The following is a 56,910-nucleotide window of genomic DNA, read 5'->3' as shown; positions in this document are numbered from 1 at the left end:
GTCGGCACTGGGGTGTCGGTCGGCACTGGGGTGTCGGTCGGCACTGGTGATTCGGTCACTGGCGGCAATGTCGGATCTGGTGACTCAGTCACTGGCGGCAATGTTGGATCTGGTGGCGATGTCACTGGTGGCAATATCGGATCTGGTGGTGATGTCACTGGTGGCACCACTATTGGCAACAAGGGTAAAGGTAGCGGTAAGGCAATGCAACCAACCAGCGGCAATAAACCAGCAAGGCTCGCGAAGGCACCGAATGCCCCGCCGCCATTGCCCGTTTTACGGCCACAACAATCATCAGAGTTAATGTGAACTACACCGCCCTGAATAATAACCTTACTTTTACCAACAATTTTTACGATATCCCCACTGAGGATAAGCTCACCGCCCGCCCCAATAGCAATAGGGCCGCCGGCCGCCAGTGTCGCGGCACCGCCTACAGCAGTCTGATGGGCTCCCCCCACCGCAAGGCCATTAAATCCCCCTACATTGGTCATGTTAGCGCCGCCCACATTGGTGGCATTCGCCAAAACCACATTCAGTGAATGCGCTCCGCCAACCACAACACTACGCGCCAACCCCACCTGTAGCATAGAGGCAGCACCGATGGCTAACATGGATGTACCAAGAACATCTTGGTTATAATTGGCACCGACAACTTCACTTCTGTTGGCCCCTACATTCAAGACAGAATCGGCACCGATAATTTGCGTTTCATTATTTTTAGTCAAACGCGACATATCGCGCTCGGCCTGTTCCCAGTACTGCTCCAGCCCCGATTTATCTTCAAAACGAACGCCGTTATAGTTGGTTAACCCACCGCCAACGGTACGACTGACCATGCCACTTTGCGTCGCATTGGCAGGCAGATCCCAAGGGGGACGCGTCACGTTATTATAAAGGCTACCCATCACCATTGGCCGATCAGGATCGCCATTAATACAATCAACAATGACTTCCTGACCAATACGTGGAATATAGATCCCACCAAAGCTGTTCCCCGCCCAAGCCTGGCTCACACGCAGCCAGCAAGAATCTGACTCGCTGTTGGTGCCATAGCGATCCCAAACGAAACGCACTTTTACGCGGCCATATTCATCGGTCCAAATCTCTTCACCCGGTGGCCCAACAATAATGGCGTTTTGCGGTCCATTGGTTTTCGGTTTTGGTGTCGATTGTGGGTGACGATAGATTTTGGTCGTCGGTTGAACCATGAAAGAACTTTCGCAGCTAAACGCATCCTCACCGCCGGACAGTTGATCAACCTCAGCCACCATCAAACGGCTGGAGATAACCATATATTCCCGATTCGCTTTATCAACGGGGAACCCTTTCAGCTCGAAGTTAGCGCCACAAACTATCCCACGCAGTTGACCAGAACCGACCGCCCGCGAACCCAATGCACCACGTTCTTCAATACGCACTCTTGACAGGTGTTCACCAATATCTGGCTGGTCATAATCCCCAGGCCAGTGATAAATCTCAAGATCGTTAAAACTGGTTTTACGCGGTTTACTGTCCATTGCCAGAATATCGGCACGGGATTTCGTGAAGTCATAATCGTTGGTGACCCAGCGCCCACTCGTCAGGGTTTCCTGAGTCTGGAATTGTGTGATGTACTCTTCACCCGCTTTAGGCTCATCCGACAAGTACTCAATAGCATGGTAGGCAGCACTGAACGAACGTTTATGCGCACCAACATGATCCACAAGAATTAATTTTTGTTTATGATCCTGATGCTCAAAGAACCAGTAAATGCCCCACTCTTCCATCAAACGCTGAAGGAAATTAAAGTCGGTTTCACCGTACTGAACCTGAAAGTCTAATATCGGATAGGTTGTAGCCAGCCGCTTCTCAAACGGAAAATTATAGTCTGAGAACACTTCCTCTATAATATCAACGACGTTTTTATTTTGATAAATTTTAAAGTCAGAGGTTAAATTAGCCAGGTAGAACCAAGGCCTGATAATGATCTCAAATATGGCCTGATTAGCATCTCGGCCAATGTATCTGGCTCTTTCAACCAGACCCGTAATTTCACGCGTGCCTTTACCTACACTTCTCACATCACCCAGGCCGTTACCGTCCAGTTCCATTTCAATCGTCATCTCTTTACCAATTAAGGATTTGAGATCGACATTTGAAGCCGCTTGCCAAGGAATTAATGGGTTAGCCGGTGTCTTTGCCGTAATAGTATAAGAATATAAAGTCGAAAAGGCTTCCTCACCTTCCAACTTAGACAGTACCAGCGCAGGCTCACCCAATAGATAAGGCATAGCCGGGCTGCTCAAATTTATTGTCCTTGACATACTAATACCTAATGTCTAGTTAATATCGAAAAAGTGTGCATGACACTTTTAATTGTCTGTTCATAATTACAATCTTGTGAGATTCCATTATCTTTCCATACCCGCGTTGCCTCCAAAGCCATATAAATATCTTTCCCTGAACAACGCAGCCAAGTCAGTCCATGGCATCCATTGCATCGTTACAATTGACACTTCCTCTGTTACCGCGCTCCTGCAACTCGAATTATTTAGGGTATATAAGCCGCGATGTGGGCAAATACCTCCTGAGCGCGGTCAACGTTAACCTACGTACACTTACCAAATATCATTCATGTCATTGGCACTGGGGCATTTGAAATCTCTAAGCAGATCGCTAATGGTTTCACCACCATGCGTTAAACCCGAGACTTCAAGCTCGACACGATCTTTCCCCATGAGATAAGTCAGCGTCTGTTTGCCATTCGCTTCATCGCGGATCTCATCGGCCTGATCAGCCCACTTCAGGAGTGCCCAAGGTCCGCGAAAAAGAATATCAGGCATCGCGGATGCTTTCTGGCGCTGGGCCGTTAAGCTGACAATGGTGCCTTGACGTAAACCCGGCCATTTAAAGAAGGCGGGCGTTACGGGACCATGGGAATAACGCACAGTATTACCATCAAAATTCATAATAAGTTGGGTGATAGTGGGTGCTAAATAACGCACTGATACGGAAAAATCTAATGCCATTTTTTTACCGTCATTGGTATTAAATAGCACGTTTCTGATCATTGCCGCCTGTTCAAAGAACGCCAAACCTTCACTACTTACGCTGCCCTTGTAACGCCAAGGTATTGAGGACGTATCGACTTTACTTTCCAAGTTTTTCTTGAAATAACTGTCCACCGTACCGTCAGTCCCAAAGAAACGTTCAAAATCATTCAAACTAACAATTTGCTCGCTTTCAGCAAATGGGTAACGCCCTTGCAGCGTATTCCGGCAGATTTCCCCTACCCCCATATCAATCGCTTTGGAAGTGTGAGTAATAACTTTATTTTCAAATTTCTGGGATGAGCCGGTTAATAACGGCGCAATAATATTTCTAAACGGATCCGGCCACGTTTGTGATTCCACCGCAATACGTTCCCCATCATGGGATAACGGAGGAATATCGCCATATTCGAAAGCACTGTTATAAACAACAAAGCGAGTATATTGATCGTTTAATGTCCCGATTATTCGGCTCATCTGTGTTCCCTGAAGAACAGAAAGATTATTGCTCCCCGTGGCATCAGCACTCTGTTCCCCATTAACGAAGACTCTCAGAGATTCAAAACGATTATCAACCCACTCTTTAATCAGTTTATTTTCACGAAACGCGATCGTTTCTTGTAATTTTTTAGCCTGGCTGAGTAATTGCCCTTGCGTTCTGATGTCTATTTCATCAGTAATGGCTTTTTCTTTTTCAGCGAGCGTCGTTTCTTTTACCGCCTGCCTGGCCAAATTGAGTAACGGTGAATTCTCTGAAACCAACGTCCTTAACAAAGTAATATCCAGAGACAGCCCTTGAGCATACTCTGCACTGTCCGCATCGACAGAAATCAGACGAACACTGGAGAGAAAGCGTTTCCAATAAGCGGCATACTGTTGTAAATACATCACCAGAACATCTTGTCTTAACGTCAGGGGGTCAAGAGAAGATGACAGCGATTGCGCCATCACCCACCGGTCCTCTTCCTGAAGTAACATCAGCAAAGGTGTCAGTTTTTTTTTAACCACCTCATGGTAACCCGCGTAGGTATAAAGCCCTGGGATCCCTTCATGCAGTAGTTCATCATCTGATAGGGTGAATATCTGTGTCGCATGCTCACCCACCATTTTACGTAGCGTCATATTGGCAGGGGCATCTGCCAATAAGCGGGATTGAATACGCCCCCAAAGTCTGGCGGTCACCGTTTTTTCCGCCAGTATTGCCCGAGCCTGTTTAATCAGTTCGCTATCTGCCGGTTGCCCATACTGCCGCCAGTCTTTCAGAGTAAACAGCGTGTTCAAATGACCGACAAAAATACTCTTTTCTTCGTACGGCTCAATCTTTCCACTTTTCTGCCAATCTTGGGTAACGTGCTCAATCATATATTGACGATCAAACTTACCTTCTCCCGTCAGCATCAAATAAAGCTTCAGTGCGGCATAAACCTCTTCGCTATGACCCGAATTCATCGCTTTTCTTAATGCAACCTCGCTTTGATTCTCAACCATTGGGAAGAGATATTTTTGCAAGAAAAACTGATATAGCGTGTTCGCACCTTTTGAGATTGCGCTACCGGTATATAAGCCATAACGCCAGTCAAGCTCAGGGTTAGCCACATCCAGCGTACCGTATTCAGGTAACTGTTGTGTCGCGTTCAATAACGCAGGCAAGATCTGCGCATTGGACGTTTTGGCATAACTCATCACCGTGCTCTCTAACTGACCAAGCTTGGCACCGGTCGCCTGTAAATACCCCTCGTTATGCTGGAAGCTGACCAAGAATGCCCAAACCAGCCAAACCGCCAACCCAATACAAGCAGCGTGTCCCAATAGATTCTGAAAACGGTATTTGGATTGCACTTTCAGGTTATAGCTGACTAAGTCGGCGTCTTTGGTAATAACATCGCTAAATAACTGCTTGAGGAAATATTGTTTCCCATAAGCCACATCACTAATAAACCGATCTTCATTATCACTTTTTTGTGATAAATCGGCTGGCGATAACGGTTTTTTATGATTGATAACGTTACGCCACTTTTGAATCAGCGTGTTGTTATTTAACAGTTCAACATCCGCAGGCTGGCAACTACTGACAAAATAGATCCCTCTCAGGGTCGTGTGAAATTTTGTTTCGTCAAAGCGTGAGGCGAAGAAAACATTCTGTAAAACTTCCGTTACCCTCTGGGAGAGCATCCTGAAATCCTGAGGGAGTGCATACATGCCTTTTCTGTCCGCCACGGCATACTCTTCCTGCTGACGGACGTGCATATTATTGCTGATACGATCCTCAAGCAGTGCCAGCTCATGGCTGATACGTTGCTGAAGTGGCATATCTGATTGCTCTTTCGCCTCGTTATAAGGGAAAGTCACACCCCAAATTTGCTCGCGATCTTCTGCCGTTAAATTACGGAAATATTCATCAAAACCCGATAATTGATCCAGTTTTGTAATCGTGACATACACCGGGAAACGTACGCCCAAGACCGCACGTACCTCATCCAAACGCGTGCGTAGTGTCGCCGACACATTCAGTAAATCAGCTTTACTTTTACCCAAGATATCGGATGCCGAAATCGCGACAATAACGCCATTAATTGCCTTAACCGGACGATATTTTTTTAGGGCCTTTAATATCCCGCTCCACTCAGTTTGATTATCTTTGCTGTCATCAATGTATTTCCCTGAGGTATCTAAAAACAGGGCGTCATTAGAGAACAAACATTCACAATGCTGAGTTGGTGGATTTTCTTTGCCAATGCGATTCAACTGCTCAGGTAAAGGAAAGTCCTGTCCTGAAGAGAGGATCAGGGAGGTTTTCCCTGCACCTTTCATACCGACAACCATGAACCAAGGCAGTTCTGTACGCCAACGGCTGGAGATAAAGAAACGCCGCCATGCCGGAATACCACTGTGAATACGGCGCACATAGTTCATGCCATTGCGGATCATCGCATTAACTTCAGAAAGTTCAGCCTCCGCTTCAGGCTTGGCCGCTTTCTTGTGCTTAATGAAGTTATCCAGTAACGCTGGATTTTTCGCCAACGCTTTCACTAAGCACCAGGTGCCATAAATGAGTGTAATAAACGCAATGACAGCGATGATGACGCCACGACGGATCCCATCAGTCAGAGGATGATCATCACCAATTAATATGAATGGGCCAATCACCCATACCGCAGCACAGGCAACGACTGCGGCAATGACAAAGCGCGGTGCGCCGTACCAAAAACCTAAGATCAGCAGCAGTGCCAGCAGGATACAAATAATTCTGGCTTCGTAACTTTCGAGAGGCCGCGCCTCACCAAAGCCGAGGAAAGGCCCCAGAAACCATATCGCCGCAGCCAGCAATATAAAGCAGCCGACTAGCAATATGCGTTTCATGGCCCAGCCAGAAAACAATCGATTCAAATAAGACATTCGTTATCTCAATAATTAACAAAAATTTCTACGCGGCGGTTTTGCGAACGTCCTGTCGCATCGTCATTGCTGCTAACCGGTTGCGTTTCCCCCTTGCCCTCAAACCGAATGTTGTCGGTTGGAATACCTGCCTGTTCCATATAGCGTGCAACATTGGCCGCGCGTTTTTCGGAAAGTACCTGGTTATTAGGGAAGCCGGGTTTATTAATAGGCATAGAGTCTGTATGCCCGACAATGAGGATTGCCCCTTTAACGCGATGCACTTCCTGCGCGACGCGTTTAATCACGTCAATCATTTCAGGTCTGACGTTATCCGAGCCGACCATAAACATGGAGTCACCTTTAAAGATGACTTTACTGTTGTTGCTCGTTTCATCAACACTGACTAGCTGCTTCGCTATCTCGTCTTTTAATAAAATAGACAGTCGAAGTTTTGGTGCGGCGACTGGTGGCGTAACAACCACACGTTGCAATGCCCCCATTCTTTTTAGCAAGTCACTTTCCGGTACCGAAAGAAAGTATTTACATCCAATGAAGGTCGCGGCAATTAGAAAACCACACAACAGCATGGATACGCGCACCGGAACAAAAATGCCCCGCCGTTTTCTGTTTTGGTGTGCTATCAACCCATGTGGAGAAAGTGCCGGAGGGATCGTGTCTCGGGTACTTTGGAGCAGCGTCAGCAACCCTTGGCGTATTTTAGTTAATTGCCGGTCACCATCTTCGATAATGCTGTAGCGCCCCTCAAAACCAAGCCCTAAAATGCGCAGCAAAACCTCTAAACCATCTGCATATTCATGCGGACTCATAGAGAGACGGCCGACCAATAAGAAAAACTTATTCCCACCGTCATTATCGCCTTCAAAATGGTTCAACAGGTTGCTTTGTGACCAACCTGCCATCATTCCCCACGACATAGTGTGAGCAGCTTCATCCAACGCAGTACAAAGACAATAGCGGACGATAGCCATTTTTTTCCATGAGATATCCGCTTCATCACACACCACACTAAAGAGGGTAATCTCATTTTTAAGGCTTTGTTTTAATATATGAACCTGTGAAACATCCCCAATATGAGCAGGCATCTCGCTCAAGGCACGCAATAGTGGCTGCGACGCTTCCAATAATGGCGTTGAAGATGCGAGCACTTTAGCGACACGCTGCTGCACACTTTCACCCCGTAATAGGGTCGTGTCATATTGCTGTGCAGCACCAGAATGAGGGGCTTCTCTGGTGAAGGCCGCGTTATCCTGAGTGCTATCTGGGTATGTCATTGGTTCATCAAGCAAGAACCGGCCTAACGCCTGCGGACTCTCATCCACATTTCTGCTTTGATCAAAAGGAGGCATTGACCCTCCAAGGTTCAAATCACTGCTGTCACTCATGAATCTCTAATCCCCCAGAGCTCCATTTTCAATGCAGGGAAATCACCTGCCACGTGCAAGGCAATGGCGCCAGCATTGGAAACCTTGTCCCAGAAGGGGCCATTTTTTATCAATTCAAAATAAACGTACCCTGCGCTATACGGAATTTGTCTGGGCGGTACCGGCAAACGCTGTAATTCCAACCCTGGTAAATGCGATCGCACCAGTTCATGCAATTGCTGAGGTGCGCTGATTTTTGTTTGCACTGAAAATTGGTGCTGTAGCACATCCATCGGCAATTGCGCATGAACGGCAAGTACCAGATTTGAAAACGAGCGTAATTCATTAGGCAGTACAGATGCAGACCAAACGCCATTGCCTTTCGTCTCCAGCGGTATCATCTGCCCTGCACGCACCAAGATCTGATTCAGTAGCTCATGAACTTCGTCAACCAACGGACGAATCGACGCATAGAGTTTCGCATGATCATAGCCTGGTGCCGGACGAGGTCGGCGGGTTTTGGTCCGGATAAAGGTGGATAATTCACCCGAGAACTTAGCCAACTCCTGATAAAGCGTAATAGGCGGTAATTCAGGAATATGCCTTAAATGATCGAGAATCGGCTCATATTTATTAAAAATTTGCAGTAGCAAATAATCGACAATTTCTGCGCTGGCACTCGCTTTACCATCACTGTTTGACAGGCGATTGGCCAACATCTCCGCGCGCATTTTAACCAAGCCATTAAGATGGGTTAGCCACTCAGACAGTAATGAACTTGCGGCATAGCCCGTCACTGGAGGAATATAATCTTCAGTGTGTAGCAAGACGCTGCCATCAGGCTGAATTGCTCTGACTTTAGTTAATGGCAGACCAATCCATGATTCTGTCATCTCACCTTCTGATACTAATCTGAGGCGTAATCTTGACAGTTGCACCGGCTTCGGCCCTTGCCGAATAGCATTGGTATCGCTGAGCGCGGCTTCATAGGCGTAAAAACGTGCCAATGAGCTCATATCGTGCTCATCAAAAATTGTTTCATCACTGTTATCCAAGCGAAGTGGTACCGCCAGATAGATCAACTTACCCAGATGTTCTGAGGTGATGGTGAGCGGTTCAGGCAATTCAGCATGACCGGGAATATCAAATGGCGTGCCATCGGGTAACACGCCCTTCCCAGATCGCAATACCAATTTGCCATACGAGAGCGCTTCTCTGTCAATTTCATATTGCGCAAATCCCCAAAAGAATGGGGTTATCGTTGCGGCTCTTTTATGGGCGTAATATTCAAGATAGCGTTCTTGCTGTTGAAAAAGTTGTGGGCGAAGAAAAAGCCCCTCACTCCAAACGACTTTGTTAGTTCTCACGGCTTAATCCATTTCTTTAATTGATATTGACAGACGCTCAACGCGTACCTTCACGATCGGATCTTGTTGGTCTCGCCCTGGCCACATTTTTTTATACCAAGGGTCCACGCGTTTTTTGGGCAACGGATAAATAACCGCTTTCCACTCCGCCTGTTCAATTTCACGATAAGCAGCCACGATGCCTATAGCAGTAACGCCAGCATCAGGTGTCAGCTCTATTTTTTTGGTCTCATTTGGCAACATAATCCGGTCATACACGTTATCCATCTGCTCTTTTAGCGATGGCGTGTTTTCTTCAGTAATAGTGAAAAAATCACTCGACTGAAACTCATCCATGTTTTTTAGTGTGTAAAGCGCAATTCTTAGCGGGTTAGCCACCCCTTTATCATTAGGATTAATATCCGCTGCTGTAGCGATCTCGACGGTAAGTTTTTCAGCCTTTTCAGGTTGAGTTTTTGAACTACAGGCTATCGTCAATAAAGTGACCAGTACTAAAAATAAGTACTGTGTAGCCCGGTAAAACCCTCGGATACTTTTATTCATACTTAGCCTAATTAAAAAAACGTTAAGCTTTATCCACAATAATATTTTCAGCTACAGATTAACGGCATCATGACGGGGCTAATTGACACCCCTGCACGCTGACTCTTCTGTATGTCCTTTTACACGTATTGTGGATAAAGCCTGTAACACAAGTTAAGACGATGTATCTGTCGTATATGTCACTCAAACCACTTATTAAGAAAACCTGCCACCTCTAGGGTGGCAAGTTTGGTAGCTATATAGCCAGCTTAATTAGCTGTGCATGTTAGCTTTAACATCGTAGTTAGCAGAAATAACGCCAGATTTATGGCCTTCAGCATTCTGCATAACATAGTCCTGAGTCATCTTAGTGAATGAGAAACGAATTTCTTCACGTGGACGAGTTTCATCTTCCAAAGAACCAGCCATATCAACACGAGTAATGATGACATCGGTAAATTTAATTGTCAGATATTCCAGTGGATCGCCACCTGCTTTACGCAGCACGAACTGAACATTTTTAATGTGCTTACCCAGCAAGCAATAGCTCAACAAGTTCGGGCTAGCTTTATCGATATAATGTGCGAAGCAAAAATCTGAAACAGATGCTTTACCTGAACCGCCACCTGAACCGCTGTGCATATTCGAGTGTTGAGCAACATCCCAGTTCCAAGCTAATACCTGGATTTCGTTTTTGTGATTGGCATCCAAAGACTCACCTTCAATACCATCAATTTTGATAAACATATCTTGCGCCATAATATCCTCTCTAGCACTTTTATAAATGTCACTCAATGCAAAACATTGAGTGTAGGAAGACCCCATATAAAATACGGAGGCACATCCCTTTCCTTTGATACAAATAAGTATAAAAATAGTTTTTAGTTGACTATTGAAATACTTCACGAACAACCATTACTACATCATTCAATATTGAATACTGAATGAATAAAGGTCCCATGCAAGATACAGCATGAAAACGCATCCTTTTACTGCTGTATAACAAGACTTGAAACAGTTAAATATTGATGCTTACAACACATTGACAGAGAGTATTATCTCGTCATCAACGTACTGTTTTAATCTATTTAATTATGCTACGTCTTTCAGCGAAGGCAGTTTAGCAACCATACGCAGGGATACTGTCAAACCTTCTAACTGGAAATGAGGGCGTAAGAAGAATTTAGCCTGATAGTAACCAGGGTTACCTTCAACTTCTTCAACAATCACTTCGGCAGCGGCTAAAGGACGGCGCGCTTTAGTTTCCAGGGAAGAGTTAGCTGGGTCACCATCAACATAGTTCATCACCCAATCATTCAACCAACGTTGCATCTCATCACGCTCTTTGAAAGAGCCGATTTTGTCACGCACGATACACTTCAGATAATGTGCAAAACGTGAACAAGCAAACAGGTATGGCAGACGAGCGGAAAGGTTGGCGTTAGCCGTCGCATCCGAATCGTAATATTCTGCGGGTTTTTGCAGGGACTGCGCGCCAATGAATGCCGCGTAATCAGTATTCTTTCTGTGAACCAGTGGAATAAAGCCATTCTTGGCCAATTCCGCTTCACGACGGTCAGAAATAGCGATTTCTGTTGGGCATTTCATATCAATGCCGCCGTCATCCGTCGGGAAGGTATGGCATGGCAGGCCTTCAACAACACCACCACTTTCCACACCACGAATCAGCGTACACCAGCCATACTCTTTGAAAGAACGGTTGATGTTAACAGCCATCGCATAAGCCGCATTTGACCACACATATTTGCTGTGATCTGCGCCATCAGTCGTCTCTTCAAAATGGAAGGCATCTACTGGGTTGGTGTTGATCCCATAAGGCAGACGCGACAAGAAACGTGGCATCGCCAGGCCGATATAGCGAGAGTCTTCAGACTGACGCAGTGAGTTCCATGCGGCATACTCAAGATTCTGAGTGAAAATCTTCGTCAAATCACGTGGGTTTGACAGTTCTTGCCAAGATTCCATTTGCAGCACTGATGGTGCAGCACCCGTAATAAATGGCACGTGGGCAGAAGCGGCAACTTTGCCAATTGAAGCCAACAAGTCAACGTCAGGTGCAGTATGGTCAAAGTAATAGTCTGCTACCAGGCAACCGTAAGGTTCGCCACCCAGTTGGCCATATTCTTCTTCATAGATTTTTTTGAATAGTGGGCTTTGATCCCAGGCAACACCTTTATAACGCTTCATGTTACGGCGTAATTCATCTTTAGAGATGTCGAGGAAACGTAATCTCAACTTCTCATCAGTCTCCGTGTTATTGACTAAATAGTGCAGCCCACGCCATGCGCTTTCCAGAGACTGGAATTCTTGATGGTGCAAAATTAAGTTAATTTGATCTGATAGCTTGCGATCGATCTCTGCAATAATGGAAGCAATGCTTTTATAAGCATCGTCTGACACCGTGACCGAATTAGCCAGCGCTTGCTCAGCCAACGTTTTAACGGCACCTTCTACTGCTGCTATCGTCTGCTCAGACTTCGCTTTAAATTCTTTAGTCAGTAATGTATTAAAATCGCTATATTCCGTCGCGCTGGCGACTGTAGCTTGTTTAGTTTTTGCGTCTTGAGTGGACATAGTTTTTCTCTTCTTAATCAATCTTACTGTGAAGTATCAACAGTGGATTGTTTTGCTTTCGGTGCGGATGCCAGCGTTGTCAGTAATGATTTGTCTTTCAGCAATTTCATTACTAATTCCTCAGCACCCGCCTTACCATCCATATAAGTCTGCAAGTTGGCAAGTTGAGTTCGGGCATCTAATAATTGAGACAATGAATCAACTTTTTTCGCGATAGCGTCAGGAGAGAAATCATCCATACTCTCAAACGTAATATCGACCATTAACTGGCCTTCCCCAGTCAATGTATTCAGTACAGCGAATGCAACACGTGGTTTCATTGCTTTCATGCGCTCATCGAAATTATCAATATCGATGTCTAACAGTTTTCTATCAGCAACTGAAGGTAAAGGCTCAAGAGGTTTACCGGATAAATCTGCTAATACCCCCATAACGAAAGGTAATTCAACCTTTTTTTCACTACCGTATATTTCCACATCGTATTCAATCTGCACGCGTGGCGCTCGGTTTCGAGCGATAAACTTTTGAGAATTACTTTTGCTAACCATATATGCCTTAATTTCAAACAAATTGTAAAATCATCAGGAAATAAGCTCCCTGAACCGCCACGGAGAGATCATATGGAAATATAGAACTAAACGTTCTCCCCCCCTTATTTGTAAACCAATTCAATACCAGCAGTCGCTTTGACCTGCCCAGGGGTTACCGCATTCGTTCCTTTTGCATAATAACCCGCTAGAAAATAATGGGTGATGTCTTCACCTGTAGCAGGAATAACATATTCCTGAACACTATTTTCTTCACCAACGAACATTTGTTGCCCTGTAGCTTTACTTAATCTTACTTGTACATTTCTGCTGTAATCATCAGCTAGCTCATTTTGTAGATTGCCTGTCACCACATCTGGACTTCTGGATGAACCTGCCGCAATAAACCGCAAATCAACAGACCGATTGACTGGACACAGCTTCAATGCAATTTGAAACTCTTGGTTACCCGCTTCTGCACCATCAATATTTAATTTGCTCGTCGACAGCGTCGGTAAAGACACTGACTCGGCAGATGAAGCGCCATTAATACTGACTTCACAGGTATCCTCTACATACTCACCGCCAAATGAAACCTGAATATGACAATCCGCCGTTCCCGCACACGAACTGGCGGCCTGTGCGGGTTGTGACTGGGCAATAAAAACCGCAGTCAGCAAAAGAAGTAACGTGATAGGTTTTTGTGCAACCTTATTTTTTAGCGACGAAGACATATCACCTCCAACTGTATTATTTGCGCTGTCTTTGTAGCAGTATCGATTTTCGCATCAGGTTTAATGACACATTTATCTTTGCCGCCATTTAAGGTTGCAGTGAGTAGTTGCGATACAGGATCCCATCCACGAATAAATGCCATTCCACCTTGCCCAACAATACTTTGACTCACCCCATCCGCATCCAATAAATCAGTGCCGATAGGAAGAAACTCTTTATTTTCATCCCTGACAATAAGCATCATCGGATTACCTGTCATTGTTTTCATCTTGACTGGGATCATCGCGCCCATTCTGGGTACCACCACTTTATGGTTCTCCAGAATATCTACTGTTTCAGGCAAATCTTTATAATCAATTGCAATGGTATTTTCCCGATACGGTGTCAGCGATGGCACCAGCGCATACCCATTACTATCAATCTTCGCACCGCGGCCATTAAACACTTTAGCCCCTCTGGCCCCCTGAGCATTGATGATGGCAAAAGGCGCATCGCCAAGTCGTGGGCCAGCTATTACGCCGCCCTGATGAGCCACCAGGCTGCCACTTGCCGAAACAGAAAGCTGTCGCGATGCGTTATTATTGGCTGACGCTGTCATACCCAATTGACCTACCGATGAATGATACCCCATATTCCCTGTCACTGATTGCTCAGAAGATGCGTCATTACGGTTGCCATATGACGTACCTACGCCATAGGTCAACTCGTTCTGATCTCCCCGGCTACCACTTGTAGTAAGCTGTAACTGCGTATCACCTGCTTCACTGTGGCTAACCATGGTCGAGAGCGAACTAAACAGCGGCTTATTCTTCCCACTACCGCCAATAGGTATACTGACCGCGAGCATATAACTATTTTCATATTCCCGATCATTGTCGTCATTAGTGCTATTACTGGTGCGTATCGCGCTCACCGTATAAGAGAAAGAGCGCAGTGAATGGTTAAAACCCACCGAATATTGTTGTGATGCATCCTGATTGCCCCAGTAGCTATAAAGGCTGCTGTTCAGGTTAACTGACATGTTATCCGCTATGCGTTGGGAGACACTGAGTGACAACCGATTACGGGTACGAAAGTCAATTTCATCAATCCCATTACTATTCCCATAACGATCCAGACTGGCTTCCCTAAAACTGTAATACCCACCGGAAGAGTATCTATAGGCGGCCAATGTCAGGTTGGTATCGGTTTCTCCTACGTATTTGGAGTAATCAATTTTGTAGCTATTACCGCTGGAGCGACGATCACCCGCTAATTCACTTTTAGCATGTGTGATATCCATCGATACCCCTCCCAACGGGGTATTGAAAGCATTACCTATCGCGACCGAACGATAATTCTCAGCAACCTGCGCCCCACCATATAGGGTATAAGTATTTCCCAGGCCATAATGGTATGCCCCTTGGACAATAGCCGGATTATGGTTTATCGAACTGTCATTCAGTTGACCTGCCGACAAATCGAACCGGGACACCCCTTGGTAAAGCAACATCGGGGGAGCTGAAAACGGGATCCTTTGGATACGCGTTCGGCCATCAGACTCCGTGATCGTCATTTGTAAATCACCGCCGTACGACATAGTGCCGATATCGGTCAGTTCAAAGGCTCCCGGTGTGACCACCGTTTCATAAATAATTTGCCCGCGCTGCGTCACCGTCACTCTGGCATTTGTCTCAGCTATCCCTCTGACGATAGGAGAGTAATTACGTATTCCCTCCGGCAACATCCGGGTATCTGATGCCAATAGCACACCACGTAAGGCATAACTGTCGAATAAACTACCTTGGGTATTGGTATCCCCAATCGTTAATTGGCTTTTTAACGCGGTAATATCTGTTGCGGCATACCCATACAGATTCTGAGTGTGCATACCACTGCTATTCGACCAGGTAGTATTAAGACGCTTCCTGAACCGCCACTCACCAAGATTAATACCGGCTGATAGCCCAATATTACTGTTGTAGCTATTTGAGTTATCTGAACCTACATCGCTATTAGAGCGGCCATTAAAGATGCTATAAACATTACTGCTGTAATCCAGAAAACCAACCGTTCCACCCGCATCCCACAAACTGGAATCAATATACCCACGCGGATGATGCACCAAATTAAACTGCGGTACGGTGAGTGAAAGTTCAAGATCACCGGAGTTATAGTTAGCATGGCTGTCTTTAATCAATGTCTTTAAGTTGTAACACTGATCTTTTGGTGCTGCTTTTCCGTTTACTAATAAATCTGCATCGCCTGTTTCAATTTTCAGGCCAATAGAATCAAGCTGTTCCAGGGTAAAACAAGGCTCTGCGGTAGATTCCCCTTCGCTTAATTCAAAGCGGATACTGTGTTTACCGCGATTCTTGCCATTAATGATGACGGTGACATCGTATACTCCTGGCGCGACCGGGTTTTCATGCATAAATCGCATGACATCGACCCCACCACCGTGAATAAAGTCGGAGTTAAACTCAACAGGTATCATTGCTGCGCTCTCATTTACATCCTGAGACATTGGCACGGCAGAGATACTCTTAGTTACGAGTAGAACAGAACCTATAAAAATAACCGCAACACTTAATGAAGCTTTGTAGGGTAAATAATTTAGTCTGCCGATATTATTTTCTATGTAGCACGCTATATCTGTACGGTTCACTAGCAAAGCTCCCTTTTTTAATATCAGACGACTTATCACATCGCTTATAAAAGATGTTTACGTTTTCCTGTCCGAAACTAATGCGTTGACACCATAGAGTTATTTTATTATTTTCAGCAAGATATAATCATTTAGATTTCTTCACTAAAACACCTTGTCCTTGAGAGAAGGATAATTCCTCATCAATGGCTGCGCCATAATCATTTAGTATTTTATAATTCATCTTTGAAATACTTGTCGAACCCAATAACTTAAGTTTTGGGAAAAACATTTTTTCAGCAAACGGAGGGACCATATCCGTTATTACTTCAACACTTTTAGCGCCGACAGTAATGCTCCCGCTGTCAAAGGAAATATAATAAGGTGTAGGGTTCACCACTTTCACACCGCGCCCTTTTTGATTATCGTCAACCAGCGTCCATTTCAACTGAGCGCTTTGTGCGGCACTATTACTCTCTAATGAGGTAGGACGATAAAAAATTTTAATTCGGGTACGAAAAGCCAATTCTAGCTTATTTTGGGTATTACCCTCTTTTTTTACTGCCGGAATTTCCAACATATTAAACCAAAATACCGACTCTTTATTCTGTGGTAATGCCATGCCGTTATAAATCATTCGCACGGTCTGGCCTTTACCGGGCTCGACGCGAAAAACAGGAGGGGTGACCATAAAAGGAAGCTTCATGCTATTGATATTAGCATTCGTTTTTCCGTCATCGACCCAAACCTGGACTAAAGCCGGCTGTACGCCTTTATTATTGGTGCGTATGCTCACTTCTTTTTCGGCTGCCGAAAATATCACACGTGTGCCACTGATCGTCATAGCTGCAAACGCTGGGATGCTGCTTATCGTCAGCGACAACACTAAAATAATTATTTTTGAAAACATTACGCTACCAAATAACAATGCTTTAAATCAGCAGACTTATCTCTATAACAGACTTGCTACCGCAGCATTTTATCAGCCTCGGCAGCAAGCTGTTATGCTTTACTGCTACAGTGGTCCACATAAAGTGAACCACCGCATATCACCCTAATCGGTGATTAGTTATAAGCTAAAACGTATTCAACTTTAGCATTCACTTCACCTGGGGTAGTTGCATCTGTTGCATAATAACCACCAGCATAGGTCAGATTAGCTGTACCTGGTGTAGCACCTACTTTGACGATGTTGACCATGTTACCCGTTGAACCTACACGGATCTGGCTGCTGTCATCAACGTTGTACAAACGCACTTCAACATTACCCGCAGCATCAGTTGGTGCTTTGTTCACCAAGTTACCGGTTGCCGGATTAACACCAGAGCTATCAATCGCATTAAAATGGGCACCGACTTGAGTCAGTGTTGCCGGGCAATCCAGAACTTTGATTTCAAAGTCCTTAGAACCATCTTGAGCTTCAGCTACATCCAAAGACTGGATAGAAAGAGTAGGCAGTGTTACCGTGATATTCTCGCTTGCGGTATCAACCTGACAAGTATCAGCAATCAATTTACCGTTGAACGTAACAGTACCGCCAGCAGCAGCATAAGAAGTTGAAGAGATAACAGACAGAGCTACGGCACATACAGCAAGATTTAATTTACGCATTGCGTTCATCCTTTAATTTAAAAATCCAGATTTATTAAACATATAGTTAATATTCGCTCATGCCAATATTAGCTATTTTTTATTGCCTTTCTTTTTTCAAGAAACAGCAAATTCCTTTTCATCCTTTAGCATATCCATCTGCAATAAGTATTACTGAGATAAAAGTCTATAGGATCGACACCCGTTTAAACGTGATATCTTTATTTTCCATCATTGTAAAGCGATCACGAATCCATTTTCATTTTTATGAACGAAAATAATTTGTTCAGGCTTCACATCACTATCACCTAAAATATACTTACCTATTTTTGGCGTAATATTTTGTTCAATGTAACGGATCAGCATACGTGCCCCGGTCTCTGAGACCGCACAGCGGCTAACAACATCGTCAACCACTTCATCACTGTATTTCAGTGTCAATTGATGCTGCGAGTATAAACGAGCGCCAATCCGATCTAGATGCAACCGTACAATATGCTGCAATGCATCTTGCTGTAACGGAAGATAAGGAATAACCGTGACTCGCCCTAAAAATGCTGCCGGGAAAACTTTCAGCAATTCAGGTTGCAACGCAGTTAATATTCCATCCTGATCCGGTGCAGTATCTGGATCAGCTAACAAGTTACTCAGTAACTCGCTGCCCACATTACTGGTTAACAGCAAAATAGTGTTTTTGAAATCGATAAAGCGCCCTTCGCCATCTTCCATTTGGCCTTTATCAAACACTTGGAAGAATAATTCATGTACATCAGAGTGCGCTTTTTCGATTTCATCTAATAACACAACACTATATGGCTTACGGCGCACGGCTTCCGTTAATACACCGCCTTCACCGTATCCAACATATCCCGGTGGAGAACCTTTTAAAGAAGAAACGGTATGCGATTCCTGATATTCGCTCATATTGATAGTGATCATATTCTGTTCACCACCATACATGCTCTCGGCGATCGCTAAGGCTGTCTCTGTTTTACCCACACCTGAAGGCCCCACTAACATAAAGACCCCCAATGGTTTCCTTGGGTCTGACAGACCGGCGCGTGCTGTCATAATATTTTCACCCAGTTGCATCAATGCATGGGGCTGACCAATAACACGTGCTTCAAGGCGCTGTGGCAACTCCATTACCGCCCGAATATCGTCTTTGAGCATTTGCCCAACCGGGATGCCGGTCCAATCTGCAACGATACTGGCAATCACTTCAGCGTTGACTTCTGTCTGCACTAACGGCAGTGAAGTGCGAACCTGAGAAAGCTGCGCTTCCAACTGAACTAATTGCGCTTGATAAGCCCGACGTTTTTCCTCATCAGGCTCTGGCTGAGAAACCAAGTCATACAGTGCGGTTCTTATGGTCGTAATCGCTGATACCAATTCGCGTTCTGCCTGCCAACGCTGATCAAGCTTATCCGCAGCCTCGCCATGTTCCGCAATGGATGTTTTCAACTGCTCAGTCCGCGCATCCTGCGCTTTACCAAAGTGCCGCGCTTTCTCCAAGGAAACCAGCTCAGTTTGCGCCGTCTCACTTTGGAAGGTTAAGTGCTGCAGCTCTATTGGTTGTGAAAACTGCGCGACAGCGATCCGTGCACAAGCCGTATCAAGCAGACTTATCGCTTTATCCGGCAACTGACGCGCAGGAATATAACGATGAGACAACCGTACTGCAGCCTGTAAGGCTTCGTCCATAATCCACACGCCGTGGTGCTTTTCTAGCGCAGGTATCAGGCCCCGTAACATGGAGATCGCCGTGTTCTCATCGGGCTCATCAACTTGAAGTACTTGGAAACGACGGGTGAGTGCCGGATCCTTCTCAATGTGACGCTTGAACTCGCTCCACGTTGTCGCACCAATGGTACGTAACTGGCCACGAGCCAATGCTGGTTTCAATAAGTTCGCCGCATCACCGGTCCCTGCATTGCCACCTGCGCCAATAAGTGTGTGTACTTCATCGATAAACAAGATAACGGGCTTTTCTGCCGCGATTGCTTCATCCAATACACTCTTCAGACGCGCTTCAAATTCACCTTTCATGCTGGCACCCGCTGAGAGCGCCACAATATCCAATGACAACAGGCTCACCTGGCTTAATGCTGGCGGCATTGAGCCAGCCGCAATGGCCAATGCCAGCCCTTCAACAATGGCGGTTTTACCCACCCCTGCGTCACCGGTCAGTAATGGGTTGTTCTGCCGACGACGCAACAGAATATCAACCATTGTGTTGATTTCGTGATTACGTCCCAATACCGGATCTATCTTGCCTTCACGTGCTAATGCCGTGAGGTCTGTGGTGTATTGAGCCAGTGTGCCACCACTTTTTGCCGCACCGATGGCATTACTGGCTTCGCCAGGTAAAGCCCCATCGTACAACGGGCTGCCATCACTGGCGGCTTCATTCGCTTCTGGCGATGCCTGCGTAATGAAGTTCAAATCTTTGCTTAGATGCTCTAATGGAATTTTTTCCATGCTTGGCGCAATCGCAAAAAAAACTCTCCGCAGTTCCATTGTTGTTAATAGCGCAAGCAGCAGGTGTCCACTCCGGATACGGGTGTCTAAACACTCCAGGCTGGCATAGATCCAAGCCCGTTCCGTTGCCAACTCAATATGATACGAAAAGTCTGAAATGCTAGTTGCCCCGACAGGTAACTTCGCAAGTGCCTGAGCCAGTTCGCGCTCAAAGGCATCCACATCCACCGCAAAATACCGAATAATCTGCTTAAGGTCGTTATCTTCCTGATGCCAAAGCTGATTCAGCCAGTGAACTAACTCTACATAAGGATTGCCGCGTAATTTACAAATTGTTGTTGCGCTTTCAATACCTTTGAAAAGAGTGGCGTCCAGCTTGCCGAAGAGATGTTTCCTTGTAATAGCCACGTTTTTTATCCTGGTCTTTTTAACGGTGTTCATGTGTTGTTTAAATTGTTCATGAAATAATATTTGATACGCCATGAACTATTTCTGTGGACAAGATTAATCGAAAAAATAAAAATGAAAAGAACATTCACTCAATTTCAATCAATTTAAGAATTTTGCTCGACTTAATGTCATATAATTAATTATCTGTTAGGAATTTTCTTCAAACCACCTTCTCACATTCCTAAATAATAGGCATTTTTTTGAATTAATACCCGTAAATAATTAACCATTAGGAATTTTCTTCAAACTTTTTTCCCCTATTCTTAATAATAGGAATTTCGCCCGTATCAAAGTCCTAAATTAACAACAAAAACAGAAGGTAACTCATTGATTAAAATAACCAATATTTATGTAAAAACGCTATATCTATAATGGTAATTTCAAATTCTATTGAGTCTATGTCTCTAGCATGCCATAATTTACGCCATTGAATAAAGCTTTAAAGAAGTATTATTTAAACATCTTCTCCAACAGCGTTTTGCACATTGAATGAAAAATATTTTCAGTGATAGACGCACATCAGAAGAATATTAACGTTTTTATTTTTCATATTTGCACTAAAGGTATTTAGTCACGCAAAAATATTAACCTATTAAATAGTTAATAAATACAAGCGACTGACAAATGTTCAACTGCAAATAGTGATCATCCGGGAAACCAACGCCTATTTTCCTGAAGTTGACATAGAAACACATTCGACAGTAGGGCGAAAGAAAGCTGACATAATAACCGGGGCAGTAAGTGGATCACAAATTTCTTGACTATTACAATAAAGAACTCACTTTTATGCGCGAAATGGCGCAAGAGTTTGCTGAAAAACATCCCAAAATAGCAGGCCGCCTGGGCATGCATGGGATTGAAGTCGCCGATCCTTACGTTGAGCGGCTGATAGAGTCCTTCTGTTTTTTATCTGCCAGAACGCAGATTAAGTTGGATGCTGAGTTTCCTAAATTTACTCAGCGTCTTTTGGACATTGTCTATCCCAATTACAATTCGCCAACCCCCTCAATGGGTGTGATCCAACTTAAGCCAAATCTGAAGGAAGGGGATTTGACTCAAGGATATTGTGTTCCCAGGGGCAGCTCGTTCTTCACCCATATCGCACCTGGCGAGACAACCCGCTGCGAGTTCCGTAGTGGTCAGGATGTGGAATTGTGGCCACTGGAAATAGCAGAAGCACGTCTCAGCTCTGTTCCCCCGGATATGCCTAATCTGGAAAAGCACCGCATTGCCTATCATCGGCTTAAAGGCGCCTTACGCATTAAATTAAAATTGGTGGGCGATCTGACTTTCTCACAATTAGAAGGCCTTGATCGGCTGCCTATTTATATTGATGGTGATGAAAGGATCGTTTCTCATATCTTCGAGCTGCTCCACGCCAGCCATGTTGCCACCATCATACGGGCAGGTCACGGAGAGACAGCCAAAGACACCGTGATCAGTGATCAGCCACTGTCTTTTGAAGGGCTGAGTCCCGACCAAAGCCTGCTACCGCTATCATGGAATATCTTTCACGGACATAATTTGGTGCAGGAATACTTTACCTGCCGCCAGCGTTTCTACTTTTTTACGCTGACACAGCTGTCGCAAAGCTTGCGCGATAATCATACCGGTGAAGCGGAGATCATCATCCTACTGGACAGATTACCGCAGGAGTTGGTGAGCCATGTTGCGCCATCTCGCTTCCTGTTAGCCTGCACGCCAGTAATTAATCTCTTTCCCAAACGCATGGATAAGATCGAAATCAACCGTGCGCTGAACGATTTTCACGTGGTACCAGACCGCAGCCGTCCACTGGATTATGAGGTTTTCGCCATTAATAAAGTGTTTGGTCAGCAGGCGGAAACCAGCAAAGAGGTGGTATTTAACCCACTTTATCAAACCCGTCACTGTGATAATGGCAACTTTGGGCGTTATTTCTCCATCACCCGCAAGGCCAGAACGGGCGATAACAACAAAAGGAAGTATGACACCCGCACGCCTTACGCCAGTACCGAGGTCTTTGTCTCGTTGGTCGATCAACAAGAAGCACCTTATGGCGATAGCCTACGTTACCTCTCTATTGAAGCTCAGGTGACTAATCGGGATCTTCCGCGCCTGATTTCCGCCAGTGGTAATTTTGAATTGACCATGTCGGATTCAGCGCCCGTTCACGGTGCCCGGTTCGTGTTCCAACCAAGTGCCCCGCGCGCGCCCTTTGCCATGGACGAGTCCGCCTGGCGTTTGATTCGCCAATTAAGCTTCAACTATCTGCCACTGTCAGACATGTCCCACTCTAATGGGGGGGAGTCACTGCGCAATATGCTACGTCTGTTTGTTAACGCTTCAGACCATGAATCGAATACACAAATTGACGCGCTTGTTGGCTGTAAAAGTGAGCCAGTGATCCGCCGGTTACCCGGCAATGGCCTACTGGTTTATGGCCGCGGCATCTGCTGCACCTTAACCGTGGATGAAGAAGGGTTCTCCGGCATCAGCCCTTATCTATTTGGCATGATCATGGAAAATTATGTGGCCCGCCATGCTGCAATAAATGTGTTTACCGAGACTGAGCTAAACTCCATGCAAAGAGGACGTGTCGGTCACTGGAAAGCCCGCCCTGGCAGACGAGGAGTCCTGTAATGTTACCCGATGGATCCGTTCACCAGGAAAAACATGCCAATATGGACGCCTGGTATCAGGAGTCTCAGCCATGGAACGCAGGTTTTATCAGCATGATGCGGGCGAATGCCGCCCGCAACCCTAGCCTGCCTGCGCCAGGCAAAGCACCCTTACCTGAACAAGAAGCCTTCCGCATCGGGCAAAGTGCACACATGACGTTCTCCCCGCGTGAGATATCTCATGCGGTCATGAAAGACGGGAAAATGGACCTGCAACTTTTTGGCTTAGGGATATGGGGGCCGAATGGTGCAATGCCGCTTCAGATGACCGAACTGGCCTATACCCGTGCCGAATTGCATGACCATACGATGACGGACTTCGTCGACCTTTTCCATCACCGCGCATTATCACAGTTCTATCGGGCGTGGTTTGTCTCTCAGGATACCGCCTCGCTCGACCGACAGAGTGATGAAAAATTCTCCTTCTATGTCGGTAGTCTGGCCGGGCTGGATCCTCAAGAGCTTAATGACACCGAACTCCCGGTTCATGCCCGGCTAGCCTCCTCTGCCCATTTAATTCGTGAAGCGCGCAACCCCGAAGGGCTTGTGGGCGCATTACAGTACTACTTTGAAGTCCCCGTAAGGATGGTGGAGTACGCCGAGCAGTGGATTTTCCTGGAAGAAAGTGACCAGACACAGTTGGGAGATGGTGCTGGCGCGATGCTATTGGGCGACGGTGCTATTTTGGGCAATACCGTTTTGGATCGGCAACATAAATTTCAACTGGTCCTCGGCCCTCTCAGCCTACAACAGTACCTGCGCTTTAGCCTCTGGGGACAAGATTTACCGGTATTGCGAGAGTGGGTACGTAACTTTGTCGGATTCGAATACGCCTGGGAAGTCCAGTTGTTGTTAAGCGCCGATGAGGTTCCCATGGCAACACTCGATGGTGGACATCAATTGGGATACACCTCTTGGTTAGCCCGCAGTGATACCACCCTTGATGTCGGTGGGATGAGTTTTGAGCCTGAAATGCATCACGATTAATTAATGCATCGCTCTTAATTAATGATCTTCATGGCCAAAGTGCTGGCAACAGAAAAAACAGACAACGACGTCCACCCATGGCGTTAAAAGGAACAAACATGAGTGAACAGAGTATCGCTGAACGTGCCGGTTATTATCAAAGCATGATGCAGCCCATTCCAGGTGACCATCCTTGTGGCAAAAATCTGGAATATGACCCGGCATTTATTATGCTACAAACAAAATTGCAACCTAAGCAGGCCGCTGAATATGGCAATTTTATTGAGGTCGCTGAACCCAATAACTGGACAGATATCGAGCGTAAATGCCTTGAACTCCTGAATAACTCTCGGGATATTCGGCTGTTTATTATTCTGATGCGCTGCCGGATGCGTCAGGTCGGTGTGGGCGCGTTGCAAGAAGGGCTGGAAGCCATACTTTGGTGCCTCGACACCTGGCCTGATCAGCTACATCCTCAGTTGTTTGATGAAGGGGAATTTGAACCTTTAATGCGCGGTAATGCTTTTGCTGAGCTGGAAGACATTGATGGTTTTATCGCCGACTTTCGCAATCAGCAGTTACCCAAAGCCGCTGGCGTGCAACTTTCCATCAAAGAGTTTGAAAAAGCACACTCCGTTCCTCGAGAAGAAGGGGCATTGGACGAAGGGACACTGGAAGCAGTTAAGCAAGAATGGCAGAACCGATCAGACCACACCATTCTCTCACTCCAGAACGCTTATGCATTGTTGCAAGGGTTAACCACGCGCCTCAATAATTCCCTCGGTGAAGACACTCCTGATTTTGTCAGAATGACCTCAGTGTTACGCCACTTTGATGCGGCAATAACCCCGATAGCGCCTATCGTGGTGCCAGTCGCTCTTGAGATCCCAGAGGTTATCGTGCCCTCTCCGGTAGCCACAGAGATGCAGACGATCACAGAGACACCGGTGATCACAGAGGTACAGGCAGTTGCAGAGACACAAACGGTCATGCCGATTGAGGTTCCGCAACAGCTTCAAGCGGTGATAGCCCCATCCCCGCAGTTGCAATCGGTACAGATGCAGCCGCAACCAGTGCCCATTCAACAGCAAGGGATCCAAAACCGGGCTGATGCGTTATCCCGGCTTATAGAAGTACGTGAATGGTTTACCGCCTCGGAACCAAGTAGCCCGGTAATTGCTCTACTGGCTTTTTCAGAAAAAACTATCGGCAAGAGCTTCGGCGAACTGCTGCAGTTCATTCCTCAGGAACTGATTTCGAAACTCAATGAAGGACAGGAGTAATTTGCCATGACAAGGAAGCTTTTTATATTGGTATTCGGTGCGGCCATAAGTGGACAAGTAAACGCCAATTGTACACTCCATTTGGTGGAAAATTCAGAAAGCCACGCTGGCGTGATGCCACTGACATTCCCGATTAGCTCTTTTACTTTCACTATTGATGCCGATGCACCGAATGACTCTACACTGCCTATCCTAGAAAAAGTGGCACAACCACAAGGCTTGGCAGTGATTTATCACTGCACCTCGGTCGATCTTTACGGCAAGAATGTAGGGCCGATATTAGGCCAGGATTTAGGTAATGGGCTTTTTGCAACGAATATTGATGGTATTGCCATCAAACCTGCATGGAATAACGGCGCAGCCTATGGTTATTTCAACTCATCGGGCATCATGCCTGCCTTTGATCGTGAGGGCGTTCCGACCGAAGAAGGCTTTTGGACGTATCCTGAAACTTCACACTTCAGATTCGAACTATATAAAATTAAAGATACGTTGAATTTAACTGACACCAATGGCGAACTTGTTCTGCCGGGTGGCACAATAGCCTATACCTGGGCAATGAATAATAGTTTGGCAAACTACGCACAAAGACTGGAAATCGGTGAAATAAAAGTCATCAGCACCCCGAGCTGTACCTTTGACGGCCCTCAGAAGGTTAACTTTGGCATTGTCACGTCAAGCAACTTGAGTAATGGGGGTATCGAGCGCGATCTCGATTTTAATATCACCTGTAAAACGGATTATGGCCACTACTCAGCAACGGCGGCCATTTCCACGCAAACGCCATCTGCCGATAATAATTACATCAAGGTAAAAGACAGCCAAAACCAAGAAGACCGGTTGCTTATCAAAATCAGCGATACCAACGGCCAACAGATGAAAGTGAATGGCAGCACGACAGAACAACAAGTCAATATTGCCAGCGGTGTACCTGCCGAGTTCAAGTGGAAAGCAAAACTGGAAGCCGCTCCGGCAGCGAATAAACCGGCTATTGGTGATTTTTCCGCAATGGCAGAAATTATTCTGCAAATAAAATAACCCCATTCGGCAGCACGTTAAATTTTACACGGATTATATATGCAGTCTGTACCCTCTATTTTTGTGAGTATTGCAAGTTATCGGGATCCTGAGTTGATCCCCACATTGCATGACATGATAAATACCGCAGAGCGCCCCGAAAATCTTAATATTGCGATATTTTGGCAAAATGATAATGACATTAATACCTTCTTAAATCAGGGAATGCAGTTGATTGAGAGCAAAACTCATCAGGGCTATCCACTGTACCAATTGGAATATAACCGGGCGCGGGTGTGGGTACTAAGTGTACATTACTATGAAAGCAGAGGGGCATGCTGGGCCAGGCATATGGCAGAGACATTGTTCCAAGATGAAGCCTTCTTTTTGCAGATCGATTCTCACTGTCGTTTCATTCCCCACTGGGATCACGAAATGATCGCGATGTTGGATAGCCTGCGCACCGAAAGCCCTAAACCTATCCTCTCCAGCTACCCTCCGGCGTATGAACCCGGCGAGAATGAGATTCGGAAAGATTATGTCAGCCGCATGATATTTAATCTCTTTACGCAGGAAGGTATCGTGCAAATGCTATCAACCACCATCACCGAAACGGCCCCCGTGCGTTGCGGCTATCTGGCGGGTGGGTTTATTTTCAGTGACGGTAGTTTTGCCAGAGAGGTACCCAACGATCCCAATATCTTCTTTATTGGCGAAGAAATTGCCATGGCGGCGCGAGCCTTTACCCATGGCTACGACATTTACGCCCCACACGAAATTCTGCTCTGGCATTTCTATACCCGTGCGAAGCACAGTAAGGTTTGGTCAGATCATAATAATGAAGCCAAAGAAACGGGCGCGGTGGATATGGCCTGGTGGGAGCGCGATAAAATTGCTAAAGACCGGGTTTGTACCCTGTTAGGTGGCGATAAAGATCACAGCGTACTCGCCCCCTATACCTTGGGTACCCAGCGTTCATTGCAGGAGTTCGAATACCGTCTGGGCATCAATATTAAAAACCGGGCTGTGCATCCTGATGCTGTGGGTGAAAAAAAAGTGAGCTTCTTCACTGACCTTCCCACATCCCATGAAGACTGGCTCCTCTCCCTGATTAGCGTGAATAAAAAAACGCTAAAAGTGGAAAAGAAAGAGGTGGACTTCACGCGCGAAGATGTGGAGTGGTGGCACATTGGCGTTTATAACCCGCAAAATGTCGCCGTTATGGTGGAAAAAGTTGACCCGCTGAATATGAGTAAAACGGTCACCACGGTTGACGAAGCTACCTTTGAGTTGAAACTGGCCTTTAATACCCAAACCAATCCGAATGCACAAACAATTAGAATATGTCCTTACATGCGAACGCAGGGTTGGGGAGATGTTGTGGAGAAACCCTGGTGAGCAGCACAGATATTTTTAAAAAGATTTTAAGTATTGATACCTTATTATCATTCGATGGTGTCATCCCTTCTTTATCCGAGTTTCAACTAAAGCTGGTCACGCTGATCGAACAGTTTGGCCGCGCGCTACAATCCGAGGGGCATAACGAAACTGAAGTTGATCGTTTATGTCATCAGATTTGTCACTCATTGGATAAACGTGCGGGAAGTGCAATTAAAGAGAACGGATTGAGTTGGGAAGGCTATTCATTAGTGCATTACTTCTACGGCTACATCGCGCCTGTCCCTACCGAAAGCGAAAGTTTAGAAACGCTATTAAATAGCGAAGATGCCACAGTCAGTCAATTCGCACTCAAGATACTTGCCCTTTCGCAGAATTTACCGATCCGTGATGAGAAGTCATTGCAGTTACTATCGCGCTATAGCCATAGATCCTTGCGCCAAAATGTAATCGCCACTGATGATGATATCGCTCCAGAGGAGTGGCTGGATTCAGAGCTAAAAAGGGAAGAAACCCTTGAGGCAGAAAAAGCGCCTGAGGCCAATATATTGCCTCAGCAGCGCCGCTATTTGCGTCCTTTTTATCTGCAACTTGTCGCGCTGACAGTATTGCTCTCTGCGCTCTGGTTCTGGTGCTCTCGCTATTTAGGTGATCTGTCTTAAATGTTTAAGGTTAAATTGAATAAAACGCTCTCTCTATTATGGCTGGCTGCGGTCGGCACCCTATTGGTGAGCGTATATTTTAAGGAAAATGCGTTATGGAATAACGTTATTTTCATTACTTTTCTGGCGCTGATGGTTCTTGCCATCTGGAAACATTACGCCCTCAAACCTGAGCAACCCCAAGTGCTCACACCCGTTCCTCAGGAGACAGTGGAACCTGTAGAACAGGACAGTACGGTTATTTTAATTCTCGGTCCCTATGCTGAAAAATGGTTTAGCAACCCAGAGTCGCCAGACAGTACACGTTTTTCCAGCCATGCGGTCTGGATATTAATCACGAATCCTGCCGCACTGCAAAAACGCCTCACATATATTGCTGAACATCATCCATCAGCTCAGGTATTCACCTTTTTCCCTTTCTTGCCAGATGTCTATGAGAATGCAGCGGTGATGATGTCAAAACTCACTGTATGGCAGAACACTTTTTCAACGTTATCACTGCGATCCCCCCTCCCCTGTGTATTTGCTATTTATGCGCAGTTGAGTAATGAACGTCTTAGTCATAATTCTGATAACGCATACTGGACTGGAAATATTAATCTTGCGAACCAGAAACCTATCGAAATTACGCAGGCCCTACAGTCACTAAGCCAAAAACTTGAGTTACAAGATATCAATCACTCAGGATTTGCAACTCAGCGTAATGTTATGGCCCATAATCTGTTTACCTGGTTGAATGAATCGGGGGTGACAAACCTTCTGCAATCTATTTTCGCTCGCACCCCCTTACGGCTAACAGACGTTATTTTGTCGGATAATGGCAAAGGGTTCATCAGGCATGGTGCCTGGTCAGCCTGGCTGGAGAAAAAATTTGGCATCATACCGAGCTTAGCCTCAACCTTGTCATTACCACCTTTCCCTACAGTGATCAATGACCAGAAACCAACAATGAAACCACGGGTGAAAACACCGGTGATAGAACCCGCCCCCGCATCCCACGGGTGGTTGTGGAGTGTATGCTTCGCCGCGGTGCTATTAGCCTTACATATGCTAAACACCCTGTGGCAAGAAAAAAACCGGCATGAGCAATTTAACCAACAGGTGGTGCCGTTGGACAATATCAACGATTTCTCTGCTCAGCACCTTGCACGCAGCATCACCCAGTTAACCGATGAAGGTAAAACATTAACCACATGCGTTAACACATTTGATGTCACGCGTTGGGGGCTGTCTCAATGTAAGACGTTATTAAGCCAAATCAACCGCCGGATTGAATCCTATGAAAACATTCCTGTTTTCAATTTTGCCCAAAAGCTACCTCTGTTTGACTCAAACAGTACCAAGCTGAAACTGAATTCACAAACCAATGAAATGATGATGGAGTTGTTATCACTGGTCGAACGGAATAAAGAGAAAAAAATCTTAATTGTTGGTCATTCTGATAACACAGGCAGTTCCTCCATGAACATGGCACTTTCCGAACAGCGCGCGCTGGCCCTTCGCGATTGGTTAATTAAACGCAGTGGTATCACTGTCGATAATTTTATTACCCGAGGAATGGGTGCTTCAGAACCGGTTGCGACGAATCACACGGAAGCAGGTCGAGAACAAAACAGACGCGTCGAAGTACTGATATTACCCACACAAGATAAAACGAAAATAACGGAGCCTAAACCTTTATGAATGCTATACCTTCAACCTACTCAATTTTTGAGGGCACATTTCTGACACCAGCCCCGGTGTTGGATCGATCGGTGAATATTTTAATGTTCAGAGATCCTGATAATCACGAATATAATATTATCATCAACCGCACTTTGCTGGAGGAAGAGGATACTTCTGAAACTTTTTGTGAAAAAGAGATGGACGCATTACGCAATAAACTGCCGGGTTTTCAGGTTGAAGGTAAGCTTCTCAAACACGAAATAGGTCCGGCTAAATTGCCAGTGGTACAGGTGGCTAATCACTATTTGCAAGATGGTAAAAAATTCCGTCAAGTCCAATCAATCATGCAGTTGCCCTATCACTCGCTGACGAATACCGATGGACGTAGTGTGCTGATTTTCACCCTGAATACTGATGGTGAGTTTACTGAATATCAACGAAAGCATTATGTGCAAATTATCAACAGTTTCAATCCCCATATTGCCGTTGCAAATTAATTCCTGAACGATATCACGTCATGCTAAATAACCCGACTTAGCATGACGTGGCCGTATTGGAAGAATATGTTAAGCATGCCCCTATCCGTAAATGACTCTTTCCTGTATTCAAAGAGTTACTGGCGCTACTGATACATTTTATCTGTATCACAGGAGGTAAGAATCACAAGGTATGGGTAATCATATAGGGGAGTATTTGACCGATATACCCAAAATAATTCGAGTGCAGGAAGGCAGCAAGTGATTCGGGTAAGTGAGCGTAGCCAACACACATGCAGCTTGCTGTATGACGGGTATAGCCGGTGCGTCACTATAATGATTTCAGTAGGGGAGACTCGCTAACAACGGATACAATCTACAGGCCATACCATTTTTGGCTACAGATGATAACAGCCAGTTTTTATCCTGGCTGAGAAGTGATTTGTCTTAAAGGCAAATAAAAACAGCGTCTTTATTACTGTAATTTCGCATTAATGATGCATACTTATAAAACTCTAACCTATTGAACATGCCTAACTTTCTGATGGCATTTCTGCGATGCGTCAATATCGTTTTTTCAGAGCGATCAAGTATTTTCGATATATCGGTCGTGCTATGCCCTTTCCCGGTGAGTTGCACAACTTTACTTTCAGTCATCGAAAGTTGTATATAGTTTTTCAAACCAATCCTTCTTTGCAGGTCACTTTTCATCATCATATTATAATTCAGGCGTGCAATATTCAGAATTTTCTTGATTTTGGATATGACATCATAAAGCCCTAACTGACTACTGTTAAATGGAATATTAACCGTCATCATAGGTTTATTATTATTGCTATCGCTTTTCTGTATCGAACTATTTTCTTGGTATATGTTAACAATCACCATGAGATCTTTGAATATCACATTCGCGTTGTTTGAAGCTCTTTTTTCATCAGAGGAGACAACAGAGTAATCCATATTATCCTCTTTTGTAAGAACTTTCTTGAGCAGAGAGAGTAACCCGAACTCATAGAAAGCATTACGGGTTTTAATCGCTACACTGAACATATTTTCACGTTCCTTATTTTTATTCACTATTTTCCGGACACTTATCCTTGAGCGAAGCTCACACAGAGATGAACGCTGTGGTTGAAAAATGACACTAGAATAATTAATAGCATTTTATCTTTTTAATTATCACTCGGTTGCTGAGTAAAAAAAAACAGACAGAAGTGTGATAAATAAAAAGTGAAAACTGAAAACTGAAAAAAGAGTAAATTTCATTCAAATAGTGACACATAAAGTCGATGGATATGTTTGAGGACATGATGACCTTACAACGCTCACATCTCATTTATCAGCATACCAATTCACTATCAATACAAAATAAAAAACATAACTTAACCTCCGCGATATCAATCCCGCTCAGTCAATGTTTAAGTGGCTTGATTAAACAGTAACAAGGGATAGATGTATATGAGAATGCAGGCGAATATTTTGTGGGATTATTCTTACACGGGGTGTATGAGCTTTCACAATTATCACATAGAGCGTGAAACCGCGATTTGCGTCGCATGCTGTCTTAGAGGATTTTTTTATCCAACATTATGAATTTATAGTCAAAACAGCATCGTCTTTGCTTAGCCTGTTTCTGCGTAATGAAAAAATGACCATATAATACCATCAGAAATAATGCCCTCACGTCAGAAATCAACAGATTTTAATAATCATATGCCTATTTCCATAACCAAAATATCTAATCAGTTAACTCGGGTATTGAGACGTTACTTTTCAATACTGAAATTTTCCCGAGTGCCATCTTCATGCTTTTGTTGCTACTCAGCCCAACACTGCCGATATTTACCCTCTATTTCAACCGTAGAAATTTCGCTTACCAGATAACAAGTAAAATCATTTCAGTAAAAAACAATAACTAATGATTATGATTTTTTGTGTAAAAAAACCAGCTCGACAAACAGAGGTGAGAAAGGGTTAAAAACAAAAAACATGAGCCGGTCTTAATAACCGATACAAATTGATAAATTATTTCCCATAGATAATACAAAGCATGCTCTATAGAACACAGCTATTTAGTAAAACTAGCTGAAATTCAGAGTGTTTAGCTTGATTTATCATATAGGTGGTAAAATAACTATCAATTAGACCGTTCTATAATACAGGATCGACATTTCCCGCTACAACAGAGATTAAATCCTACGCGAAAATAGGATAAATAAATATAACTGTACGAATTTTCCGATAAAAATGACAATAAACAGGTAAGTAGTGTACTGCACAAATTAATTATAAAAATTCAACTCGACTTAAGTGTAGCCATGATTTTTAAAAGATAATAGTTGGCATTCTTAATTAAGAATATCAATGAAATTATCGTTCAAAGCGGGAATCAGAGATAATATAAATTATAATTCAAAAAAAAATAATATAAGCTTGTTTAAAATTTACAAGTAAAATAATTACATTATTAGTAATAACTTTAAGTATCAATCACCGCTCCTCCCTGCCCTTTGCTGCTGCGGTCATCAAATCGAGCTGGTTTAAATGAAGGCACTTTCAAATCGGGTTGGCTATAATGGTTATCTGATTCCTTTTACTTTGTATTAAGTGCATAACATGACTCAACAGCTTTCTGTAGCCGATGTTATTTATTACAACGGCATCATATACACGGCAGATGCGGATAACACGGTTTGCAGTGCCATCGCGATTGGCCAAGGCTATATTCTGGCCACTGGCGGTGATGAAATTAAGCAACAATTCACTTCACCAGAAACCCAGCTTATTGATCTAAATGGGCAATTTATGATGCCTGGTCTTATCGATAGCCATATGCACCCATTCTGGGGGGGCAAACAACTGATCGGCTGTAACCTGAACTATGCCGCCCTGAGTGTCGAACAAACGCTGGATATTATCCAAAAGCACCTCGATAACGACCCTTTTAACGGTGAAAATGATTGGCTGACCGTCCGTGCCTGGCAACGTCAGGCAATGATCCCGGTCGGTGCAGATATGAGCCGTGCTGCACTCGATTCACTGAATACTCGTCGCCCGGTGGCGTTGTTCTCCAACGATTGTCACACGCTGGCGGCCAACAGCCGTGCGTTGGAATTGCTCGGCATTGATGAGAACACCCCGGTCCCACCAGACGGAAAAATCGCCCGTGATGAGCACGGGAAACTGACAGGTATTTTGGAGGATGCCCCCGCGATGCGTGCCTTCGACAGCATCCCAGCGGCCACACCAGAAAAAAATGTGCAGATTGCCGCCCATGTCCAACAAGTCCTGAATGCGCAGGGCGTCACAACGGTGATGGATACTCGTGTCTTTGCTGAACAGTTATTGGCCTTCAAAAAACTGCATGAGCGTAATGAACTGACGCTACGCGTGTTAGGCGCTAAAGAAGTGACACCAGATAGCCTGCGTGGGCCAGAAGATGCAGCACGCGTGGTGCAAGAAGTGGTTGAATTTGGCCGTCAATGGGGCAGTAAAGCGTGGACGCCCGCACCGGGTTTCGCCGTTGACCATCTAAAACTGTTTATTGACGGGGTATTACAGCCGCCCACCATGACAGCCGCATTGCTGGAGCCTTACCGTGCCAACCATGGATCGCCACAGCAACCCAATTGGCAACATACTGACCATTATGGCGATCTCTATTTTACCGCCCCTGTGGTTAATGCGGTTATATTGGAATGTGCTCGCGCGGGTCTCCATCCGCATACCCATACTGTGGGCGATAGTGCTATCGAAATGGTGCTGGATGCCGTGGAGCAGATGCGTGCTGCACTGCCAGGGAAAGATATTCGCCCTGGGTTGGCGCACAATGAATTGGTGGCCGCACATCAATATAAACGCTTTGCCGAACTTGGCGCGACCGCTGTGCTCTCTTTCCAATGGGGGGGGTTGCCTGGGGTATTGATTGATGAAGAACGGGAAATGCTAGGTGAAACACGCTTCCAACATATGGAACCCGCGGCCCGCTTCCTGGATGCTGGCGCACGCATTGCCTATGGCAGCGACTGGCCGATTGACCGTTTGGATGAATGGTACAACCTGCAAGTCGGTATGACCCGGCGCGCATGGGATCTCGAAGGCAATCCCGCAGGCCCTCGCTTGGATAATGACCGGAACCTGACGTTGATTGAAACACTGCGTTCAGCAACTATAGATGCCGCCTATATGATTGCTAAAGAGCATTATATCGGCTCTCTGGAAGCTGGAAAATTTGCTGATATCATCATTTTGAAAAACAATCTGTTTGAACAATCGCCAGAAACGATTTATCAGACACAAGTGGCCTACACGTTAGTGGGTGGCAAAGTGGTCTATCAGCTCGGGTAATGGCAGTAGAGGACACTATTTTTTAGTGTTCTAAGGTGAACGACGGCCTGCCCGCAGCAGAGAAGTTAGGGAGACCGTAAACACGTATCTTCCTTTTGTAAAAAAGCGTCCGTGTAGGTTCTAGCCACACCTTCAGTGGCATGGGCGCTTTACTTTTCTACCCTTTACTCTTTTGCCTATATTCACCGCTCAAGATCATGTTAATGGGGGATTATCGGCAACCTGCCAGTATTTTTTACTGCCTTCTTTATTTCTGCCACAAAAAACGTAATTCGTTTTAAATATTATTTAGCCTTTTATTTCTGACTAATCAGATAATTTTTAACTGTAATTTAACACGTAAAAAACTTTATTCTTTTCAGCTAAAAAGCCGAAGTTAATTACTCACTTTCCAACCTGTCATCCTTGTGTCAGAATCCGCTCCTTTATATTGGTATACCCTAAATCATTCGAGTGCAGGAAGACGACAATGATTTTGGATATAACCGCATAGAATGCGGCTTAACGGTGCTTGTCACACCAGGAGATGATACGGTAATGCCACAAAATACTCAGTTACGTAGAGTGCTTAAAACCCCCGCGCTGGTCGCTTTCGGACTTGCCTATATGGTGCCATTGGGTGTATTCACCACCTATGGTCAGGTAACCGTGTTAAGTCAGGGACATTTACCCATTGCCTATTTGGTGACTGTCGCCACTATTTTATTTACCGCCCTCAGTTATTGCCGGATGACTAACGCTATGCCGTTATCTGGCTCAGCCTATTCTTACGTTCAACGAAGTTTTGGTGGAAAAACCGGTTTTCTGGTTGGCTGGGCACAAATTTTGGATTACCTGTTCCTGCCGATCCTGAATTATTTGGTTTTAGGCATTTTCCTGCATGAGGCATTTCCGTCTATTCCTGCCCCGGTATTTATCATTGCATCAATTGTCAGCGTCAGCTTGCTGAATATACTCGGTGTACGTTTGTTGACCTCAGTGAATTTCACCCTGATTGCGGCCCAGATGATCTTTATCGTCTTATTTATTACGCTGTCTTTCAGTCAGGCCGATTTAAGCCCAGAAGCATTGATGAAGCCGCTACTGGTGAATGCTGGAGACTTATCTGGCCTGCTGTCGGGCGCTGCGGTACTCTGCCTCGCCTTCCTCGGTTTTGATGCTATCGCCACCATGGCAGAAGAAGCACACGACGCAAAACGGACCCTGCCACGAGCGATCCTGTTTACTGTTATCAGCGCCGGAGCCATCTTCATCGCGGTGTCCTATGCCGCGCATTTGGCTTATCCCGATTGGCCGTCGCTCATTCCCCACCAAGACACTGCCAGCCTGATTATCTCGGAGCATGTCGGCGGCAAGTGGATGTATAACTTCTTTATGGCTACCTATCTGACGGGGGTTTATGCGTCAGCGATGACCGCGCAAACCAGCGTTTCGCGTATCTTCTATGCAATGGGTCGCGAAGGCGTGTTACCACGTAAAGTGTTTTTCCATCTGCATACTAAATTCCACACACCGTGGCGTGCCATTTTGTTCGTAGCAACAATTTCGCTACTGGCATTATTCCTCGATCTGAATTTAGTGGTGTCAATGATAAGTTTTGGTGCGCTGGGGGCTTTCACCTTCGTTAACCTGAGTGTTATCAAGCATTTTCTGATCAACGAGAAACGCCGTGGAACTGCAGCAATGTTCAGATATGGGCTATTACCGTTACTGGGGTTTGTTATGTCAGTATGGTTATGGCTTCATTTAGAACAGCGAGCGCTGGAGGTTGGTTTACTGTGGTTATTGGCCGGGTTTATCTACCTGCTATGGCTGACACGCGGTTGGCGGCGCTCCCCACCATCAGTCCATCCTGATGATATTTCACATCTGATGGAATAATAAATATCGTCAATAAAAGAGGGCGGCATAACCCTAATGCAGCCCTCTTTTTCATGCTATTGGGTAATCATTGACTCCCCTTTGCGCGCTCTGCCCACGGCCTCCCCTAACTGCCATACCGCCATCGCATAATGGGTACTGTGGTTATAGCGGGTAATCGTGTAGAAGTTGGGCAAACCGTACCAATATTGATAACCAGTACCCACATCAAAGCGCAGCAAACTGGCCTCCTGATAATCGCCTAACGACCCTTTGGGGCTAAGCCCTGCTGCCGATAAAGTCGAGATTGGATAACGGGTCTTAAATCCATTTTCGAGATTTGGAGCCTGTCCATTGGCAGGTACAGCTACCGGCGCACCTTTCGTCCAACCGTGGGATTTGAAGTAATTGGCAACACTGCCGATAGCATCAATGGGATCCCATAAGTTGATGTGACCGTTGCCATCAAAATCAACCGCATAGCGCTTAAATGATGATGGCATAAATTGGCCATAGCCCATCGCCCCCGCATAGGAACCCCGTAGACTGAGTGGGTCTTTCCCCTCGGCACGCGCCATCAATAAGAAGGTTTCCAACTCACCCGTAAAGAATTTTGCACGCCGTGGGTAAGCAAAAGACAGCGTCGCCAAGGCATCGATAATTCGGGTTTTCCCCATCACCCGGCCCCAACGCGTTTCAACCCCGATGATCCCGACGATAATTTCCGGCGGCACACCGTACACCTCCCAGGCACGTTGCAACGCACCTTCATATTGATTCCAGAAAACCACCCCATTCTGCACATTATCAGGAGTAATAAATTTATTGCGATAGCGATTCCAGGCACCGTTTGGTCCTGAGGGGGGCCGGGACGTCGGCGCTTGCTTATCCATCAAGCGAATCACCCAGTCCAATCGTTGGGTCTGAGCCAATACATCGTGCAGTTGCTGGCGATCAAAACCGTGCTCACGCACCATTTTGTCAACAAAACGCGTGGTATCTGGGTTAAAGGCAAAATCACCGTTTTGCAACTGGCCCGCATGTTCCGGCTCAAGCCAAAAACCCCCCTGAACAGGACTATCTGACGGAGTTGCAGCAACAGGAGGCGTCGGCTGGCTACTACAAGCTGAGAGCAACGTAAACAAAGGGAGAATGACAGCCAAATAACGCATTGAATACCTATAAACCATACAAATAAGTGATAGCTATGGTAAGCCATTGTCTGTTGTGAACAAACAGGAAAATGCCGTTAAAGCCGGTGATCTTCAGATAATGAAAGCTAAATATTACTTTCCAATGGTTGACGCAATACAGGGGGGTTTACAACCATATATGGTCTCATAATATTTATCAGAATAAACATATTAGATTCAATAATGAAATATTCAGATAACAATGATAATCATTTTTATTACCATAATCCGTTTCTTTCTATACAATCATTTTGCACTTGCCTGGCAACTTCGTTTTCTTCCCTGACCTTTTAAAAGGATCGCTATATGAAAATACCTATACCCTCTATCAGCCATGTTGCTTTACTGGCGTCTGCAATCCTGTTTGCATGCTCTGCCAATGCCGCCTCAGATAAAGATGGCATTATCATCTACAATGCTCAGCATGAAAGTTTTGCAAAATCTTGGGCTGAAGGTTTTACCAAAGATACCGGTATCAAAGTCACGCTACGTAATGGTAAAGACAGTGAATTGGGCAATCAATTAATTCAAGAGGGCAGTTCATCGCCTGCCGATGTTTTCCTGACCGAGAACTCCCCAGCCATGGTGTTAGTTGATAATGCCAAATTGTTCGCTCCTCTGGATGCTGCAACGCAAGCACAAGTCGCTAAAGAATACCGGCCTGAAGATGGGCGCTGGACCGGTATTGCAGCTCGCAGCACCGTATTTGTTTACAATCCGGCAAAAATCAGCGAGGCAGAACTGCCTAAATCCCTAATGGATCTGGCGAAACCAGAGTGGAAAGGCCGCTGGGGAGCTTCACCATCTGGTGCTGACTTCCAGGCGATTGTCAGTGCCATGCTTGAGCTAAAAGGTGAAAAAGCCACCTTAGAGTGGTTAAAAGCCATGAAAACTAACGCGACAGCGTATAAAGGCAACAGCACAGTGATGAAAGCTGTGAACGCAGGCCAAATTGATGGCGGCGTTATTTATCATTACTATCCCTTTGTTGATCAAGCTAAAACTGGTGAGAACAGCGGTAATATTAAACTGCATTACTTTAAAAATAAGGATCCCGGTGCATTCGTCAGTATCTCTGGTGCAGGGGTATTAGCCTCCAGTAAACATCCGCAACAAGCCCAGAAATTCGTAAAATGGGTCACCGGTAAAGCGGGGCAGGATTTCTTGCGCGATAGCAATAGCGCCTTTGAATATGCGGTTGGCGTGAATGCAGCTTCCAATCCTAAATTGGTGCCACTGAAAGATTTGGATCCGCCGAAAGTAGAGGTGTCTAAACTGAACAGCAAAAAAGTGGTTGAGTTGATGACCGAAGCGGGTCTGCTGTAATCCGTTTTACTCTGCCCCCTGCGGGCGTTTAACAAACCGAGTGCCTTTACCGATTATGTCCAATATAAGTACCGATGTTACACAGGCTGCACTGAGTAAGACAACACCACGACAATCTAGTCACCGTCCGGGTACAGGGGTGGTTGTTATTGCAATAATACTGTCGCTGTTATCCCTGCTACCACTGGGTTTTGTTATCGGTATTGCAATTGATACAGGTTGGTCAACGGTTAAGGCACTCGTTTTTCGTCCTCGCGTGGGCGAATTATTGATCAATACCGTTTTACTGGTGGTTTTCACCTTGCCCCTTTGCGCCATGATTGGCGTCGCATTAGCCTGGCTGACGGAACGCACTACCCTACCCGGCAGGCGGGTTTGGTCACTTTTGGCAATAGCACCACTGGCAGTGCCTGCTTTTGTACAAAGTTATGCCTGGATCAGTCTGATACCCTCAATGAATGGGCTAGCCGCCGGTGTTTTTATCTCGGTGATAGCGTATTTCCCATTCATCTATCTGCCAGCGGCAGCAGTATTACGCCGTCTTGATCCTGGGCTTGAAGATGCAGCTGCATCATTGGGCAACAAACCCATCACGGTATTTTTTCGCGTAGTATTGCCTCAGTTAAAATTAGCGGTATGGGGTGGATCATTACTCATCGCCCTGCATTTACTGGCTGAATATGGCCTATATGCCATGATCCGTTTTGATACCTTTACTACCGCGATTTTTGACCAGTTCCAATCCACATTTAATGGCCCCGCCGCTAACATGTTAGCAGGTGTACTGGCCTTATGTTGTTTGGGGTTACTATTGATCGAAGCCACCAGCCGAGGCTACCATCGCTATGCACGGGTCGGCTCCGGCACCCCAAGACGCCAGACCGTCTATTCTATGGGGACCTCACTCACCTTCCTGTGCCTGCTATTGCCCTTATTGATCACCACCCTCTCTCTGGGGGTTCCGTTCATTACCCTTGTTCGCTGGCTCTCTATTGGTGGCATTGATATCTGGCTAAACCCGGAACTGCTACCCGCGTTAAAACAGACGCTGGGATTAGCCCTGAGCGGTGCGGTGATCATTACGCTGTGTGCTATACCAATGGCATGGCTATCGGTGCGCTATCCGGGGCGGTTACACCGCGCGATGGAAGGGTGTTATTACGTCACCAGTTCGCTACCAGGGATCGTCGTGGCACTGGCATTAGTGACCATCACCATCCGTATTGCGCGCCCTTTGTATCAAACTGAATTTACCGTGTTGCTGGCGTATCTATTGATGTTTACGCCACGTGCATTAATCAGTTTACGGGCTGGCATTGCGCAAGCGCCGGTCGAGTTAGAAAACGTCGCCCGTAGCCTTGGGCGAACGCCGACCCAAGCTATTTTAAGTACCACCTTGCGGTTGGCCGCTCCCGGAGCCGCTGCGGGTGCCGCATTAGTCTTTCTGGCTATCTCCAACGAATTGACCGCAACGCTATTACTGGCCCCGAACGGCACCCGAACACTGGCAACCGGGTTTTGGGCGTTGACCAGTGAAATTGACTATGTCGCTGCTGCACCTTATGCCTTTCTGATGGTGGCACTTTCCCTGCCGTTAACCTGGCTTCTCTACTCTCAATCTCAACGGACAGCAGGACTATGAGCACGCTTGAACTTCATCATATCGGTAAGTCTTATCAATCAGTTACCGTATTGGATCGCATTGACTTACACGTCCCGCCAGGTAGCCGCACCGCCATTGTCGGGCCATCCGGTTCAGGCAAAACGACGCTGTTGCGGATCATTGCCGGTTTTGAAACACCGGATTCGGGCAAAGTGATCTTGCAAGGGAAGGCGATGTTCGATGGCACAACATACGTGCCTGCCCACAAGCGAGGTATTGGTTTTGTACCGCAAGACGGGGCGCTCTTTCCGCATTTCACGGTTGCTGGAAATATTGGTTACGGATTAAAAGGCAGTAAGCAGGATAAAGAGCGCCGAATTAATGAGTTGATGGATATGGTTGCGCTGGACCGGCGGTTATCTGCCCTGTGGCCACATGAGATTTCTGGTGGGCAGCAGCAGCGGGTAGCTCTTGCCAGAGCACTGGCTCAGCGCCCTGTTCTGATGCTACTGGACGAACCGTTTTCAGCATTGGATACCGCGTTAAGAGCCTCAACCCGCAAAGCCGTGGCCGAGTTATTGTCAGAAGCCAATATTGCCTCAATTCTGGTTACCCATGACCAAACTGAAGCATTATCTTTTGCCGACCAGGTTGCCGTGATGCGCGCGGGGAAATTAGCCCATGTCGGCCCGCCACAAGAGCTTTACTTACGGCCTGTGGATGAACCCACCGCTACATTTCTGGGAGAGACACTGATGCTAACCGCTCAGCTAGGCACCGGGCTGGCACGCTGTGCACTTGGTCAGGTAAGAGTGGATAACCCACACCGCCGCGGTGAGGCTCGTATTATGTTGCGGCCAGAACAGATCACCCTCACCCCTTTACGGCCTGAACAGTATGATGCAGCATCCTGCTTAGCGAAGGTTGTCGCCATTGATTTTGCCGGTTTTATTTCGACACTCACCCTACAGGTCATTCACAGTGGAGAAACCATAGAAATTAAGACAATTAGCCGAGAAGACCTCCATGTTGGCTTAACTGTTGGCCTGGATATCATGGGGCAGGCACATATCTTTGCCAAATAACCGCGCTTAATTTTTCGCTGACAAACGGCGCATCGTCATAATAAGAGCAGAGCCTTAGTTCTAAGAACAAGTTTAGTTCTCAGAACAGTTTTTTTCTTCATGGCGTAACCGCCGGTATTCAAGCAGCGTCAGGGCAATAACAAACACATCCAGAATCGTTATCAGGATCAAAAGCAGGGAATGGGTAAAGGTATAGCGATAGAGTTGATAAACAATAAACAGACTAAAAACCGCCACAGCAACAGGGTAATAACCGAGTTTTTTGCGCCACAACCCAATAATAATCCATAACTTAATAGCACCGTGGATAAACAAATATGACGCAGCGAAATGTAAGCTGCTGATGGAGAGATGTTGGGTAGCATGCAACAGATAATTGGCAATAATGTCACCACGGCTTTCAATAAAATTTACTTGTGTGATGCGATGCAGCGTATTCAGTAAAAACTGAGGTGTCACAAAGTAGGTTAAGACCCCTGCGATAATCTCCATCATGGCCAACAATGCTTTCAACAGCAGGCTCAGTTCAAAAACAGCATGAACGTTTTTTTCATCAAAAAGGTTTTTATTAATAAATCGATTTTTCATCTTCAACATCGCACCTAATTTCCTGCGTGGTCATACTGAGGACAGCCTCAACAGAGGATAGGATAACCGCTCGCATGGTGCCGGTTAAAGCGACACTTTATACAAAACAGGGTTGTCGTTCTTGGTATTTTGCTACTGCCAGCGATAACGCCCCCGTCAGATAATAGTAACGGATAATCTAATTTACTCCCCCTTACTTTTTAGTATATTATAAGAAATGAACCACATTAAATTATGTTTTGTTTTAAAAAAAACAAAACACTCACCGTTACAATTTTAATATTTTACCCTAAGTCATTCGAGTTGCAGGAAGGCGGCAACCGAGCAAATCGCCAGGAGCATCGATAACTCAGTGACTACGGTGAGCAAGGGCAGCGCCCCCCTGCATCTTGAAGGCCGACGGGTATATAAGGACATATGAGAATGGCTAACATGATTTATTTAACGCTCAAGGGCAAAAAACAGGGGTTAATTTCGTCTGGGTGCTCATCAATTGACTCAATAGGCAATAAAAGCCAAGGCAGTCACATAGATCAGATATTTGTGCTCAGCCTTAATCACGCCATGACCCGAGCACAAAACGTCAGCCACCACCCCATTTCTTTTATAAAACCCATCGATAAATCATCCCCCTTATTAGGGGTGGCCATATCAGAAAATGAATTGCTTGATGCCGTTTTTGACTTTTATAGAACAAACAGCGCTGGTGCTTTAGAACTTTACTATACAATATCCATTACCGGCGCGACAATTTCAGACATATCAACTTCACATAGCCATTCAATCACACATAATGGCTCCCAACCACAAGAAACCATCTCTCTTAAATACAAAAGCATCACATGGAATCACAATGTAGCAGGAACCAGTGGTTATAGCATATGGGATGATCGCGTGTATTAATTTATTCGGGGATGGCCTACGCCATCCCTTATTATTTACGTGTACATACGCCTTGCGGCAATATAAGGAATGGCACTTAAATAACCTAATATCAATGACATATAGATGACTGTGTCATTTTCTGATACATCTATGTTTAGAAACGGTATTTCTCTGAAATTTAACACATAAAAATGAATAAGGGCAGGAATACATGAAATTATTAAAGCATAAACATGTGGGTAAACCTCATCAGATAACAACATCTTACGTAGTGGAATAAAATTTAAAATCATAGCTAATATTGATAGCAAAAAATAAATTGTAACCATTAGTGGTTTCTCACCTAAATAATTCTAGTATTAGTGCCACTCAAAATAAATAATTTTCCATTAAAAAATCATCACATGTAACCATAATATGACAGGAACCTGTAGCTATAGCATAAGGTATTAGTTTATGTATTCCTTTATTCGGGGGTGGCCTACCCACCCCTTATTATTTACGTATACATACGCCTTGCGGCTATATAAGGAATAACACTTAAATAACCTAATACTAAAGACATATAAATGATTGTGTCATTTTCTGATACATCTATGTTTAGAAAAGGTATTTCTTCATAATTTAGCACATAAAAATGAAAAACTGCGGGTATACATGAGATTAGAATAGCATAAATATGTGGATAATATTCTTCTGATAGCAATAACTTACGCAGAGGAATAAAATTTAAAACCATTAACAATATTGAAAATAAAAAATAAAGAGTCACCATTAGTAATTCCTTACCTGACTAATTGCAGTATTAATATCACCAACAATCTCAAGCAATATTTCTGCTGTAGTCATATTTTTAATTCCCATTGACTTCAAGCCCCATAACAGATCTGCATTTACATAGCGATATAATCGTGCAGCATCTTCCGTTAATTTATAACTCATTATTCCATTTATTGATAACGCAATATCTACCGCAGTATACATAACATCTGCATCACTCTTACTCAGCCCAAATTGAGCACCTACACCTTCATATAGAAATTTAAGGGGACCAGTATAGGACTCCCTATACAAAATATAATAGCCATTCTCAATAATATTGTTTGTACCATGCGCTATCAATAACGCACCAGGGATGGTTCCCGCAACACTTCCAACCATCCCAACACCAGCCACAATTTGTAAACCTGCGGTAACAAATCCAACGCCAGCAATTGTTAAACTTACAATTTCTCTTCTTTTTACATCATTATTTTTCTTTACTGAAGCTTTAATAATGACAGCCTGCTTTACTCTTTCCCTTGTCATTTCTTCATCTTGATTTCTCAAATCGGACAACTCTTTATCCAATAGTTTTATCGCTGTCTCAGTCGTTATTTCACCAGTATTTACTTTGGCACTCATATCCGATGAATAACGTGTCACCTCACTGATAAATTGATCCTTTATAAGGCTCCATTTAATAAATTTACTTGCAATGCTATTTTTTACTTGATCCAGTTCATTCTGTTTATTGTACATAGTAGAACGCATAACATTATTTCGTTGACGCGTCTTATCTTCGCTATTGATGTATGGATTTCTTTCTACAGCATCTAACACTTCTTGCAATGAGTGTCCCATTATTTATTCGGTTCCGGCCAAAAAAATTATTTTCCATTATCTCTTTTTTAAATGAATTTGGGGGGGAATACTACCACCAACTGATTTTTTCAGATATTTCTTTATTACCACGGTATTTTGTTATTACTACATTTTTTCATTACCACATATAGTACTAACCCCATTGGGTGGTCGTGGGCTCTCTTCTTCGCGCCCTTGCATGTACTTGATGTGTCAGAGTGCCATACCGCAATATTCGGTTGCCAGTGATAGCCGCAAAAATCTGACATGCCATTCTTACGACAAACAGCCTTCACCTATCGGCCACCTTCAAACTCGGGCAAACCAGTGAGGTCTGAGTTTCAAGGCATGTGCTTTCTTCATGGTGGCTCTGCTGTGTAATATGACTCAATAGAAGGGGGGGACGACCTAATGAAACAGAAAGAGCAATCAGAGATAAATATTATTTAATCAAAAAAATGAGACTTTTCTCAAAACAAGTGAAATAAATTAAATAAAAAAACAAACTGACACCAATAAAACACTGCTCTCATTTGATATTGATTCTTTATTACCTCTTTACCCTACGATAATAGATTGATTTAATGTATAAAGAATAGTTAATTTATCGTAGCAAACAATTAATAAACCTCGCCATTTTCACATAAATCACCATTATATTTTTGTTATGTGGGCTTGATTGATTTACATCATATAAAAGCAACAACTTATTTCCTAAGGTGGAGCATTACAGTTCTATACCCAAAGTCATTGGCGTTGTTGCTAACACCACGGCAACGTCAAGTAAAAAAGGGATGTCCTGCTCTTTTATTTCCGCAAGGATCATGTTGATGAATAACAATAAAACACCTCTCACCGGCTCAATGAGTCGCCGTGAATTTATTCAAACATCCGCCGTAGTGACCGGGGCTGCGGCAATTGCCAGTTCAATCACCCTACCATTTTCAGTTCATGCCACATCAGAACAAGCCCCAGCGGCGGCTGAAGAGAGCATTAAATACAGTGCTTGTCTGGTTAACTGTGGCAGTCGCTGTCCGCTAAAAGTTCATGTTAAAAATGGTGAAATAATTAAAATTGCTAATGAAGCCATTTATGATGATTCCACCTTTGGTTTACACCAAATTCGCCCCTGCTTACGTGGCCGCTCAGTAAGATGGAAAACCTATAATCCGGATCGGGTTAAATATCCGATGTTGCGAGTGGGTAAACGCGGTGAAGGTAAATTCAAGCGTATCAGTTGGGATGAAGCCACAACTATCGTAGCGGATAATCTGAAAAAAACGATTGTTCAATACGGCAACGAAGCGATTTATTATCAATATGGCTCTGGTTCAACAGGGGCTAATTTACAAGGCCGTAATGCCTGTAAACGTATGTTGAGTTTGATCGGCGGTTATCTTGATCAACACGGCACTTATTCTACTGCCCAAATCAACACCGTCATGCCTTATGTCTACGGCAACTTGGATGAAACACTGCTGGACGAAATTAAAAATTCTGATCTGGTGGTGATGTTTGGTCACAATCTGGCAGAAACACGGATGTCAGGCGGTGGCCAATATATTGAAACGGTTCAGGCGTTGGGTCAAAGCAGAGCCAAAGTCATTATTATTGACCCACGAATGACCGATAGTGTGACCACCCTTAACGCCGAATGGATCCCGATATTCCCTGGGACCGATGCTGCACTGGTCGCCGCTTTAGGTCATGTTTTAATTAAAGAGAATCTGACTGACGAAAGTTTCCTGCAACAATATTGTGTCGGTTGGGATGCCAACACGTTGCCCGCATCGGCCCCAGCGAATGGATCTTATAAAGATTATATTTTAGGTCTGGGTGCTGACGGAACCGAAAAAACACCAGAGTGGGCCAGTGAAATAACCGGTATTTCACCAACACGTATTATTCAATTAGCCAGAGAACTGGGTAATGCCCGCGCAGCCTGGATTTCACAGGGGTGGGGAATTCAACGCACAGCGAATGGTGAACAAGCGTCCCGATCGATTATGATGCTCCCATTGATGACCGGTAATATTGGCCGCGCCGGAACCAATACCGGTGCCTGGGGGGGCAACGTAAAATACCCGGTTCCTGGATTCAGCATTCCAAATCCGGTCAAAACGGCCATCCCTTGTTTTATGTGGACCGATGCTATTTTCCGCGGCACTGAAATGACTGCCAAAAATGCCCATGTGAAAAATAAAGAAAAACTGGATACCAATATTAAGTTTCTCTGGAACTACGCCAGTAACGTTATAGCAAACCAGCACTCTGACCTGAATAAAACCAATACTATTTTGCAAGATGAGTCATTGTGCGAATTTATTTTGGTCTGGGAAAACCACATGACCAATTCGGCGAAATACGCGGATTTATTATTACCAGACGTCACATCGGTTGAATCAAATGACCTGATTGATAACTCCTATGCCAGTGGCGCTTATCACTATGTCACCCGGATGCAAAATACCATTGAGCCACTGTGGGAATGTCGCCCCTCATACGATGTATTAGCCGAGATTGCCACCAAATTAGGCGTGGGGGATGCCTTTACTGAAGGACATACCCAGCAAGAATGGATTGAAATCAGCTATAACAAAATGCGTGATAAAAATCCGGCGCTACCACCTTTCAGTGACACCAATAACAAAGGCATTATTGACCGTGTTTTTGCTGACAGTAGCCAATATATCGCGTTAAAAGATTTCCGCGATGACCCATTAAATAACCCGTTAAAAACCCCGTCAGGCAAGATTGAGATCTATTCCGAAGCACTGGCAACACTCGCACACGAGTGGCAGTTGGCACCGGGTGACCGCATTACCGCAGTGGCTGAATATTGTCCAACCCCTGAAGGCGTCAGTGATCAGGAAACCCTGAAAACCTACCCACTGCAAATGACTGGCTTCCATGTTAAAGGCCATACCCACTCAACCTATTACAATGTCGCGATGCTGCGTGAAGCGGTACCTCATCAGTTCTGGATGAACCCGATTGATGCGCAGGCTCGTGGCATACAGCAAGGCGAACAGGTCGAAATATTTAATAGCCGTGGCCGTATCCATATTGCGGTCAAAATTACCGAACGGGTATTACCGGGTGTTATCGCCGTGCCACAAGGGGCATGGCGTAATCTCAACAAGGACGGTATCGACGTGGGTGGCTGTATCAATACGTTGACGACACTACGCCCTTCGCCATTGGCGAAAGGTAATCCTCAACACACCAACCTCGTTGAAGTGAAACGTGCATAAGGAGCGGAATAATGAAGCAATATGGTTTTTTTGTTGACTCTACCAAGTGCACGGGATGTAAAACCTGCCAAGTCAGTTGTAAGGACGAAAAAAATCTGGACCTTGGGCCAAAACTGCGGCGGGTATATGAATACGGGGGAGGCAGTTGGACCCAACAGGACAATATCTGGGTGCAAAATGTCTTCAGTTACTACCTGTCCATTGCCTGTAACCACTGTTCATCACCCACCTGTGTAACAGGCTGCCCAACGGGTGCCATGCACAAACGTGAAGAAGATGGTTTGGTGGTGGTTAATCAGGATCTGTGTGTCGGATGCCGCTATTGCGAAATGCGCTGCCCTTACGGCGCGCCACAATTTGATGCCAAAAAGCAGCTAATGACCAAGTGTGATGGCTGCTACGAACGCGTGGCTCAAGGGGATAAGCCGGTCTGCGTCGACTCTTGTCCGCAACGTGCGTTGGATTTCGATGAGATCTCGGTGTTACGTGATAAATACGGTGACGAAAATGCAATTGCACCGTTACCCCATGCGCATTTGACACAGCCTAATCTGGTGATCCGAGGCCACCGCGATGCGAAGCCATCCGGTGATACATCAGGCCGCATCCAAAACCCGAAGGAGGTATAAAATGCATGAATTACCCTTAGTGTTTTTTACCGTGCTCGGGCAGACCGCAGTCGGGCTATTTACACTGGTGTGGCTCAGTAACAAGCTAGGAATGACCACGCCACAGCAATTGAAGCAGGCCAATATTGTCGGTCTGATTCTAGTGATGGCAGGCCTGTTAATTGGCACCCTGCATGTTGGGCAACCCTTGCGGGCGATAAATATGTTACTGGGCGTTGGCCGTTCGCCAATGAGTAATGAAATTCTGCTCAGTGGCCTGTTTGTTGCTATGGCTTGCGGCACGGTATTCTTCTCAACACTGGTGAAAAATTCGCTACTGGCGACGCTGTGTAATTTTGCCACTGTGCTCGTTGGTCTGGCTTTTGCCTGGTCAATGACTCAAGTCTATCAACTGACCACGGTCCCTAATTGGGATACGTCATATACCTCATTGCAACTTTGGATGACGGTATTGGTTGGCGGTGGAGCTTTCGCTATGTTAACTGGGGCACGTCAACTTGGTGCGATAGCATTGCTAGCTGGTGCCATTGTGACCTTGGTGAATAAACCGGGTTATTTAACTTTCCTCGGGCAAGGCTCTGCGGAATTGAGTAGCCAGCAGACCCTATTCTGGGGAATTCAGATCCTGCTGTTGGTATTAGGCGTTTTTGTAGCCGCTGCGGCGTTACTGAAAGACAAAATCCCACGGGTAACACTGGTGGTGTGTGCATCAGCGCTTATCATCGGTGAATTAGCCGGGCGTATTGCCTTTTATAATCTCTGGCAAGTGCCAATGTGATTTAATACTTTGATTTATAACTCCATGTTGTGATTTACCCGCTGATTATCTGCTATTTTTTTGTGGCTAATCAGCCCCCGAATAACGTTATATCCTAAATAATTTAAGTGGCAGGAAGGCGGCAATTGAGCAAATCCCCAGGAGCTTACACAAGTAAGTGACTGGGGTGAGCGAAGGCAGCCAACGCATCTGCAGCTTGAAATATGACGGGTATCACATAAGAGCGATAACCCCGATGCTACTCAATACCACCTTGCCGCGAATTTTAGGCGCGTGTTTTTATTACCCACCGCAATCAGATACGGTACAGCGCCTCTTTCCGTTATTACCACAAATTGCCGAGCTTTTTCCTTGGCCCGATCATGTGAGCATGGTGCAATATTGCCAGCAAATGCCGGATATCTCCCCCACATTACTTGAGTACGATTTTTCGATTCTGTTTGAAGGGCAAGGTGAGATGCCTGCCCCACCTTGGGGATCCGTTTATCTGGATAAAGAAAATATTCTTATGGGTGCCAGCACCTTACAATACCGTGAATTCTTAGCCGAACAGGGATGGGTTAGCCAAAGCCCTCTGCGTGAACCGGAAGATCAGTTTGGCTTAATGCTATTGTCCTGGGTAAATTTAGTCGAACAACACAATAAGAACGCGGCTAGCGTGCTGCTAACAGCACATTTACTGCCGTGGGCGTACCGTTATCTTGAACAGGTCAGCGCTGCCCAAGTTGAATACCCGGTTTATCCCTTGCTGGCGAAGATAGCGACTTGCTACCTGAAAACCCTACAAACAGAGTTGGGGTTATCTCCTCTGCCCCGTGAGCTATATCGGTGATAAAAAATAAACCAGTGGCTAGAGACGAACGTTACTATAAAGCTTATATGGAAAGCCGGACCATCAGCCGCCGGGGGCTATTTCGTGGCTTGCTGAAAGGCGTGCAGCCCAGCACCCCAACCGCGCCCTCTGACATCGCCGCTCCTCCCCCCCTCCGGCCGCCATATGCCATTGGCGAACCACTTTTTCAACAGAGCTGTACCGGGTGCGGTATCTGTATGACGGCCTGCGAGGAGAATCTGATTGTGATGGTCAATCAAAGGCCTGAGTTAAATTTCTCGACGCAATATTTATCGACACCCTATTGTAGCCGCTGTCAGGCTTGCAGCACTGCTTGCCAAACGGGAGCATTATCATCAGCCGAGTTCCAGATTGCCGCCCGACCGTCAGTGAAAAATACCTGCCAAAATACCTATATTTACTGTGATAGCTGCGCTGATTACTGTGAGAAGCAGGCCCTGACCTGGCAAGCCAATCAACCGCCCACACTGGTTCCTGAGTTATGCGATGGCTGCGGTGAATGCGTTTTCAGGTGCCCGGCAATGGTATTAGAGATGCAGATATAGCGAGTAATTCCATCAATAAAAAACATACCTGCGACCAAGTTGTTCACGGCGTCACGAATTGCTAAATCCAGCACTTTGCCATTCAGCGTCGAGTCGTAACTGGCAGTACCACCAAAACCGATAACTTCACGGTTAGACAGTTCGTACTCACCCGCCCCCGGTGAAGAGAACACCACTTCGGAGGTATTAACCATTAACGATATACAGATTGACCTTGGCATAAGCCACCTGAGATTTACCACTGCCCAAAATGCTCCACAGTTGACGATCCCCGGTTTCTTTACGACCAAACTCAGTCACATCACCCGTCACCACGTAGGTGGCACCTTTTAATTGTGGGCTTTTCCCTGAAATAGCGGCTTCGTTTTTAAGCTCTTCCATATTGATACGCTCTAACACATTAAAGCGCCCCGTTTGCTGCAAATGTGTCACTAGAATTGTTTGGGATTGATTCCCCAAGCTAAGTACGGTATACGCTAATGCCATCGCCGTGTTGACTCACTACGCTATAAGGTCAAGAAAGAAGGGGATTACCTGGCGGATACCAGTACAATACGGATACCTTCCGTCCTCATTGCACTCACAGGAGTGAACGCCGTGTTCAGTTATCCCGCCAGTTATACCGTTGATGAAGCCAGTGGCGAATACCATATTCATTATCGTGACTTCCCTGAATTGAGTTCAGTGACATACTCCCTTGAAGATGTCGAGTTGGAAGCACAGGAGGGGATTAAAAACGGCATTGCCGCCGAGATGGAAGAGCGCCGCCGGATCCCTGCCCCCTCAGCACTACAGCCGGGTGATATCGCGGTTCATGTCCCTATTCTTGTACGCCTGAAAGCTGAATTACACAATGCTATGCTCGCCAGTGATACCCGCAAAGCCGATATGGCCCGCAAACTCAGTTTGAATGCAGCCCAAATGGATCGCCTGCTGGATGTTTATTACGCCTCTAAAGTAGAAGCACTGGAACAAGCCCTTTATTTATTGGGCTTTGAAGTTGATGTCACTGTGCGGAAAATCGTCTGATGAAATGGCTATCAGGCCATACGGCTTATCGCGTCACCAATAGAGTAACAAATTGTTATTTGGTGATAATTTAAAATAATGTGAAATAAATCACACTTATATGTATTGATTGGTATTTATTGCCATTTTTGTATGAATATGTGATCTGATACATAAAATTACAGTATTGAAGTTTTCTCCCTATTGGGATTACAGTAGCGCCATTCTGTCGGAGCCAGTGGACTGACTGGCACGACATGCCGAATGTGTCTCAGCTTGCTATTGAAATCACACCAAGGGGAGTCGTTCAGTGAAATATTTCTTTATGGGTATCTCAATTATGTTAGTGATTTGGGTTGGCACCTTTATGCTGATGGTGGAGTAAGGCAGCGCTTTACTTACTGCTTATTCTCTCCACCGCTGGCCCTCAGTCATTAACATCAACCTCGGGCTCGGGGCACATCAGCGCCCTTTGTCATCTCGAATGCTTGGATCATTTTCCAGGCATCATTCTGCGCAAAGTATCATCACGGCGAATATAGTGATGATACAGTGCCGCGATACCGTGTATCCCAATCACGAAATAGCCCAAATTGGCAATGAACACATGGGTTTGCTTAAGGTAATCTCGCACGTCAGTGTTAGGAGTGAGCCACTGCGGTACTTGCCAGCCCAGCAGTAGCCAAGTTCTTCCACCATAAGCCTGAGTCAAAACACCCAGAATCGGCAGTGATAGGAACATCAAATACAACCCCCAATGCGAAAGATGGACCCCCAATAACTGCCAATTAGGCAACGGTGGCGAAATGGCTGGTGTCAGGTTTCTCTGCCGCAACCAAAGCCGCACTAACATTAATAGCCAGACAGAAATACCAAAATTAAAATGCAAGTTCCTCACGAATGTCCGGTCTTCATCGGGCACAGTATCGCTGAGCAACATTGCCGAATAGGTCAATATGATCATCAATAAAGTTAACCAATGCAGAACTATTTGGGGTAAAGAGTAGCGATTTTTCATAGCCACGCTCCGTTGGCGGCATAAGAATAATTTAATCAATATGACGCAAATCGATGAAGACAACATTAAGAACATGGCGATAGAGTTGGCATTTTGGCAACACACCTAAGCACCTTACCAAAATGCAAATTACTGGGTAATCGACTTTGTTTGATTAGGCCGTTTCATTGGGGGAGGATTTGCCCGGTTTCAGCAAACCATCAGCGCGAAACATGCTCTTAATCCCACGCACTGCCTGGCGAATACGGTCTTGATTCTCAATCAAGGCAAAACGTACATGCGTATCACCGTAGTCCCCAAAGCCAATCCCCGGCGAGACACACACTTTCGCCCCTGCCAGCAAGCGTTTAGCGAACTCCAGTGAACCTAAATGTGCATAAGGTTCTGGAATTTTTGCCCAGACATACATTGAGGCTTTTGGATTCTCAACCATCCAGCCTGCCTCATGTAACCCACGCACTAAGGCATTACGTCGCTGGCGGTATTGCTCAGCAATATCACGGACACACTGCTGATCGCCTTCCAATGCTGCAATCGCGGCTACCTGTAATGGCGTGAAAGTACCGTAATCGTGGTAACTCTTAATCCGGGCCAGAGCATTGACCAATTCAGGATTGCCGACCATAAAACCAATCCGCCAACCAGCCATATTGTAACTTTTGGATAACGTAAAGAATTCTACCGCAATATCCTTCGCCCCCGGTACCTGCATAATTGACGGCGCTTTCCAGCCATCATAAACGATGTCTGCATAAGCCAGATCATGCACCACCAGCACATCGTATTGCTTCGCCAGTGCCACCACCCGCTCAAAAAAATCCAGCTCAACACATTGCGCTGTCGGGTTTGATGGGAAACCGAGGATCATCATTTTGGGTTTAGGAATGGTTTCACGGATAGCGCGTTCCAGCTCGCCAAAAAAATCAATACCTTCGGTCAATGGCACTGACCGTACTTGCGCACCGGCGATCACGGCACCATAAATGTGGATCGGATAGCTGGGGTTTGGCACCAGTACCGTATCCCCGTGATCCAGCGTTGCCAGCATCAGGTGAGCCAGCCCTTCTTTAGAACCGATAGTGACAATAGCTTCATTTTCTGGATCGATATCCACCTGATAGCGATCGGCATACCAGCGGGAAATCGCTCTACGCAGGCGCGGTATTCCACGTGAAGTTGAATAACCGTGAGTATCTTCACGTTGAGCGACACTGCACATTTTCTCAACGATATGCGGCGGTGTCGGGCCGTCAGGATTGCCCATGCTGAAGTCAATAATATCTTCGCCCCGACGCCGGGCGGCCATCTTCAGCTCAGAAGTAATATTAAAAACATACGGGGGGAGACGATCAATTCGGGTAAAACGACGTTTAGCAGGTAATTCAGCCATAAATTCCTCGAGGATACGTAAGCGCCCGGACCGTCCGAGCGACGCTGACCATCAGATGATCTGTCTATGAAAATATCCTAGCGCTGAATAAGTGTCGAGTGATTGATAACAAATTTTTTACGCATTAAAAAAAGAGGAAATTTCGGACTAACCTCATCCCTTTATTCTTCTCTATTTTGACTGAATAATATTCACGTTAGCATAACAAAAAACATACAAATGACCTGTGAAGTCCCAAACCCTACAGCTCTCGGAGAATCAATATTATGGCTTCATTACACATAGACGATATCCCCGCGGCCATTAAAGCGGTCAAACAGCAATTACGCCAGGCGCTCCCTGACTATCAACAAGTCTTTCAAGCTGTTGAAGATAATATCCGCCAGCAAGTCACAGAGATCCGCCGTAATCTGGCCGAAGGTAAAAACCCGGTTCCACAACTCCATGCCGATGATATTATCAACGGAAAGGTCACTGAAGAACAAAAAGCGCAAATAAAACAACGTGGCTGTTGTGCCATTCTCGGGGTATTTCCGCAGGAGAAAGCCACCGCATGGAACCGTGAAATTGGCGACTATCTGGATCGTAATAACTTTGTCGAACGCCTGGAAAATGCGGCCGAAGACAATTATTTTGGCACGCTGGCGGCCAGTAAACCCCAGATTTATGGTATCTACTGGTCAACGCCACAGGTTGAAGCCCGTCAGGATAAACGCATGCAGGCAGTGCAAATATTCTTAAATAACCTGTGGCAAACCGAAAGCAACGGTAAGCAACATTTTGATGCTAACCGCGTTGTCACCTATGCTGACCGCACACGCCGCCGCCCACCAAAATCCTCTTCACTCGGCCTCTCTCCTCATGTGGATGGCGGTTCGATTGAACGTTGGCTGGATGAGAATTTCCGCCATGTTTACCGCCATGTGTTCTCCGGTCAGTGGCAAAAATATGATCCTTTCGCCGCTGAGGGCCGCCCGGAAGTGCGTGAATTCCCCTCACCGGCAGTGTGTTCGATGTTCCGCACCTTTCAGGGATGGACCGCACTGACCCCACAACGGACCCATGCCGGAACCTTAAATGTTATTCCGATTGCTAATGCAATGGCTTACATATTACTGCGGGCCTTACAGGATGATGTCGCTGACGACGATTTGTGTGGCGCTGCACCCGGCCGTGCGTTATCGGCTTCTGAACAGTGGCATCCTCTTTTAATGGAAGCTATTTCCCCTATTCCAGATTTAGAGGCGGGTGATACGGTCTTTTGGCACTGTGATGTGATCCATTCGGTAGAGAATGAACATAATGGTGAGTTTGATAGTAACGTGATGTATATCGCTGCAGCGCCGTGGTGTGAAAAAAATGCGGCCTATTTGCCCCGCCAGTTAGCCAGCTTTATTGATGGCCGTTCACCACCAGACTTTGCCGCGGATGATTTCGAGGTGGACTTTATTGGCAGAGCCACCACCAAAAACCTCACTGAGATAGGTAAACAGCAGTTGGGCATAACAGACTAGCCTCCTGCGCATGATATCTGCCGGAATTTATCTCCCGGCAGATATCATCGCCCCATCATGAATATAACTCGGCCAGGATAAATCAGATCGACAATTCATACCCCAATGTTTGGCGCAAATAGGCACCGGCCCCCAGTAAACCAGGTTGTGGATGAGTAATCATATATACCGGAATGTCTTGTAAGAAATCTTTAAAACGGCCTTTATCTTCAAACGCAGCGCGGAAGCCAGAGGCTTTAAAGAACGCCATAAAGCGTGGCACGATACCACCGGCAATATAAACGCCACCAAACGTGCTGAGGTTAAGGGCTAAATTGCCCCCAAAGCGGCCCATAATTATACAAAATAGTGATAATGCCCGGCGGCAATCGGTACAGCTATCTGCCATCGCCCGCTCGGTAATATCTTTCGGGGCCAGTTTCTCAGGTAAGCGCGCATCAGCAATCACAATCGCCCGATATAAATTGACCAAGCCCGGCCCAGATAACACCCGCTCAGCGGAAACATGCCCCAGTTCTTGGCGCAATACGGCCAGAATCTGGTCTTCTTCTTCACTATTAGGCGCAAAATCAACATGGCCACCTTCTCCCGGTAAACTA

At 45.5% G+C, this 56,910-nt stretch carries 42 protein-coding genes and 1 pseudogene (1 of these 43 cut by a window edge); 22 read left to right on the top strand and 21 right to left on the bottom strand.

What is annotated here, in order from left to right; translation table 11 throughout:
* The 13 genes from tssI to tssH all read right to left on the bottom strand — a co-directional run.
* Positions 1-2,306 (bottom strand): type VI secretion system Vgr family protein (gene tssI, locus AC971_RS12340; protein ID WP_050103586.1); only part of this gene is annotated, 2,306 nt, incomplete at its 3' end.
* A gap of 294 nt (positions 2,307-2,600) precedes the next feature.
* A complete protein-coding gene (gene tssM / locus AC971_RS12335; RefSeq protein WP_025384377.1) occupies positions 2,601-6,428 on the bottom strand; it encodes a type VI secretion system membrane subunit TssM in 3,828 nt (1,275 codons plus the stop codon).
* An 8-nt stretch (positions 6,429-6,436) separates the two neighbouring features.
* Positions 6,437-7,813, bottom strand: coding sequence for a type VI secretion system protein TssL, long form (gene tssL, locus AC971_RS12330; RefSeq protein ID WP_025384378.1), 1,377 nt, complete (start codon positions 7,811-7,813; stop codon positions 6,437-6,439).
* Complete coding sequence (gene tssK / locus AC971_RS12325; RefSeq protein WP_025384379.1) at positions 7,810-9,159, bottom strand: type VI secretion system baseplate subunit TssK; 1,350 nt, start codon at positions 9,157-9,159, stop codon at positions 7,810-7,812. Before tssK ends, tssL begins: the two co-directional genes overlap by 4 nt.
* Positions 9,160-9,162: 3 nt before the next feature.
* Complete coding sequence (gene tssJ, locus AC971_RS12320) at positions 9,163-9,702, bottom strand: type VI secretion system lipoprotein TssJ (RefSeq protein ID WP_025384380.1); 540 nt, start codon at positions 9,700-9,702, stop codon at positions 9,163-9,165.
* Positions 9,703-9,954: 252 nt separating this feature from the next.
* On the bottom strand, positions 9,955-10,440 hold the full coding sequence (locus AC971_RS12315; protein ID WP_002211573.1) for an Hcp family type VI secretion system effector: 486 nt from the start codon (positions 10,438-10,440) through the stop codon (positions 9,955-9,957).
* 333 nt (positions 10,441-10,773) lie between these two features.
* Entirely contained in the window at positions 10,774-12,276 is a 1,503-nt protein-coding gene (tssC, locus tag AC971_RS12310; protein ID WP_002211574.1) for a type VI secretion system contractile sheath large subunit, read from the bottom strand.
* A gap of 23 nt (positions 12,277-12,299) precedes the next feature.
* Positions 12,300-12,824, bottom strand: coding sequence for a type VI secretion system contractile sheath small subunit (gene tssB / locus AC971_RS12305; RefSeq protein WP_025384381.1), 525 nt, complete (start codon positions 12,822-12,824; stop codon positions 12,300-12,302).
* A 104-nt stretch (positions 12,825-12,928) separates the two neighbouring features.
* Positions 12,929-13,537: a fimbrial protein gene (locus AC971_RS12300; protein ID WP_025384382.1), complete on the bottom strand. Its 609-nt coding sequence runs from the start codon at positions 13,535-13,537 to the stop codon at positions 12,929-12,931.
* The gene (locus AC971_RS23085; protein ID WP_071825530.1) at positions 13,522-16,185 is read right to left on the bottom strand and encodes a fimbria/pilus outer membrane usher protein; all 2,664 of its coding nucleotides are present in this window, start codon (positions 16,183-16,185) and stop codon (positions 13,522-13,524) included. Before AC971_RS23085 ends, AC971_RS12300 begins: the two co-directional genes overlap by 16 nt.
* Before the next feature lie 127 nt (positions 16,186-16,312).
* On the bottom strand, positions 16,313-17,074 hold the full coding sequence (locus AC971_RS12285) for a fimbria/pilus periplasmic chaperone (protein WP_038402308.1): 762 nt from the start codon (positions 17,072-17,074) through the stop codon (positions 16,313-16,315).
* A 155-nt stretch (positions 17,075-17,229) separates the two neighbouring features.
* Entirely contained in the window at positions 17,230-17,775 is a 546-nt protein-coding gene (locus tag AC971_RS12280; RefSeq protein WP_025384385.1) for a fimbrial protein, read from the bottom strand.
* A gap of 210 nt (positions 17,776-17,985) precedes the next feature.
* Positions 17,986-20,643, bottom strand: coding sequence for a type VI secretion system ATPase TssH (tssH, locus tag AC971_RS12275; RefSeq protein ID WP_038402754.1), 2,658 nt, complete (start codon positions 20,641-20,643; stop codon positions 17,986-17,988).
* Positions 20,644-21,426: 783 nt separating this feature from the next.
* Between tssH and tssF the strand changes: the two genes are divergently transcribed.
* The 8 genes from tssF to AC971_RS12235 all read left to right on the top strand — a co-directional run bounded on the left by tssF (position 21,427) and on the right by AC971_RS12235 (position 30,833).
* Complete coding sequence (tssF, locus tag AC971_RS12270) at positions 21,427-23,307, top strand: type VI secretion system baseplate subunit TssF (RefSeq protein WP_025384387.1); 1,881 nt, start codon at positions 21,427-21,429, stop codon at positions 23,305-23,307.
* Positions 23,307-24,332 carry a type VI secretion system baseplate subunit TssG gene (tssG, locus tag AC971_RS12265; protein WP_025384388.1) on the top strand — a complete coding sequence of 342 codons (1,026 nt, stop codon included), beginning with the start codon at positions 23,307-23,309 and terminating at the stop codon, positions 24,330-24,332. The genes tssF and tssG overlap by 1 nt, the downstream gene beginning before the upstream one ends.
* 98 nt (positions 24,333-24,430) lie before the next feature.
* Positions 24,431-25,594, top strand: coding sequence for a type VI secretion system protein TssA (locus tag AC971_RS12260; RefSeq protein WP_025384389.1), 1,164 nt, complete (start codon positions 24,431-24,433; stop codon positions 25,592-25,594).
* A gap of 6 nt (positions 25,595-25,600) precedes the next feature.
* Complete coding sequence (locus tag AC971_RS12255) at positions 25,601-26,632, top strand: fimbrial protein (protein ID WP_025384390.1); 1,032 nt, start codon at positions 25,601-25,603, stop codon at positions 26,630-26,632.
* 39 nt (positions 26,633-26,671) lie between these two features.
* Positions 26,672-28,009 carry a GlcNAc-transferase family protein gene (locus AC971_RS12250; RefSeq protein WP_025384391.1) on the top strand — a complete coding sequence of 446 codons (1,338 nt, stop codon included), beginning with the start codon at positions 26,672-26,674 and terminating at the stop codon, positions 28,007-28,009.
* On the top strand, positions 28,006-28,671 hold the full coding sequence (locus AC971_RS12245) for a hypothetical protein (protein WP_025384392.1): 666 nt from the start codon (positions 28,006-28,008) through the stop codon (positions 28,669-28,671). Before AC971_RS12250 ends, AC971_RS12245 begins: the two co-directional genes overlap by 4 nt.
* Positions 28,672-30,354, top strand: coding sequence for an OmpA family protein (locus AC971_RS12240; RefSeq protein ID WP_025384393.1), 1,683 nt, complete (start codon positions 28,672-28,674; stop codon positions 30,352-30,354).
* On the top strand, positions 30,351-30,833 hold the full coding sequence (locus AC971_RS12235; RefSeq protein WP_025384394.1) for a DcrB-related protein: 483 nt from the start codon (positions 30,351-30,353) through the stop codon (positions 30,831-30,833). Before AC971_RS12240 ends, AC971_RS12235 begins: the two co-directional genes overlap by 4 nt.
* A gap of 426 nt (positions 30,834-31,259) precedes the next feature.
* Here the strand turns inward: AC971_RS12235 and AC971_RS12230 are convergent, their stop codons facing one another.
* Positions 31,260-31,862, bottom strand: coding sequence for a helix-turn-helix transcriptional regulator (locus AC971_RS12230; protein WP_025384395.1), 603 nt, complete (start codon positions 31,860-31,862; stop codon positions 31,260-31,262).
* A 1,566-nt stretch (positions 31,863-33,428) separates the two neighbouring features.
* On the opposite strand from AC971_RS12230, the gene AC971_RS12225 reads away from it, so the two are divergent.
* Together AC971_RS12225 and AC971_RS12220 are read left to right on the top strand one after the other, a co-directional pair.
* Positions 33,429-35,159 (top strand): amidohydrolase, encoded by a 1,731-nt coding sequence (locus tag AC971_RS12225; RefSeq protein WP_048677653.1) that lies wholly within the window; start codon positions 33,429-33,431, stop codon positions 35,157-35,159.
* Positions 35,160-35,696: 537 nt separating this feature from the next.
* Entirely contained in the window at positions 35,697-37,040 is a 1,344-nt protein-coding gene (locus AC971_RS12220) for an APC family permease (RefSeq protein ID WP_025384396.1), read from the top strand.
* 56 nt (positions 37,041-37,096) lie between these two features.
* Here AC971_RS12220 and mltB read toward each other — a convergent pair whose 3' ends face one another.
* A complete protein-coding gene (mltB, locus tag AC971_RS12215; protein ID WP_025384397.1) occupies positions 37,097-38,191 on the bottom strand; it encodes a lytic murein transglycosylase B in 1,095 nt (364 codons plus the stop codon).
* 327 nt (positions 38,192-38,518) lie between these two features.
* Between mltB and AC971_RS12210 the strand changes: the two genes are divergently transcribed.
* The 3 genes from AC971_RS12210 to AC971_RS12200 are packed head-to-tail and all read left to right on the top strand — an operon-like array spanning position 38,519 to position 42,226.
* Complete coding sequence (locus AC971_RS12210; RefSeq protein WP_025384398.1) at positions 38,519-39,538, top strand: iron ABC transporter substrate-binding protein; 1,020 nt, start codon at positions 38,519-38,521, stop codon at positions 39,536-39,538.
* Between the two features lie 55 nt (positions 39,539-39,593).
* The gene (locus AC971_RS12205; RefSeq protein ID WP_025384399.1) at positions 39,594-41,180 is read left to right on the top strand and encodes an ABC transporter permease; all 1,587 of its coding nucleotides are present in this window, start codon (positions 39,594-39,596) and stop codon (positions 41,178-41,180) included.
* A complete protein-coding gene (locus tag AC971_RS12200; protein WP_025384400.1) occupies positions 41,177-42,226 on the top strand; it encodes an ABC transporter ATP-binding protein in 1,050 nt (349 codons plus the stop codon). Before AC971_RS12205 ends, AC971_RS12200 begins: the two co-directional genes overlap by 4 nt.
* Before the next feature lie 72 nt (positions 42,227-42,298).
* Here AC971_RS12200 and AC971_RS12195 read toward each other — a convergent pair whose 3' ends face one another.
* Positions 42,299-42,823, bottom strand: coding sequence for a DUF2127 domain-containing protein (locus AC971_RS12195; protein ID WP_025384401.1), 525 nt, complete (start codon positions 42,821-42,823; stop codon positions 42,299-42,301).
* Between the two features lie 414 nt (positions 42,824-43,237).
* Between AC971_RS12195 and AC971_RS12190 the strand changes: the two genes are divergently transcribed.
* The gene (locus AC971_RS12190) at positions 43,238-43,717 is read left to right on the top strand and encodes an Hcp family type VI secretion system effector (RefSeq protein ID WP_025384402.1); all 480 of its coding nucleotides are present in this window, start codon (positions 43,238-43,240) and stop codon (positions 43,715-43,717) included.
* Positions 43,718-44,473: 756 nt separating this feature from the next.
* On the opposite strand, the gene AC971_RS12180 is transcribed toward AC971_RS12190, so the two are convergent.
* Positions 44,474-45,322 carry a DUF4225 domain-containing protein gene (locus tag AC971_RS12180; RefSeq protein WP_025384404.1) on the bottom strand — a complete coding sequence of 283 codons (849 nt, stop codon included), beginning with the start codon at positions 45,320-45,322 and terminating at the stop codon, positions 44,474-44,476.
* A gap of 830 nt (positions 45,323-46,152) precedes the next feature.
* Between AC971_RS12180 and AC971_RS12175 the strand changes: the two genes are divergently transcribed.
* The 5 genes from AC971_RS12175 (at position 46,153) to AC971_RS22050 (ending at position 51,381) form a co-directional block, all read left to right on the top strand.
* On the top strand, positions 46,153-48,576 hold the full coding sequence (locus tag AC971_RS12175) for a DmsA/YnfE/YnfF family dimethyl sulfoxide reductase (protein ID WP_025384405.1): 2,424 nt from the start codon (positions 46,153-46,155) through the stop codon (positions 48,574-48,576).
* A gap of 11 nt (positions 48,577-48,587) precedes the next feature.
* Positions 48,588-49,205 (top strand): DMSO/selenate family reductase complex B subunit, encoded by a 618-nt coding sequence (locus AC971_RS12170; protein WP_025384406.1) that lies wholly within the window; start codon positions 48,588-48,590, stop codon positions 49,203-49,205.
* A 1-nt stretch (position 49,206) separates the two neighbouring features.
* A complete protein-coding gene (locus AC971_RS12165; protein ID WP_025384407.1) occupies positions 49,207-49,983 on the top strand; it encodes a dimethyl sulfoxide reductase anchor subunit family protein in 777 nt (258 codons plus the stop codon).
* A gap of 235 nt (positions 49,984-50,218) precedes the next feature.
* Positions 50,219-50,815, top strand: a complete 597-nt coding sequence (locus tag AC971_RS12160) for a molecular chaperone TorD family protein (RefSeq protein WP_025384408.1) — start codon at positions 50,219-50,221, stop codon at positions 50,813-50,815.
* Positions 50,812-51,381 carry a 4Fe-4S binding protein gene (locus AC971_RS22050; RefSeq protein ID WP_038402310.1) on the top strand — a complete coding sequence of 190 codons (570 nt, stop codon included), beginning with the start codon at positions 50,812-50,814 and terminating at the stop codon, positions 51,379-51,381. The genes AC971_RS12160 and AC971_RS22050 overlap by 4 nt, the downstream gene beginning before the upstream one ends.
* Positions 51,382-51,404: 23 nt before the next feature.
* On the opposite strand, the pseudogene AC971_RS12155 reads toward AC971_RS22050, so the two are convergent.
* Positions 51,405-51,840: pseudogene (locus AC971_RS12155) on the bottom strand (CsgG/HfaB family protein); the annotation flags it as partial.
* A gap of 138 nt (positions 51,841-51,978) precedes the next feature.
* Between AC971_RS12155 and AC971_RS12150 the strand changes: the two are divergent.
* Together AC971_RS12150 and ypdK are read left to right on the top strand one after the other, a co-directional pair.
* Positions 51,979-52,410: a type II toxin-antitoxin system HicB family antitoxin gene (locus tag AC971_RS12150; protein WP_025384409.1), complete on the top strand. Its 432-nt coding sequence runs from the start codon at positions 51,979-51,981 to the stop codon at positions 52,408-52,410.
* Between the two features lie 289 nt (positions 52,411-52,699).
* The gene (gene ypdK, locus AC971_RS24305; RefSeq protein WP_144236130.1) at positions 52,700-52,774 is read left to right on the top strand and encodes a membrane protein YpdK; all 75 of its coding nucleotides are present in this window, start codon (positions 52,700-52,702) and stop codon (positions 52,772-52,774) included.
* 108 nt (positions 52,775-52,882) lie between these two features.
* Here the strand turns inward: ypdK and AC971_RS12145 are convergent, their stop codons facing one another.
* Together AC971_RS12145 and alaC are read right to left on the bottom strand one after the other, a co-directional pair.
* Complete coding sequence (locus AC971_RS12145) at positions 52,883-53,407, bottom strand: cytochrome b (protein WP_025384410.1); 525 nt, start codon at positions 53,405-53,407, stop codon at positions 52,883-52,885.
* A gap of 154 nt (positions 53,408-53,561) precedes the next feature.
* Positions 53,562-54,797: an alanine transaminase gene (gene alaC, locus AC971_RS12140; RefSeq protein ID WP_025384411.1), complete on the bottom strand. Its 1,236-nt coding sequence runs from the start codon at positions 54,795-54,797 to the stop codon at positions 53,562-53,564.
* A gap of 266 nt (positions 54,798-55,063) precedes the next feature.
* Between alaC and AC971_RS12135 the strand changes: the two genes are divergently transcribed.
* Complete coding sequence (locus tag AC971_RS12135; protein ID WP_025384412.1) at positions 55,064-56,311, top strand: DUF1479 domain-containing protein; 1,248 nt, start codon at positions 55,064-55,066, stop codon at positions 56,309-56,311.
* Between the two features lie 82 nt (positions 56,312-56,393).
* On the opposite strand, the gene glk is transcribed toward AC971_RS12135, so the two are convergent.
* Positions 56,394-56,910, bottom strand: partial view of a glucokinase gene (gene glk / locus AC971_RS12130; protein WP_025384413.1) — the 3' portion only. 455 nt of this gene lie beyond the right edge of the window; the window shows 517 of its 972 coding nt (coding positions 456-972); its start codon lies off the right edge, out of view — the gene reads right to left on this strand; the stop codon is at positions 56,394-56,396.

It is taken from the genome of Yersinia similis, assembly GCF_001053095.1.
Lineage (GTDB): Bacteria > Pseudomonadota > Gammaproteobacteria > Enterobacterales > Enterobacteriaceae > Yersinia > Yersinia similis.
This window is presented reverse-complemented; position numbering and strand designations above follow the sequence as displayed.

Bases quoted from the DNA above. Each gene is read 5' to 3' on its own strand.
- tssM (WP_025384377.1), bottom strand. From the start codon at position 6,428: ATGTCTTATTTGAATCGATTGTTTTCTGGCTGGGCCATGAAACGCATA.
- tssL (WP_025384378.1), bottom strand. From the start codon at position 7,813: ATGAGTGACAGCAGTGATTTGAACCTTGGAGGGTCAATGCCTCCTTTT.
- tssJ (WP_025384380.1), bottom strand. From the start codon at position 9,702: ATGAATAAAAGTATCCGAGGGTTTTACCGGGCTACACAGTACTTATTT.
- AC971_RS12315 (WP_002211573.1), bottom strand. From the start codon at position 10,440: ATGGCGCAAGATATGTTTATCAAAATTGATGGTATTGAAGGTGAGTCT.
- tssC (WP_002211574.1), bottom strand. From the start codon at position 12,276: ATGTCCACTCAAGACGCAAAAACTAAACAAGCTACAGTCGCCAGCGCG.
- tssB (WP_025384381.1), bottom strand. From the start codon at position 12,824: ATGGTTAGCAAAAGTAATTCTCAAAAGTTTATCGCTCGAAACCGAGCG.
- AC971_RS12300 (WP_025384382.1), bottom strand. From the start codon at position 13,537: ATGTCTTCGTCGCTAAAAAATAAGGTTGCACAAAAACCTATCACGTTA.
- AC971_RS12285 (WP_038402308.1), bottom strand. From the start codon at position 17,074: ATGTTTTCAAAAATAATTATTTTAGTGTTGTCGCTGACGATAAGCAGC.
- AC971_RS12280 (WP_025384385.1), bottom strand. From the start codon at position 17,775: ATGCGTAAATTAAATCTTGCTGTATGTGCCGTAGCTCTGTCTGTTATC.
- tssG (WP_025384388.1), top strand. From the start codon at position 23,307: ATGTTACCCGATGGATCCGTTCACCAGGAAAAACATGCCAATATGGAC.
- AC971_RS12260 (WP_025384389.1), top strand. From the start codon at position 24,431: ATGAGTGAACAGAGTATCGCTGAACGTGCCGGTTATTATCAAAGCATG.
- AC971_RS12255 (WP_025384390.1), top strand. From the start codon at position 25,601: ATGACAAGGAAGCTTTTTATATTGGTATTCGGTGCGGCCATAAGTGGA.
- AC971_RS12250 (WP_025384391.1), top strand. From the start codon at position 26,672: ATGCAGTCTGTACCCTCTATTTTTGTGAGTATTGCAAGTTATCGGGAT.
- AC971_RS12240 (WP_025384393.1), top strand. From the start codon at position 28,672: ATGTTTAAGGTTAAATTGAATAAAACGCTCTCTCTATTATGGCTGGCT.
- AC971_RS12235 (WP_025384394.1), top strand. From the start codon at position 30,351: ATGAATGCTATACCTTCAACCTACTCAATTTTTGAGGGCACATTTCTG.
- AC971_RS12230 (WP_025384395.1), bottom strand. From the start codon at position 31,862: ATGTTCAGTGTAGCGATTAAAACCCGTAATGCTTTCTATGAGTTCGGG.
- AC971_RS12225 (WP_048677653.1), top strand. From the start codon at position 33,429: ATGACTCAACAGCTTTCTGTAGCCGATGTTATTTATTACAACGGCATC.
- AC971_RS12220 (WP_025384396.1), top strand. From the start codon at position 35,697: ATGCCACAAAATACTCAGTTACGTAGAGTGCTTAAAACCCCCGCGCTG.
- mltB (WP_025384397.1), bottom strand. From the start codon at position 38,191: ATGCGTTATTTGGCTGTCATTCTCCCTTTGTTTACGTTGCTCTCAGCT.
- AC971_RS12210 (WP_025384398.1), top strand. From the start codon at position 38,519: ATGAAAATACCTATACCCTCTATCAGCCATGTTGCTTTACTGGCGTCT.
- AC971_RS12205 (WP_025384399.1), top strand. From the start codon at position 39,594: ATGTCCAATATAAGTACCGATGTTACACAGGCTGCACTGAGTAAGACA.
- AC971_RS12200 (WP_025384400.1), top strand. From the start codon at position 41,177: ATGAGCACGCTTGAACTTCATCATATCGGTAAGTCTTATCAATCAGTT.
- AC971_RS12195 (WP_025384401.1), bottom strand. From the start codon at position 42,823: ATGTTGAAGATGAAAAATCGATTTATTAATAAAAACCTTTTTGATGAA.
- AC971_RS12190 (WP_025384402.1), top strand. From the start codon at position 43,238: ATGGCTAACATGATTTATTTAACGCTCAAGGGCAAAAAACAGGGGTTA.
- AC971_RS12180 (WP_025384404.1), bottom strand. From the start codon at position 45,322: ATGGGACACTCATTGCAAGAAGTGTTAGATGCTGTAGAAAGAAATCCA.
- AC971_RS12175 (WP_025384405.1), top strand. From the start codon at position 46,153: ATGAATAACAATAAAACACCTCTCACCGGCTCAATGAGTCGCCGTGAA.
- AC971_RS12170 (WP_025384406.1), top strand. From the start codon at position 48,588: ATGAAGCAATATGGTTTTTTTGTTGACTCTACCAAGTGCACGGGATGT.
- AC971_RS12165 (WP_025384407.1), top strand. From the start codon at position 49,207: ATGCATGAATTACCCTTAGTGTTTTTTACCGTGCTCGGGCAGACCGCA.
- AC971_RS12160 (WP_025384408.1), top strand. From the start codon at position 50,219: ATGCTACTCAATACCACCTTGCCGCGAATTTTAGGCGCGTGTTTTTAT.
- AC971_RS12145 (WP_025384410.1), bottom strand. From the start codon at position 53,407: ATGAAAAATCGCTACTCTTTACCCCAAATAGTTCTGCATTGGTTAACT.
- alaC (WP_025384411.1), bottom strand. From the start codon at position 54,797: ATGGCTGAATTACCTGCTAAACGTCGTTTTACCCGAATTGATCGTCTC.
- AC971_RS12135 (WP_025384412.1), top strand. From the start codon at position 55,064: ATGGCTTCATTACACATAGACGATATCCCCGCGGCCATTAAAGCGGTC.